At 70.5% G+C, this 55,940-nt stretch carries 51 protein-coding genes and 1 tRNA gene (1 of these 52 running past the window's edge); 17 read left to right on the plus strand and 35 right to left on the minus strand.

Annotation, left to right across the window (positions count from 1 at the left end; genetic code table 11):
• The 7 genes from mnhG to V6R91_RS08870 form a co-directional block, all read right to left on the minus strand.
• Positions 1–165: the start of a monovalent cation/H(+) antiporter subunit G gene (gene mnhG, locus V6R91_RS08840; RefSeq protein ID WP_067246767.1), read on the minus strand. Its footprint begins 228 nt before the window's first position; the window shows 165 of its 393 coding nt (coding positions 1–165); it begins with the start codon at positions 163–165; its stop codon lies off the left edge, out of view.
• Positions 162–428, minus strand: coding sequence for a monovalent cation/H+ antiporter complex subunit F (locus V6R91_RS08845; RefSeq protein WP_067246764.1), 267 nt, complete (start codon positions 426–428; stop codon positions 162–164). The genes mnhG and V6R91_RS08845 overlap by 4 nt, the downstream gene beginning before the upstream one ends.
• Positions 425–1,069, minus strand: a complete 645-nt coding sequence (locus tag V6R91_RS08850; protein ID WP_067246760.1) for a Na+/H+ antiporter subunit E — start codon at positions 1,067–1,069, stop codon at positions 425–427. Before V6R91_RS08850 ends, V6R91_RS08845 begins: the two co-directional genes overlap by 4 nt.
• Entirely contained in the window at positions 1,066–2,637 is a 1,572-nt protein-coding gene (locus tag V6R91_RS08855) for a Na+/H+ antiporter subunit D (RefSeq protein ID WP_067246757.1), read from the minus strand. Before V6R91_RS08855 ends, V6R91_RS08850 begins: the two co-directional genes overlap by 4 nt.
• A complete protein-coding gene (locus V6R91_RS08860; protein WP_231819441.1) occupies positions 2,634–3,260 on the minus strand; it encodes a Na(+)/H(+) antiporter subunit C in 627 nt (208 codons plus the stop codon). Before V6R91_RS08860 ends, V6R91_RS08855 begins: the two co-directional genes overlap by 4 nt.
• A complete protein-coding gene (locus V6R91_RS08865) occupies positions 3,260–6,238 on the minus strand; it encodes a Na+/H+ antiporter subunit A (protein ID WP_271061263.1) in 2,979 nt (992 codons plus the stop codon). Before V6R91_RS08865 ends, V6R91_RS08860 begins: the two co-directional genes overlap by 1 nt.
• 64 nt (positions 6,239–6,302) lie before the next feature.
• Positions 6,303–7,448 (minus strand): LacI family DNA-binding transcriptional regulator, encoded by a 1,146-nt coding sequence (locus V6R91_RS08870; RefSeq protein WP_336395204.1) that lies wholly within the window; start codon positions 7,446–7,448, stop codon positions 6,303–6,305.
• Between the two features lie 60 nt (positions 7,449–7,508).
• On the opposite strand from V6R91_RS08870, the gene V6R91_RS08875 reads away from it, so the two are divergent.
• On the plus strand, positions 7,509–8,720 hold the full coding sequence (locus tag V6R91_RS08875; protein ID WP_336395205.1) for an MFS transporter: 1,212 nt from the start codon (positions 7,509–7,511) through the stop codon (positions 8,718–8,720).
• 16 nt (positions 8,721–8,736) lie between these two features.
• Here V6R91_RS08875 and V6R91_RS08880 read toward each other — a convergent pair whose 3' ends face one another.
• Positions 8,737–9,498, minus strand: a complete 762-nt coding sequence (locus V6R91_RS08880; protein WP_336395206.1) for a response regulator transcription factor — start codon at positions 9,496–9,498, stop codon at positions 8,737–8,739.
• Entirely contained in the window at positions 9,495–10,748 is a 1,254-nt protein-coding gene (locus tag V6R91_RS08885) for a sensor histidine kinase (protein ID WP_336395207.1), read from the minus strand. Before V6R91_RS08885 ends, V6R91_RS08880 begins: the two co-directional genes overlap by 4 nt.
• A 144-nt stretch (positions 10,749–10,892) precedes the next feature.
• Here V6R91_RS08885 and V6R91_RS08890 point away from each other — a divergent pair, with 144 nt between their 5' ends.
• The 3 genes from V6R91_RS08890 to V6R91_RS08900 all read left to right on the plus strand — a co-directional run bounded on the left by V6R91_RS08890 (position 10,893) and on the right by V6R91_RS08900 (position 13,348).
• Positions 10,893–11,825, plus strand: coding sequence for a GAP family protein (locus tag V6R91_RS08890; protein WP_336395208.1), 933 nt, complete (start codon positions 10,893–10,895; stop codon positions 11,823–11,825).
• 76 nt (positions 11,826–11,901) lie between these two features.
• Positions 11,902–12,597, plus strand: coding sequence for an endonuclease NucS (gene nucS, locus V6R91_RS08895; RefSeq protein WP_067250373.1), 696 nt, complete (start codon positions 11,902–11,904; stop codon positions 12,595–12,597).
• 76 nt (positions 12,598–12,673) lie between these two features.
• Complete coding sequence (locus V6R91_RS08900) at positions 12,674–13,348, plus strand: HAD hydrolase-like protein (protein ID WP_336395209.1); 675 nt, start codon at positions 12,674–12,676, stop codon at positions 13,346–13,348.
• Positions 13,349–13,460: 112 nt separating this feature from the next.
• Here V6R91_RS08900 and V6R91_RS08905 read toward each other — a convergent pair whose 3' ends face one another.
• The 7 genes from V6R91_RS08905 to V6R91_RS08935 are packed head-to-tail and all read right to left on the minus strand — an operon-like array spanning position 13,461 to position 20,863.
• The gene (locus V6R91_RS08905; protein WP_336395210.1) at positions 13,461–14,423 is read right to left on the minus strand and encodes an ABC transporter ATP-binding protein; all 963 of its coding nucleotides are present in this window, start codon (positions 14,421–14,423) and stop codon (positions 13,461–13,463) included.
• Positions 14,420–15,412 (minus strand): ABC transporter ATP-binding protein, encoded by a 993-nt coding sequence (locus tag V6R91_RS08910; protein WP_336395211.1) that lies wholly within the window; start codon positions 15,410–15,412, stop codon positions 14,420–14,422. The genes V6R91_RS08905 and V6R91_RS08910 overlap by 4 nt, the downstream gene beginning before the upstream one ends.
• Positions 15,409–16,119 (minus strand): aspartate/glutamate racemase family protein, encoded by a 711-nt coding sequence (locus V6R91_RS08915; RefSeq protein ID WP_271061900.1) that lies wholly within the window; start codon positions 16,117–16,119, stop codon positions 15,409–15,411. The genes V6R91_RS08910 and V6R91_RS08915 overlap by 4 nt, the downstream gene beginning before the upstream one ends.
• 20 nt (positions 16,120–16,139) lie before the next feature.
• A complete protein-coding gene (locus V6R91_RS08920; protein ID WP_271061901.1) occupies positions 16,140–17,102 on the minus strand; it encodes an ABC transporter permease in 963 nt (320 codons plus the stop codon).
• Entirely contained in the window at positions 17,102–18,067 is a 966-nt protein-coding gene (locus V6R91_RS08925) for an ABC transporter permease (protein WP_271061902.1), read from the minus strand. The genes V6R91_RS08920 and V6R91_RS08925 overlap by 1 nt, the downstream gene beginning before the upstream one ends.
• Positions 18,064–19,053 (minus strand): aldo/keto reductase, encoded by a 990-nt coding sequence (locus V6R91_RS08930; RefSeq protein ID WP_271061903.1) that lies wholly within the window; start codon positions 19,051–19,053, stop codon positions 18,064–18,066. Before V6R91_RS08930 ends, V6R91_RS08925 begins: the two co-directional genes overlap by 4 nt.
• Before the next feature lie 22 nt (positions 19,054–19,075).
• Positions 19,076–20,863, minus strand: a complete 1,788-nt coding sequence (locus tag V6R91_RS08935; protein ID WP_336395212.1) for an ABC transporter substrate-binding protein — start codon at positions 20,861–20,863, stop codon at positions 19,076–19,078.
• Positions 20,864–20,984: 121 nt separating this feature from the next.
• Here V6R91_RS08935 and V6R91_RS08940 point away from each other — a divergent pair, with 121 nt between their 5' ends.
• A complete protein-coding gene (locus V6R91_RS08940) occupies positions 20,985–21,740 on the plus strand; it encodes an IclR family transcriptional regulator (RefSeq protein ID WP_271061905.1) in 756 nt (251 codons plus the stop codon).
• A 198-nt stretch (positions 21,741–21,938) separates the two neighbouring features.
• On the opposite strand, the gene V6R91_RS08945 is transcribed toward V6R91_RS08940, so the two are convergent.
• The 3 genes from V6R91_RS08945 to V6R91_RS08955 form a co-directional block, all read right to left on the minus strand.
• Positions 21,939–22,145 carry a cold-shock protein gene (locus V6R91_RS08945; RefSeq protein ID WP_067250367.1) on the minus strand — a complete coding sequence of 69 codons (207 nt, stop codon included), beginning with the start codon at positions 22,143–22,145 and terminating at the stop codon, positions 21,939–21,941.
• Between the two features lie 729 nt (positions 22,146–22,874).
• Positions 22,875–23,480, minus strand: a complete 606-nt coding sequence (locus tag V6R91_RS08950) for a TetR/AcrR family transcriptional regulator (protein ID WP_271061906.1) — start codon at positions 23,478–23,480, stop codon at positions 22,875–22,877.
• A 90-nt stretch (positions 23,481–23,570) separates the two neighbouring features.
• The gene (locus V6R91_RS08955; RefSeq protein WP_336395213.1) at positions 23,571–25,646 is read right to left on the minus strand and encodes an MDR family MFS transporter; all 2,076 of its coding nucleotides are present in this window, start codon (positions 25,644–25,646) and stop codon (positions 23,571–23,573) included.
• Between the two features lie 288 nt (positions 25,647–25,934).
• Between V6R91_RS08955 and V6R91_RS08960 the strand changes: the two genes are divergently transcribed.
• The gene (locus V6R91_RS08960; protein ID WP_336395214.1) at positions 25,935–28,454 is read left to right on the plus strand and encodes a helix-turn-helix transcriptional regulator; all 2,520 of its coding nucleotides are present in this window, start codon (positions 25,935–25,937) and stop codon (positions 28,452–28,454) included.
• Positions 28,451–30,997 carry a helix-turn-helix transcriptional regulator gene (locus tag V6R91_RS08965; RefSeq protein ID WP_336395215.1) on the plus strand — a complete coding sequence of 849 codons (2,547 nt, stop codon included), beginning with the start codon at positions 28,451–28,453 and terminating at the stop codon, positions 30,995–30,997. The genes V6R91_RS08960 and V6R91_RS08965 overlap by 4 nt, the downstream gene beginning before the upstream one ends.
• Before the next feature lie 324 nt (positions 30,998–31,321).
• Here V6R91_RS08965 and V6R91_RS08970 read toward each other — a convergent pair whose 3' ends face one another.
• The 11 genes from V6R91_RS08970 to V6R91_RS09020 form a co-directional block, all read right to left on the minus strand.
• On the minus strand, positions 31,322–31,957 hold the full coding sequence (locus V6R91_RS08970; protein ID WP_271059876.1) for a GntR family transcriptional regulator: 636 nt from the start codon (positions 31,955–31,957) through the stop codon (positions 31,322–31,324).
• Complete coding sequence (locus V6R91_RS08975; RefSeq protein ID WP_271059875.1) at positions 31,954–32,550, minus strand: hypothetical protein; 597 nt, start codon at positions 32,548–32,550, stop codon at positions 31,954–31,956. The genes V6R91_RS08970 and V6R91_RS08975 overlap by 4 nt, the downstream gene beginning before the upstream one ends.
• Positions 32,551–32,554: 4 nt before the next feature.
• Positions 32,555–33,079: a S24/S26 family peptidase gene (locus tag V6R91_RS08980; RefSeq protein WP_271059874.1), complete on the minus strand. Its 525-nt coding sequence runs from the start codon at positions 33,077–33,079 to the stop codon at positions 32,555–32,557.
• Positions 33,080–33,152: 73 nt separating this feature from the next.
• A complete protein-coding gene (locus V6R91_RS08985) occupies positions 33,153–34,277 on the minus strand; it encodes a hypothetical protein (RefSeq protein WP_336395216.1) in 1,125 nt (374 codons plus the stop codon).
• Between the two features lie 217 nt (positions 34,278–34,494).
• Entirely contained in the window at positions 34,495–35,919 is a 1,425-nt protein-coding gene (locus tag V6R91_RS08990; protein ID WP_336395217.1) for a lytic polysaccharide monooxygenase, read from the minus strand.
• Between the two features lie 255 nt (positions 35,920–36,174).
• Positions 36,175–36,726, minus strand: a complete 552-nt coding sequence (locus V6R91_RS08995) for a hypothetical protein (protein ID WP_336395218.1) — start codon at positions 36,724–36,726, stop codon at positions 36,175–36,177.
• 305 nt (positions 36,727–37,031) lie between these two features.
• A complete protein-coding gene (locus V6R91_RS09000) occupies positions 37,032–37,688 on the minus strand; it encodes a response regulator transcription factor (RefSeq protein ID WP_336395219.1) in 657 nt (218 codons plus the stop codon).
• Positions 37,681–38,892 carry a sensor histidine kinase gene (locus V6R91_RS09005; RefSeq protein WP_336395220.1) on the minus strand — a complete coding sequence of 404 codons (1,212 nt, stop codon included), beginning with the start codon at positions 38,890–38,892 and terminating at the stop codon, positions 37,681–37,683. Before V6R91_RS09005 ends, V6R91_RS09000 begins: the two co-directional genes overlap by 8 nt.
• A 59-nt stretch (positions 38,893–38,951) precedes the next feature.
• Complete coding sequence (locus tag V6R91_RS09010; RefSeq protein ID WP_336395221.1) at positions 38,952–39,620, minus strand: GntR family transcriptional regulator; 669 nt, start codon at positions 39,618–39,620, stop codon at positions 38,952–38,954.
• 89 nt (positions 39,621–39,709) lie between these two features.
• A complete protein-coding gene (locus tag V6R91_RS09015; protein WP_271059863.1) occupies positions 39,710–40,153 on the minus strand; it encodes a MarR family winged helix-turn-helix transcriptional regulator in 444 nt (147 codons plus the stop codon).
• Between the two features lie 320 nt (positions 40,154–40,473).
• Positions 40,474–41,265 carry a hypothetical protein gene (locus tag V6R91_RS09020; protein WP_271059862.1) on the minus strand — a complete coding sequence of 264 codons (792 nt, stop codon included), beginning with the start codon at positions 41,263–41,265 and terminating at the stop codon, positions 40,474–40,476.
• A 326-nt stretch (positions 41,266–41,591) separates the two neighbouring features.
• Here V6R91_RS09020 and V6R91_RS09025 point away from each other — a divergent pair, with 326 nt between their 5' ends.
• Together V6R91_RS09025 and V6R91_RS09030 are read left to right on the plus strand one after the other, a co-directional pair.
• On the plus strand, positions 41,592–42,164 hold the full coding sequence (locus V6R91_RS09025; protein ID WP_271059861.1) for a helix-turn-helix domain-containing protein: 573 nt from the start codon (positions 41,592–41,594) through the stop codon (positions 42,162–42,164).
• A complete protein-coding gene (locus tag V6R91_RS09030; RefSeq protein ID WP_336395222.1) occupies positions 42,161–43,399 on the plus strand; it encodes an MFS transporter in 1,239 nt (412 codons plus the stop codon). The genes V6R91_RS09025 and V6R91_RS09030 overlap by 4 nt, the downstream gene beginning before the upstream one ends.
• Positions 43,400–43,433: 34 nt before the next feature.
• Here the strand turns inward: V6R91_RS09030 and V6R91_RS09035 are convergent.
• Positions 43,434–43,520, minus strand: a tRNA-Leu gene (locus V6R91_RS09035).
• Between the two features lie 241 nt (positions 43,521–43,761).
• Here V6R91_RS09035 and V6R91_RS09040 point away from each other — a divergent pair.
• From V6R91_RS09040 to pknB, 7 genes are all read left to right on the plus strand, one after another.
• Positions 43,762–44,475: a DUF3662 and FHA domain-containing protein gene (locus V6R91_RS09040; protein WP_271059859.1), complete on the plus strand. Its 714-nt coding sequence runs from the start codon at positions 43,762–43,764 to the stop codon at positions 44,473–44,475.
• Positions 44,472–45,020: an FHA domain-containing protein FhaB/FipA gene (locus V6R91_RS09045; RefSeq protein WP_067246832.1), complete on the plus strand. Its 549-nt coding sequence runs from the start codon at positions 44,472–44,474 to the stop codon at positions 45,018–45,020. Before V6R91_RS09040 ends, V6R91_RS09045 begins: the two co-directional genes overlap by 4 nt.
• An 8-nt stretch (positions 45,021–45,028) precedes the next feature.
• Entirely contained in the window at positions 45,029–46,270 is a 1,242-nt protein-coding gene (locus V6R91_RS09050) for a PP2C family protein-serine/threonine phosphatase (RefSeq protein WP_271059858.1), read from the plus strand.
• Entirely contained in the window at positions 46,267–47,664 is a 1,398-nt protein-coding gene (locus V6R91_RS09055; protein WP_271059857.1) for an FtsW/RodA/SpoVE family cell cycle protein, read from the plus strand. Before V6R91_RS09050 ends, V6R91_RS09055 begins: the two co-directional genes overlap by 4 nt.
• Positions 47,665–47,773: 109 nt before the next feature.
• On the plus strand, positions 47,774–49,231 hold the full coding sequence (locus tag V6R91_RS09060) for a peptidoglycan D,D-transpeptidase FtsI family protein (RefSeq protein ID WP_271059856.1): 1,458 nt from the start codon (positions 47,774–47,776) through the stop codon (positions 49,229–49,231).
• Positions 49,228–51,075, plus strand: coding sequence for a serine/threonine-protein kinase (locus V6R91_RS09065; RefSeq protein ID WP_336395223.1), 1,848 nt, complete (start codon positions 49,228–49,230; stop codon positions 51,073–51,075). Before V6R91_RS09060 ends, V6R91_RS09065 begins: the two co-directional genes overlap by 4 nt.
• A 28-nt stretch (positions 51,076–51,103) precedes the next feature.
• Entirely contained in the window at positions 51,104–52,852 is a 1,749-nt protein-coding gene (gene pknB / locus V6R91_RS09070) for a Stk1 family PASTA domain-containing Ser/Thr kinase (protein WP_336395224.1), read from the plus strand.
• Between the two features lie 54 nt (positions 52,853–52,906).
• On the opposite strand, the gene V6R91_RS09075 is transcribed toward pknB, so the two are convergent.
• Both V6R91_RS09075 and V6R91_RS09080 read right to left on the minus strand, forming a co-directional pair.
• The gene (locus tag V6R91_RS09075; protein WP_271059853.1) at positions 52,907–53,077 is read right to left on the minus strand and encodes a hypothetical protein; all 171 of its coding nucleotides are present in this window, start codon (positions 53,075–53,077) and stop codon (positions 52,907–52,909) included.
• On the minus strand, positions 53,077–53,868 hold the full coding sequence (locus tag V6R91_RS09080) for a class E sortase (protein ID WP_336395225.1): 792 nt from the start codon (positions 53,866–53,868) through the stop codon (positions 53,077–53,079). The genes V6R91_RS09075 and V6R91_RS09080 overlap by 1 nt, the downstream gene beginning before the upstream one ends.
• 55 nt (positions 53,869–53,923) lie before the next feature.
• Here V6R91_RS09080 and V6R91_RS09085 point away from each other — a divergent pair, with 55 nt between their 5' ends.
• Entirely contained in the window at positions 53,924–54,163 is a 240-nt protein-coding gene (locus tag V6R91_RS09085) for a cell division protein CrgA (protein WP_067246852.1), read from the plus strand.
• Between the two features lie 265 nt (positions 54,164–54,428).
• Here V6R91_RS09085 and V6R91_RS09090 read toward each other — a convergent pair whose 3' ends face one another.
• Together V6R91_RS09090 and V6R91_RS09095 are read right to left on the minus strand one after the other, a co-directional pair.
• A complete protein-coding gene (locus tag V6R91_RS09090; protein ID WP_336395226.1) occupies positions 54,429–55,325 on the minus strand; it encodes a rhomboid family intramembrane serine protease in 897 nt (298 codons plus the stop codon).
• 36 nt (positions 55,326–55,361) lie between these two features.
• Positions 55,362–55,919 (minus strand): peptidylprolyl isomerase, encoded by a 558-nt coding sequence (locus tag V6R91_RS09095; protein WP_336395227.1) that lies wholly within the window; start codon positions 55,917–55,919, stop codon positions 55,362–55,364.
• Positions 55,920–55,940 lie beyond the last annotated feature (21 nt).

A 55,940-nucleotide genomic window follows, 5' to 3' on the forward strand; every position in this document is an offset into this window, starting at 1 on the left:
GCCGAGCACCTGCGGCTTCGTGGCCGCGTGCAGGCGGGTCGGCACGTCCCGGAAGCGCAGCAGCCCGATCGCCGCGGTGAGGCACAGCAGGGCGCCCAGGAGGATGAGGATCAGCACCGCGGTGTCGATCACCGCGTCCGGGATCACGAGGTCGAAGAGGTTCACGGCGTGTTGTCCCTCCGTGCGACGTAGCGGGCGACGGAGATGGAGCCGAAGACGCCCACGGCCGCGACGATCAGCAGCACCGGGAGCGTCCGGATGTGCTGGTTGATGGCCATCTCCGCGCCCAGCACGCAGATCACCTCCGTGAGCAGCACGTCGCTGGCGACCGCACGGTCGAGGATCGACGGCCCGATCACGATCCGGATCACGGTGAGGATCGCCGCGATGCCGAACACGATCATGATGACGAGCAGCAGCGGGTTCATGCGCCTCCCTCCGGGCGGCGGGCGCGGCGGCCGTCGCCCCGGTCGAGTCCGGCCGTGTGCGCGGACGCGCCCCGCTCCCCGGCGCGCTCCTCGTCCGCGCGGAGCGCCTGCATCTGCGCCGGGGACCCGAGCGCCCGGACGATGCGGCGCTCCCAGCGCAGCACCCCGGCCCGCTGGCGATCGGCGTCCGCCCGCGAACGGACCCCGATCACGTGCAGGTACAGCGTGCGGTTGTCGCGATCCGCCTCCACGACGAGCGAACCGGGGATGAGCGAGGCGGTGACGGCCACGTGGGTCATCACGAGGTCGTCGGCGTAGCGCAGCGGCACCGCGATGATGGCGGTGCCGGGCTGGCGTCGCGGATTCAGGACCTGAAGGGCGACGGTGAGGGATCCGTGGACCACCGCCGCGAGGAACCGGACGAGCAGCACGGCCGTCCACCACAGGTTGATCCGGCCCGACAGCTCCACGGTGGGAAGCCGGAACACGCGGGTGACGAACACGGCCACCGCGATGCCGGTGAGGAGGGACAGCACCGTGAACTGGCCCCATAGCAGCATCCACAGGACGATCAGCCACAGCAGGAACGGCAGCTGCGTGCGGATGTCGCGCCAGAGGCCGCGCTTGGTCTCGGGGCTCATGGCGCGTCCCCCGTCCCGTCGTCCGCCGCGCCCTCGGTGACGAGCACGATGGGCTGCAGGAGCGCCTCGCCGATCCGGTCGCACAGCGCATAGATCGGTCCGGCGAACACCGTCAGCGCCAGCGTCACGGCGACCATGCCGCCAGTGGCCACGGTCATGATCCGCGGGATCCGTCGCTGCTCCTGCTGGTCCCCCGCGGCCGGCGCCTTGCCGAGGTACGCGATCCGCTCCTCCGTCGCCGTCGAGTCCTCCTCCTCGCGCCAGAACGCGAGGTTCCAGGCGCGCATCAGGGCGTACAGGGTCAGCAGCGACGTGACGACCCCGCCCACGATCAGCACGATCATCAGCGGGGTGCCGACGCTCGCCGCGGCCTCGAACAGGGCGAACTTGCCGATGAACCCGGAGAACGGGGGAAGCCCGCCGAGGTTGATCGCGGGAACGAAGTAGAGCACAGCGATGAGCGGAGCGGCCTTCATCAGCCCCTTGACCCGCAGGATCGACGTGCTGCCCGCCCGTCGCTCGACGAGACCCACCGCGAGGAACAGGGTGGTCTGCACGACGATGTGGTGGACGATGTAGTACACCGTCGCCCCGATGGCGGCGGGCGTGGCGATCGCCAGGCCGAACACCATGTACCCCACGTGGCTGACCAGCGTGAAGGACAGGATCCGTTTCAGCTCCGCCTGCGCGACGGCGCCCAGCACGCCGACGATCATGGTGGCCAGCGCCACGACGAGAAGGACCGTGTCGATGCTGTTCGAGGCGAACAGCTGGGTCTCGGTGCGGATCAGCGCGTACACGCCCACCTTGGTCAGCAGGCCGGCGAACACCGCCGTGACCGGCGCGGGGGCCGTCGGGTAGGAGTCGGGCAGCCAGAAGGACACCGGGAACACGGCGGCCTTGATCCCGAACGCGATCACGAGCATCAGGTGCAGGACGAGCTGCGTGTCCTGGGGGAGCTCCCCCATGCGCTGGGCGATCTGCGCCATGTTCACGGTCCCCAGCGCGCCGTAGATCATGGCGATCGAGGCGAGGAAGAGGATCGAGGACACCAGCGAGACGACGATGTAGACCGCGCCGGTGCGGATCCGGGACTCCGTGCTGCCGAGCGTGATGAGCACGTACGACGCCACGAGCAGGATCTCGAAGCCCACGTAGAGGTTGAACAGGTCGCCCGCGATGAACGCGTTGAAGATGCCCGCGGCGAGGATGAGGTACGACGGGTTGAAGATGGAGATCGGCGTCTCCTCGGCCCCGTCCGCCGAGCCCTGGCCGATCGAGAACAGCAGGACCGCGACGAGCACGATGCTCGAGATGAGCACGAGCAGCGCCGCCAGCCGGTCCACGTAGAGCACGATCCCGAACGGAGCGGGCCAGCCGCCGACCTCGACCGCGAACGGCGCCGCGGAGGCGTCGACGGCGACGAGCAGGACGGCCGCGATCACCGAGACAAGCCCCAGGGTCACGACGGAGACGATCACCTGGACCCGGTTGTTCCGGCCGAAGACGAGCGTGACGGCCGCGCCCAGCAGCGGCAGGGCCACGAGCAGCGGGACGAGGGCGTTCATCGCGCTCCCCCGTTCCCCGTGCCGTCGCTGTCGTCCGTGCCTGCCGTGTCCGTCCCGTGCGCGGAACCCGGATCCGGCTCGGCGGCCGTGGGCCCGCGATCGACCGGCGCCGCGGCGGGCATGGCCGGGACGTCCATGGGAGCGTCGTCGACGATGGCGTCGAGGTCGCGGCTGTGCAGGATCCGGATGGGCGCGGTGTCGACGCCGACGAAGTCCGTCGTGGCCTCCTCGTCCGCGGGATCCCCCTCGTCCTCCATGAGGTCCTCTTCGTCCTCGGTACGACCGCGCAGCGCGATGTCCGCCGCGTCGTCCTCCACCGTGTCGGCCTGACCGAGCTGCCAGGAGCGGTAGATGAGCGCGAGCAGGAACGCCGAGACGGCGAACGTGATGACGATGGCGGTGAGCGTGAGGGCCTGGGGCAGCGGGTCGCTGACCTCGCCGTCGACCCCGTAGAACGGCGCCTTGCCGGGGAAGCCCATCACGATCAGCAGCAGGAGGTTGGTGGCGTTCCCCAGGAGCAGGAACCCGATGAGCACCCGGGTGAGGCTCCGTTCGAGCATCGCGTAGACCCCGCAGGCGAAGAGCACGGCCATGATGACGATCAGGGTCAGCGACACGTCCATCAGATGCGCACCCCCCGGGCCCGCATCTCGAGGGTCTGCCGGTCCACCTCGGCGCCGAGGCTGCGCAGCACGTCCAGGACGAGCCCGATCACCACGAGGTACACGCCGATGTCGAAGATCGTCGAGGTCACGAACTCGATGTGCCCGATCACCGGGATCTCGGCCTCCCAGAACGTGCTCGTGAGCGGAGCGAGGCCGAAGAACAGCGGCACCACGGCGGCGCCCACCGCGAGGATCAGCCCCGCGCCGAGGAGGCGACCGGCGTCCGTGGGCGCGGCGGCGCCGAGCTCCCAGCGCCCGCCCGCGATGTAGCGCATGACCAGGGCCATGCCCGCGACGAGACCGCCGGCGAATCCCCCGCCCGGGGCGTTGTGGCCGGCGAAGAGCAGGAAGATCGACACGACGATGATCGTGTGGAACAGGATCCGGACGATCACCTCGAGCAGGATCGAGCGGTTCTCCGGCTTCATCTGCTGTCCGCCGATGAGCCAGGCCCGCGGTCCCCCGCGGTTCTCGGCCGTCTGGAACCGCAGGCCGTCGGTGGTCTCCACGAGCGGGCGGTGGCGCGTGCGGCGGCCGCGGGCACCGTCGGGAACGACGCCGAGCTGGGCGGTGTCGGGCAGCGCGCTCATGCTGGAGAGCCGGTCGGCGCGGTGCGTCACGAACACGAGGGAGGCGACGCCGGTCGCCGCCAGCACGAGCACCGAGAGCTCGCCCATGGTATCCCAGCCGCGCAGGTCCACCAGCGCCACGTTGACGACGTTCTTTCCGTGGCCGAGCTCGTACGCGAGCGTCGGGAACGCCTCGGAGATCGGGTCCGCGACGCGGGCGCTCGTGGCGAGGACCGCGACGAGCGCCATCGTCATGCCGACCGCCGCGCCCAGCACCGCGCGCGGAACGCGTCCGACGGACGCGTTGTGCTCGCCCATCTGCGCGGGCAGCCGCCGCAGCACGAGCGCGAAGGTCACCAGGGTCACCGTCTCCACGAGGATCTGCGTGAGGGCGAGGTCGGGCGCCCCGCTGGTGGCGAACAGGACGACCATCCCGAGCCCCGTGACCGAGACCAGGACCACGCCGGTGTAGCGCTTGCGTGCCCGGACGGCCATGATGCCGGCCGCGATCATGATCGGCGCGACGACGACCTGGATCGGCGTGTGCCACGCGCTGAGCTGGGCGCGCGCCGCCTCGCCGGCCACCAGCGCGGTGACCTCGGCGCCGACGACCACGATGAAGATCGTGCCGACGTAGACCGGGAGCGAGCCGCGCTGGGTGAGCCCGGTGGTCACGACCGAGAGCCGGTCGACGCCGCGCATCACCAGGTAGTACGCGTCCTGTGCGGTGAACGGGATCAGACGCGGCTTCGCGTCCCAGCCCGTCCGGCGCGTGAGCAGGAACAGGCCGATGCCGAGGACGATGGCTCCGATCGAGAGGAACAGCGCCGGCTCGAGGCCGTGCCAGAGCGCGAGGTGACCGGGCTCCCGCGGCGTGCCGTCGTGCCCCGGGGTCTGCGCGGTCGCCGCGTACCCCTGGAGGGCCTTGTCGACCAACGGAGCGCCGATGCCGGCAGCGAGGCTCACCCCTGCGAGCACCACCGGTGACACGAGGAAGCCGAACGGCGGGTCCGGCCATTCCGTCTCCGGCATACGACTGCCGTCGGCGTTCCGCTTCCGCCAGAACGCGCCCCACAGGAATCGCGCCCCGTATGCCGCGGTGAGCATGGATCCGATCACGACGCCGATGATCGCCACGATGCCCCACGGCGAGCCCGCGAGCGCGTCCTCCCCGAGGGCCGTCAGGGTGGACTCCTTCGCCACGAATCCGATGGTCGGGGCGATGCCCACCATCGAGGCGACCGAGATGAACGAGGCTGTGGCGATCACCGGCGCCTGACGGCCGACGCCGGACAGCTCCGTGATGTCACGCGTCGAGAGCTGACGGTCGATCACGCCGACGATGAGGAACAGCGCCGACTTGAACAGGGCGTGCCCGATCACCAGCGCGAGCCCGGCGAGCGCCGCGTCCGGCGTCCCGTAGCCGAGCACGATCGTGAAGAATCCCAGCTGACTGACCGTCCCGAACGCGAGGATGCGCTTCAGGTCCGTCTCGCGCAGCGCCTGGATCCCGCCGAGCAGCATCGTGAACACGCCGAGCGCGATGACGATCGGGCGCCACGGCGCGGCGAGGGCGAAGACCGGCGCGAACCGGGCGATCAGGTAGATGCCGGCCTTCACCATCGCCGCGGCGTGCAGGTACGCGCTGACCGGCGTCGGGGCCGCCATGGCACCGGGGAGCCAGAAGTGGAACGGGAAGATGGCGGACTTGCTCAGGGCGCCCACGAGCAGGAGCACGACCGCCGCGTCCACCACCGCGCCGGTGGGGGCGGCCTCGAGGATCGCCACGATGCTCGTCGTCCCCGTGTCGACGACGAGGAGCACGACGCCCACGAACATCGCCAGACCGCCCAGGGTGGTGACCAGCAGCGCCTGCAGGGCGGAGCGTCGGCTCGCCCCGCGCCGGTGATAGTGGCCGATCAGCAGGTAGGACAGGATGCTCGTGACCTCCCAGAACATCACGAGCAGGACGAGGTCGTCGGTGAGGACGAGCCCGTACATCGCCCCCGCGAAGGCGAGCAGGACCGCGGCGAACTGTCCGATCGACGTGGAGTCGCGGAAGTACCAGCGGCAGTACAGGAGCACGAGCGCCCCGACGCCCGTGACGATGAGCGTCAGCACCCAGCCCAGCACGTCCATCCGGAACGAGAGGGACAGGCCCAGCTGCGGAATCCACGGGACGCTCTCCCACGGCGTCCGTGCCGGGTCGTCGTTCCCGGCGAGGACCGCGGGGGTCAGCATCGCCGCGTGGACGAAGGCCGCCGCCGGCACGAGGGCGGCGATGGCGAAGGCCCGGGCTCCGACCGCGCGCACCAGCACCGGCAGCAGAAGCGAGGCGAGGGCGAACACGGCGAGGAGCGTCAGCACAAGCGGTCTCCTCTGGCTCGTCGGCCGACGGGATCGACTCAGGCGGGCGGGTTCACTCCTTATTTTACGGGTCGCCGACGCCCCTCCGGTCCACGGGGGCGTCATCCGCCGTCTTCGCCGGGGCCGGTCCGGTCGTCGTGCCCTCCCGGAAGACGCAGGTGAACCGGATCGACGCGGCCCGCTCCCCCGCCAGCATGCGCGCGACGGCATCTCCCGCGGCACGCCCCTTCTCCACCGCCGGCTGCACGGCGGTCGTGAGGATGTGGGACCCGAGCCCGTCCACGCGGATGCCGTCGAAGCCCGTCACGCTGACGTCCTCCGGGACACGCAGCCCCTGCTCCTCCGCGGCGCGGATCACGCCGGCGGCCAGCAGGTCGCTCTGGGCGACGACCGCGGTCGGGCGGGTCCCGCGCCCCGCGAACAGCAGGCGTCCCGCGAGGACGCCCTCGTCGATGAAGCTGCCCGACGACGCCACCACGCGGACGTCCGGGAACACCTCCCGGACGCCGTCCAGCCGCTCGCGGGTGACCTCGACGGTGCCCTGCGCGATCCGATCCTCGTCCACGTCTCCCCGTCGCCGCTCCACGTCGAACGGCAGGGTGACCGTGGCGACCCGCTCGTGACCCAGTCCCTGCAGATGGCGCGCGAGCTGTCCCGCCGCCTCACGGTTGTCGAGCTCGATCCGGGGCACCTCGTCGCCCGCATCCCCCTCGATCACCACGACGGGCAGTCCCCGCGAGCGCACGATGTCGAGCGCGGTGCGCATCCGTCCGCTGCAGCCGATCAGCACCACCGCGTCCACCGGGGCGGTCGCGAGCGTCGGGGCGTCGCTGCCGGCGTCCGCGTCGTCGCGCAGGAGCAGCACGCCCGCGCCGAGCGTGGCGACGCCGTCGGTGAGCCCGTCCATCATCGCGGTCTTGACGGGATCCAGGAACGCGGTGCGCAGATGCTCCTCCAGCACCACGGCGACGATCCCGCTCCTCCCCCGCCGCAGCGACGCCGCCCGCGGGTCCGGCCCGGTATAGCCGAGCGCCGCCGCCGCGGCCATCACGCGCTGCCTCGTCGCCTCGGCCACCGGCGCCTTCCCGCTGAACACGACCGAGGCGGTGGAGGGCGACACCCCCGCCGCGCGCGCCACGTCGGCGATCGTGGCACGGCGCGCGGGATCGCGCTCCGGCGTCTCTGGCCCGGGGCCCGGCGGGGTCGTCATGGTCCGAGGATAACCCGCCGGCGACGCCCGGAGTCGAATCGATTCGATACGCTATCCGTCATGGACACCGCCCTGACCCGCTCCCAGTTCGTGCGCTGGCGCGCCGCGATCTTCGCGATCTTCCTCGCCAGCGGCCTGTCGGTGGCGACGTGGGCGGGGCGCGTCCCCGACATCAAGGCCGCCCTGGAGATCGACAAGGCCCAGGTGGGGCTGCTGCTGCTCGGCATGGGCATCGCCTCGATCGTCGGCATCTCCTCCAGCCCGGCCGTCATGGCGCGCACGGGCGCCCGGCGGGGGATGCTCGTATCGATGCTCTGCTTCGGCGCGGGCGTGATGCTCATCGGCATCGGCACCAACGTGCTCGGCTCCCTCCCGGTCGTGCTGATCGGCCTCGTCCTGTTCGGACTGGGCAACGGCACCGTCGACGTGATGATGAACGTCGAGGCGACCGCCATCGAGCAGCACATGGGGAAGACCATCCTGCCGGTGTTCCACGCCTTCTTCAGCTTCGGGACCGTGCTCGGCGCGGGAGCGGCCGCGCTGGCGGCCCGCCTCGGGCTCGACGTGGCAACCCACGCGCTCATCATGGGGGCGCTCATCGTCGTGACCGCGGTGGTGTGCTTCCTGAACGTGCCCGCCCGGGATGCGACGCAGGACCCGGAGGACGCCGAGAAGCCCGCCTGGAGCGAGCGGATGCACGCGGCGCTGGAGGTGTGGCGCGAGCCGCGGACCTACGCGCTCGGGATCGTGATGCTCGGGATGTCCTTCGCCGAGGGCGGCGCGAACGACTGGCTCGCGCTCGGCGTGGTGGAGGGGCACCACGCCGCCCCGGAGCTCGGCGCCGCCGCCCTCGCAGTGTTCTCGGTCGGCATGACGACCGTCCGGCTCATCGGCGGCCCGCTCGTCGACCGGTTCGGGCGCGTGCCGATCCTGCGTGTGCTCGCCGCGACGGCGACGGCCGGGATCCTGCTGTTCATCTTCGCGGACGGCAACCTCGTGCTCGTGTTCCTCGGCGCGGCCCTGTGGGGGATCGGGGCGTCGCTCGGCTTCCCGCTCGGCATGTCGGCAGCGGCGGACGACCCCGCGAAGGCCGCCGCCCGGGTGAGCGCCGCCGCCACGATCGGGTACGTCGCGTTCCTCGGCGGCCCGCCGGTCCTGGGCTTCATCAGCGAGCACATCGGCCTGCTGAACACAATGTTCATCCTCGCCGGCCTCGCCCTCCTGTCCGGCCTGTTCTCCTCCGCCGCGCGCCCGCTCCGCCGCACCCCCTAGCCCTCCTGTCGAGTGGTCAGTTTCTGTGGGTTGCGGGCCCGTCAACCCACAGAAACTGACCACTCGACGGCTCGTGCGCGCGCCGACGCGCCACGATCGCCGCGGCATGCGAGCGGCTGCGGGCGCCGAGCTTGGCGAGCACGTTGGAGACGTGCGTCTTCACCGTCGGCACCGAGATGCCCAGGCGCTCGGCGAGCTGCGCGTTGGACCAGCCGTGGAGGATCCCGTCGAGCACGTCCTGCTCGCGAGCCGTCAGCTCGGCGAGCGGGGCGTCCGCGGCCTCGGGCCCCGCGCTCGCGCCGGCCGCGAGCGTCCCCTCCCGCGCCGCGGCGAGCGCGCGGCGGGTGACGCGGGGGTCCAGCACGCCGTCCCCGGCGGCCACCGCGCGGACGGCGTCGACGAGCGTCGCCGCGTCGGCCGTCTTCAGCAGGAACCCGGCGGCCCCGGCGGCGATCGCCCCGTGCACGAGCTCGTCCTCGTCGAAGCTCGTCAGCACGAGGACGTCCGAAAGCTGCTCCGCGACGATCTCCCGGGTGGCGGAGATCCCGTCCCGGCCCGGCATCCGCAGGTCCATCAGCACGACGTCCGGCCGCAATGCCCGCGCGTTGCGGACGGCGACCTCCCCATCCGCCGCCTCGCCCACGACGTCCACCCCGTGCGCCTCGAGCATGATGCGCAGGCCGGCGCGGATCGCGCCGTGATCGTCCGCGAGCAGGACCGTCGGACGGCGCTCGTCCGGGGACGCGGACGGGGGAGTGGCGGACGGGGGAGTGGTCATCCGGGCTCCTTCCGGGGCAGGGTGGCCCGGACCGACCAGCCGTCCGCGACCGGGCCGGCGGAGAAGTCGCCACCCAGAGCGCGGATCCGTGTCGCGATGGTCGCCAGCCCCGTTCCGGATCCGGCCAGCGCCGGGCCGGTCCCGCCTGTGCCGCCGCGGGACTCCACCCGGACCGTGATCCGCTCCGCGTCGCCGGCGAGCAGCACCTCCACCGCCGCGCCGGCCGCGTGCCGCACGCAGTTGGTCAGCGCCTCGCGCACGACGCCCGTGGCCGCCTGACCCACCGGCTCGGCGACCGGTCCCGCCAGCGCGTCGGTGTGCCGGATGCGCAGCCCGGACTCCTCCCCGGCACGCACGAGCGCCGGGATGTCCGCCAGACGCGGGGGAGCGGACAGCGCGCCCCCGGTGTCGCGCAGCACCGAGATCATCGATCGCAGCGCCTCGTGGGCGTCGAGGCTCGCGTCGCGCACCGCGCGCAGCGCCGCGCGGTCGCGCTCCTCGTCCGGGGGAGTGGACAGCGCCGCCTCGGTGCGGATCGCGATGGCCGAGACGTGACCGGCGACGACGTCGTGCAGCTCCCGGGCCATCACCTCGCGCTCGTCGCGGATCGTCTCGCGCGCGTCGTCCGCGGCCCGCCGGCTCTCCAGCTCGGCCAGCTCCTCGGCCCGCCCCACCGCCACCGCCCACCAGTAGTCCGTGCCGAGGACCGTCCCCATCGCGAGCGCGAGCAGCACGGCCACCCGGACCCCCGTCCCGCCGGGGTCGCCGACCCTCACGAGCGTGCCGACGAAGACGACGGCGGTGGCCACGCCGATCCCGATCGCGATGCCCCGGCGGACCCGCGCCGAGGCGCGGTGCACGGCGTGCCAGAGGACGTCGAGCAGCACGAGGAGGGACCCGAGGCCGCCCGCCGTGACGAGGTCCGCGGCGAACAGCGCCGTCGCCCCGAGCAGCGCGGTGAGCGGGATCCGCTCCCGCAGCGACACGAGCACGCAGCCGGGGAGGGCGAAGACGAGGCTCCACCACGGATCCACGGGAGTCGCGGGGATGCGGAACACGTCCCACATGCCGCTGAGCCCGATCAGCGCCGCGACGACGCTGATGATCGCGAGGCCGAGCGCGTCCCATGCGGCGCGAGGGAGAAGGCGGGCGACGCCGGGCAGGACCCGGTCGAGGCCGGGCACCGGCTGCGGGGGGCGGCCGATGTCACGGATCCGCTCCCCGACCCGCTCGCCGTCACCCTGCTGCATCGCACCATCGAATCACGGGGCGCGGCCCCACGCATCGGTCGAAGGGATGAGCGCCGCGTCCTCCGACCAAAGGATGAGCGGCCGCGCCGCGCCTGCGACCTTCGCCCGATCCGCGCGCGACGCGGACCGGCGAGGGTGGTCGTCATGGAACTCCTCGCGGACTCTCCGCTCGCCCTGACCCTCGCCGTGCTCGCGCTGCTCGACGGGCTCAGCGTCGGCACCCTGCTGATCCCGGTCTTCCTGCTGCTCTCGCCGGGACGCGTGCGGGTCGGACGCATCCTGCTGTACCTGGGCGCGATCACGGCGTTCTACCTGGTGGTCGGCCTTCTGTTCCTGTGGGGACTGGTCAACCTCGTGGACGTGGCCGCGGACTTCTTCGCGTCCACGCCGGGGATGATCCTCCGGCTCGTCGTCGGCGCGGGCCTGCTCATCGGGTCCTTCTTCATCCCGGGGTCGAAGAAGAAGGAGGCGACCGTCGCGGTGCCCACGACGGCGAGCGCCAGCAGTCTGGAATCGGCCGGCGCGGACCGCCCTCTGACCGGCTTCCGGCCGTCCGTCTCCGACGCCACCGCGCCCCCGGGCTCCGCCTATGCCCCGCCGCCGCCCGTCGCCCTCTCGGGGTCCGCCGGTGGCGGGAACGCCGGGGCCGCCGAGGGAGCCGCGGCGACTCCCCGCCCCGGGCGTCTCGTGCGCTGGCGGGAGAAGCTCCTGGATCCGTCGACGCCTCCGCTGACCGTCATCGGCGTCGCGATCGCCGCCGGTCTCGTCGAGGTGGCCACGATGCTGCCATACATCGTGGCCATGACGATGCTCGCGGACGCCGGGTACGGCACGCCCGTGCGCGTCGCCGCCCTCGCCGGGTACTGCCTGCTGATGATCGCGCCCGCGCTGATCCTGCTGGTGCTGCGGATCGTCGCCGCACGGCAGATCGAGGGTCCGCTGCGGCGGCTGGGGGACTGGCTGGCCCGCACCGGCGGCGAGACGACCGCCTGGATCGTCGGCATCGTCGGCTTCCTGATCCTTCGCGCGGCCGTGACGGACCTCCGCCTCTTCGAAGCCCTCGACCGGCTGACCTGAGCCCGAGTGGTCAGTTTCTGTGGGTTGAGAGCGCCCGAACCCGCAGAAAGTGACCACTCGACATTAGGCTCGTCGGGTGCGTCTCGTCATCGCCCGCTGCGCCGTCGACTACTCCGGCCGCCTCAACGCCCACCTGCCGCTGGCCACCCGACTCCTCGTCCACAAGGGCGACGGGAGCCTGCTCGTCCACTCCGACGGCGGCAGCTACAAGCCGCTGAACTGGATGAGCCCGCCGTGCCGGCTCGAGACCGAGACGCCCGGCGAGGAGGAGGCGTCCGCAGGCGTCACCGAGGTCTGGCGGGTCACCCACCAGAAGACCGGCGACGCCCTGCGCGTGCAGATCTTCGAGGTCCTGCACGACTCCGCCCACGAGCTCGGCGTCGACCCGGGTCTGCAGAAGGACGGCGTCGAGGCGGACCTGCAGCGGCTGCTCGCCGAACAGGTGGACCGGATCGCGGAGGGCGCGACGCTCGTGCGCCGCGAGTTCCCCACGGCGATCGGCCCGGTCGACCTCATGGTGCGCGACGCGAACGGCGCGGCGATCGCCGTCGAGGTCAAGCGGCGCGGGGACATCGACGGCGTCGAGCAGCTCACGCGCTATCTGGAGCTGCTCGGGCGCGACCCGCATCTCGCGCCGGTCCAGGGGGTGTTCGCCGCGCAGGAGATCAAGCCGCAGGCACGCGTCCTCGCCGAGGACCGCGGGATCCGCTGCCTCGTGCTGGACTACGAGGACATGAAGGGCATCGAGTCCGGCGCCCCCCGCCTCTTCTGACGCTCGATCCGCCTCGGAGCGCCCGCGGGACCTCGCCGCGGACGGGCGAGGGGCGCCGCCGCCATAGGGTGGAGGCATGCCCGCATCCCCGTACTCCTGCATCCTCTGGGACGTCGACGGAACGATCGCGGATGCCTCGGCCGGCATCCTTCCGCGTCTCGTCGAGGTCCTGACCTCCTTCGGCCGGCCGGCGCCGGCGGAGTCGGAGCTCTCGCTGTGGATCGGGCCCCCGATGTACGAGTCGTTCCAGGTCCGCGGCGGTCTGTCGCCGGCGGACGCGGAGAAGGCGGTGGCGCTGTACCGGGGACTCGCGGCGCGGGACGGGTACGCCGCGTCCGTGCGGATCTACGACGGCGTAGCCGACGTGCTGCACGCCGTGTCCAACGCGGGCGTCCCGCAGGCCACGGCCAGCAGCAAGCCGGAGAACCAGGTCACGGCGATCCTCGAGCACTACGGCCTGGCGGGGGAGTTCGTCGTGATGGCGGGTGCCCGGCCCGACATCCCCGGCCGTCACGACGACAAGTCCACCGTCATCGCGAGCGCCCTGGAGCGCCTCACCGCCGCGGGGGTCGACGTCAGCCGCCCCGTCCTCATCGGCGACCGCCACCACGACGTCGAAGGGGCGGAGCCGTTCGGCATCCCGGTGATCTTCGCCGAGTGGGGCTTCGGCGAGCCCGGCGAGGCGGAGGGCGCCCTCGCCCGCGTCTCGACCCCCATCGACCTCCTCCCCCTCCTCCTCCCCTCGTCCTGACTCCCCTCATCCCCCTTTCCCTGCGTTTGGGGTCCGTTCTGGGGCTGATCCACCCCGAAACACGCCCCGAACCCCCGAACCGAGCCCCAAACCGGCGCAGGGGAGGGGGGAGTCAGGCGGGGGCGAGGGCGTGGTGGCAGGCGGCGGCGCGACCCGCGCCCCGGGCCAGGAGCGCGGGGCGCTGCTCGGCGCACACCGCGGTCGCGATCGGGCAGCGGGTGCGGAACGCGCATCCGCTGGGCACTCGCAGCGGCGACGGCACATCGCCCTGCAGCAGCCCGGCGTCGACCGAGGGCCGGTCCGGATCGGGGATCGGCACCGCATCCAGCAGCGCCCGCGTATAGGGATGGGCGGGGGCGTCGAAGACCTCGTCCGCCGGCCCCTCCTCGACGATGCGCCCGAGATACATCACCGCGATGCGGTCGGAGATCTGCCGCATGATCGACAAGTCGTGCGCGATGAAGACGTAGCTGATGCCCAGATCGGCGGAGAGGTCCATGAGCAGGTTCACGACCTGCGCCTGCACCGAGACGTCCAGGGCCGCGACCGGCTCGTCGCACACGATCACCCTCGGCTCCAGGGCCAGGGCGCGGGCGATCCCGATGCGCTGGCGCTGACCCCCGGAGAACTCCGACGGGTATCGGCTGCGCAGGTCGGGGGACAGGCCCACGCGCTCGAACAGCTCCGCCACCCGTCCGTCGCGTTCCGCGCGGCCGAGCCGGCTGCGATGGATCTCGAAGGGCTCGCGCACGATGTCCCCGGCGGTCATACGCGGATCCAGCGAGGTGTACGGATCCTGGAAGATCATCTGGATGTGCCGGCTGGACTCCCGGAAGCGGCGCCGCCCCGCGGGCAGGACCCGGCCGCCGACCTCCACGCGTCCCTCGTCCGGACGCTCGATGCCCATGAGCATCCGCGCGAGGGTGCTCTTGCCGCACCCCGACTCGCCCACGACACCCAGGGTCTCGCCCGCCCTCAGCTCCAGGTCCACGCCGTCGACGGCGGTCAGCGTCTGCCGTCCCGCGCGGTACCTCTTCACGAGCCCCTCGGCCCGCAGCACGCTCTCGGCGCTCACGATGCGATCCTCCTCCACTCGCGGCAGGCCGTCCGGTGCCCCGGGCCCACCGTGCTCGTCACGATCCCGTCGCGGCAGGCGTCCACGGCGAAGCGGCACCGCGGCGCGAACGCACACCCGGTCCCGCGCTGATCCAGCCGGGGAGCGGATCCCGGGATCGCCACGAGCCGGCGATCCCCGCGGTCCGGCCTCGGGATCGCGTCCAGCAGCGCTCGGGTGTACCCGTGCGCGGGCCGGCGGAACAGGTCGCGCGTCGGAGCCTCCTCGACGATCCGGCCCGCGTACATCACCGCCACCCGGTCGGCGCGCTGCGCGACGACGCCCAGGTCATGGGTGATGAGGACCATCGCCATGTCGCGCTCGCGCTGCAGATCGGCCAGCAGCGCCATGATCTGCGCCTGGACGGTCACGTCGAGAGCGGTGGTCGGCTCGTCAGCGACGAGCACCTCGGGCTCCAGCGCGATGCTCATGGCGATCATCGCCCGCTGCCGCATCCCGCCGGAGAACTCGTGCGGGTACTGGTCCACCCGGCGCTCGGCGTCCGGGATCCGCACGCGATCCAGCAGCTCGACGGCCCGGCGCCGCGCCTCGCGCCCGCTCATGCCGCGGTGGACGCGGAGCGTCTCGACCAGCTGCTGGCCGACCGTGAACACCGGGTTCAGGGCGGACAGCGAGTCCTGGAACACCATCGCGATGCGGGCACCGCGGATCGCGCGCATCTCCCGCGGCGAGCGCCCGACGAGCTCCTCGTCACCCAGGCGGATGGAGCCTGCGCTGATCCGGCCGGGGCGACCCACCAGCCCCATCAGCGCGCGGGCGGTCACGCTCTTGCCGCTTCCGGACTCCCCGACGATCGCGAGGGTCTCGCCGCGGCCCACATGGAAGCTCACCCCCTCGACGGCGTTCGCGACGATCTCGGTCGTCGCGAACTCGACCGTCAGTCCTCCGACCGTCAGCGCGGGACCGCCCGGGGCCTCCGTGACGCTCATGCCGGCACCCGGAACAGCCGCGACCCGTGGGTCCCGGCGACGTCAGGGCGCACGAGCCGCACCGCGGCCCAGAGTCCGGCCAGCGGCGACGACACCACGGGGACGCCGTAGGACTCCTCGAGCGCGGTCACGGCCCGGGCGGTCTGCAGCCCGCCGCAGGAGATGAGGATCCCGTCGAAGCCCGGATCCTCCGCGGCCTCGACCGCCAGGTCGTGCACGGTGTCGTCGTCGACCGTGTGCACCTCGTCGATCGAGCTGATGGACAGATGCGCGCTGCCGGCGACGTCCAGCCCCTCCTGGGCGAGGAACCGGAGCAGCCTCCCGTGCACCTCCGCGGTGTACGCCGACGCCACGGCGGGGCGTGCGACGCCGACGGCGCGCAGCGCATCGACGATCGCCGCGCTCATCGTGGTCACCGGGAGCCCGGTGGCCTGGCGCATCGTGTCCACGATCTCATCGTTGAAGTCCTTGCCGCGGTAGAAGCTGAGCGAGGTACCCATCAGCACGACGGCCTCGGCGCCGCGGGCGGCGAGGCGCTCGGACGCCCCGCGCACCGCTGAGATCACGGAGTCGTACCCCGCCACGGACATCTCCCGAAGGCCGAGTCCCTCGGCGAGGAAGGGGACTCCGGGGTAGACGTCCGCGGCATCCCGCGGGACGGCGCCGGCGAGCGGCGGCACGATCAGCCCGATACGGGTGTCGGTCATTCTGGTTCCTTCCGTCGCGCTCATCGCAGGCGCACCCGCGGATCGATGAGCGCGTACACGACGTCGACGATGAGGTTCATGAGGATGATGAAGAGCGCGGCGACCATGACGGTGCCCATGACGACCGGGAGGTCTCCGCTCATCACGCCGTTCACGGCGAACGATCCGATGCCGGAGATGCCCCAGATCCGCTCGGTGATGATGGTCCCGCCGAGCAGTCCCCCGAGGTCCAGGCCGACGAGCGTCACCAGCGGCGCGAGCGACGGCTTGAGCGCGAGCCGGCCGAGGATGCGCCGCTCGCCCATGCCCTTGGCGCGCGCGAACCAGATGTAGTCCGTCTTCAGCGCGTCGATCATGGTGGACCGCACGAAACGGGCGTACACGCCGATGTTGACCAGCGCGATCGTCATCCAGGGCAGCAGGAGGTGGCGGAACCACTCCCACGGGTTCTCCGTGAGCGGCGTATACCCGCCGGACGGGAAGGCGGTCACGCCCACGCGGCTGAGCTGGAAGAACAGGACGTAGAACAGGCCGAGCCCGATGAGGAACGTCGGCGCGGACAGCCCGCTCAGCGCCATGATCGACACGAGGCGGTCGACGGCGCTTCCCGGACGGGTCGCCGCGAGCGTCCCGAGCGGAACCGCCACGAGCACGGCCAGGACGATCGCCCCGACCGCCAGCGACGCCGTCGCGGGCAGCCGCGAGAGGATCCCGGACAGCACAGGCTCCTGGGTGCGGAACGACACCCCGAAGTCGAAGGTCAGGATCCGCCCGAGCCAGTCGAAGTACTGCACGGGCAGCGGCCGGTCGAGGCCGAGGGTGCGCTCGACGAGCGCGATGGTCGCCTGGTCCGCCCCCTCGCCGGCGAACCGCTGCGCGATGCTGCCCGGCGTCCCCGCGAAGAAGAGGAGGAACACGGCGAGACTCACGAGGAACAGCACCACGACCGAGGCCCCGAGGCGCTTGAGCACGTAGCGCAGCATCAGCGGTCCTTCCGTCGGCGCCGCGCGGGGCGGCTGCCCGGCTCGAGCGCGTCGCGCAGCCCGTCGCCGAGGAGGTTGAAGGAGAGGGTCGACAGCAGCAGCGCGATCCCGGGGAAGAGGATCGACCACCACGCGATGGCGTAGTTGCTCTGGTTCTCCGCGATCATGCCGCCCCAGGTCGGAGCGGGCGGGGGAACGCCCAGCCCGAGGAAGGACAGGGAGGCCTCCATGACGATGATCTGCGGGATCAGCAGGCTGCCGTAAGTGAGCACGGGCCCGGCGATGTTCGGCAGGATGTGACGCACGATGATCCGGGCGTCGCTCGCGCCGAGCGTGGTCGTCGCGGTGATGTAGTCGAGCTCGCGGATCGTCAGGACGAGCGATCGCACCATGCGGGCGACGGTGCTCCAGCTGAAGAACGCGATCGTGATCATCAGCACACCGACGCTGGCGCCGTGGATCACCACGACCGCCATCGCGATGACGAGGAAGGGGAGCGCCACGACGAAGTCGATCACGGCGGACAGGACCACGTCGACGATCCCGCCGTAGAGGCCGGCGAGCGTGCCGATCACGGTGCCGATGAGGATCGCGGCCACGGCGCTCACGATCGCGATCATGAACGTGTTCGTCGTGCCGAGGAGGATCCGGGAGAACACGTCCCGACCCACGAAGTCCGTGCCGAGCCAGAACTCCGCGCCGGGCCCGACCGGCACCCCGGCGGCGGTGAGTCCGTGCTGGCGATCGGGTTCCAGCGCGGAACGGCCGGTGAGCTCGACGAGCGCCGGGGCCGCGAGGGCGAGCACCGTGAGCACGCCGATCACGCAGAGCGCCGCCACGCTCGTGCGGTCGTGGAGGAGCCGGCGCAGGACGGCACGGGACGTGCGCTCCTGGCGGGGCCGGATGAGCTCGGTGCGGGGAGGGCCGAGGGGCCCGCCCCGCACGGCGTCTTCTGCCGTCGTCATCGCTCTCGGTACGGGTCCTCGTGCGGCTGGACGATGGATCCCGGGGGCACGTCCAGCGTGTGCCCGTCGATCCGGACCGCCTCGTCCAGGCGGGCGCGGATCTCCGTGCCGTGGCGCTCGGCGAGGTCGACGGCGCCGAGGTTCGTCTTCAGCTGCGCCACGGAGGACGCCCCGAACAGCACCGTGGCGGTGTACTCGTACGCCAGCGCGTACGCGAGCGCGAGCTCGGCGGTGCTGACGCCGAACCCGTCGGCGATGCGCCGGATGGCCGGCATCGCGGCCACGATCTGGTCGCGGATCCGGCCGGGATCGCGACCCAGAACTCGGCCCGAGGTCCCGGCGCCGGCCGGGTCCTTCCCCGCCAGCACGCCGCCTTCGAGGGAGTCCGACGCCTGCATCCGCATGCCGGACTCCGCGAAGACCCGCTGGTAGGCGGGGCTCTCGCCGACCGAGCGGCGGGCGATGTTGTACTTCAGCTGCATCAGCACCGGAAGCGGTGCGCCGTCCGCGCGGCAGGCGTCGACCACCGACCCGATGTGCTCGGGGCCCCAGTTGATCCCGCCCCAGCTCTTGCTCAGCCCCTCGTCCACGAGACGGCGCGCGTCCTGGGCGTGGGCGATGGGCTCGTCCACGCCCCACCGGGGTCCGTACAGCAGCACGATGTCCACGTCGTCGCGGCGGAGGCGGAACAGGGTCTCCTTGAGCTCTGTGACCACGTCGGCGTCGGGGTCGTCCCCCTTCCAGACCTTCGTCATCACCCGGGTCGTGTCCGGTGCTCCGGCGTCCTCCAGCGCACGGGAGAGGATCACCTCGGTATGCGGCGCCCGCGTGTAATGGGCCACGTCGAACAGCGTGATGCCGGCTTCGAGCGCGAGGGACACGATGTCGACGATCTCGCGGTACTCGAGTCGCGAGTAGGTCTCGTACGATCCGAGCGAGAGCGCGGGGACGTCGAATCCGGCCTGGGGCAGGGTGGTGTGCTTCATCGGTTTCCTTTCGGGAGCACGGTCAGTCGGCGAGCCAGACGAGGCCCGGCTCGATGTTGTTGAATCCGAGGTTGATCGCACCGCCGCGCAGCCGCTTGCTGTGGTAAAGGCTGATCTTCCCGGAGATGAGCGGCACGGCCGCCGCGTCCTCCATCAGCGCGCGGTCGACCTGGGCCCAGAGGCCCGCTGCCTCCTCCGCGTCCTGCGCACCGCGGGCCTTCTCCATGAGCGCGTTGATCTCGGGGTTGTCGTAGCAGGTCGGGTTCGTCGTGCTGTTCTCGCAGTCCACGCCGTAGAAGCCGGGCATGAGCATCGTCCGCGCGCCGTTGCCGATCCACTTCGGCGACAGCGCCTTCAGCGTGATGTCCCAGCTGCCGCCGGCGGTGGCCTCGCGGTTCAGGACGTACTGCCCGTCGACGTTGGCGCCCGGGGTCGGCATGAGGGTCAGCCGGATCCCGGCCGCGCGCAGGTCCGGCTCGAGCGCCTGCGCGTACGCGTCGTAGCGCGAGCCGGAGGCGTAGACGAAGTTGAGGTCGATGCCGTCGGGATAGCCCGCGGCGGCGAGGAGCTCCTTCGCCTTCTCCGCGTCGCCCTCGTCGCCGGGCGTCTCGTACAGGTTGAACGGCTCGAAGCCGTCCACGGCGGAGCTGAGGAGCTGGTGGTGCGGCTCCTTGACGCCCGGACCGCCGCCGACCTGCGCCACGGCCGCCTTGTTCACGGCGTAGTTGATCGCCTGGCGGACCTCGGGCTTGGACAGCGCGGAGCCGTTGTTCGGCGACTGCACGTTCAGCAGGATGTACGGGTTGACCGCGCCGTCCTCGAACTGCACGAGCTGCGGGTCCTGCACGGCCATGAGACGCTGCAGATCCGCGGTGGGGACCGACTGGTCGAAGTAGGAGTCGGCCTCGCCGCTCTCGATCAGCCGCTGGACCCGCCCGGGGTCGGTGTTGTTCATCGAGATCTCGATGCCGTCCACGTACGCCTTGCGGTACGGGTCGCTGTCGGCGACCCACGCCGGGTTGCGCTCCAGCGTCATCTTCTGGTCCGGCACATAGTCCGCGATGCGGTACGGACCGGAGGCGACGTACGCCTCGCGGAACTCGGGGGAGTCGGGGAGGTGGTCCAGCGCCTCCACCGGCATGGGCGCGATGGCGACCTGCGTCAGCACGGAGGGGAAGTCGTTGGCCGGGCGCTCCAGCGTGATCAGGAGATCCTGGCCGTCCGCGCGGATGCCGCTGATGTCGGTGCCCTCGACGAAGTCCTTGATGGCCGCCGCCTCGGGCGGGACCGCGGCGAACGCGTCACAGTACTCCCGCATGCCCTCGATGACGCCGATGTAGTTGTCCAGGGACCCGCCGGGCCGCACCGGGTTGCACAGCCGCTTGAACCCTCGGGCCGCGTCGGCGGCGGTGATGCCGCGGGCCGGCTCGGTGTCCCACTGCGCATCCTCGCGCAGGGTGATCCGGTACTCCGTGCCGTCCTCGCTGACGTCCGGGAGATCGGTCGCGAGGTCCGCCACCGGCGTCTGGGCCACGCTCTTGTCGTCGTCCGTGGGGAGCAGATAGAGCTGGCGGGTCAGGGCCCGGTGCACGAAGATGCCCGTCGAGCGGGTGACGATCGGGTCGAAGCCGCCGACGTCGGATCCGCCGGCGACCCGCAGGACGCCACCGGTCCGCGGCTCGCCGGCCGCGTCGGCCGTCGTCTCGGCGGATCCGCCGGAGCAGGCGGTGAGGGCGAGGGCGCTCGCGGCGGCGAGCGCCGTGGCGGCGAGGACCGCGCGGGGGCGCGGCCGCGGGGAGGACGCTGTCATGACCAAACTCCTTCGTTCAGTTGCGGGTTCTCGGTTAGAGTTGAGGGGTGAAATTGTTCCGTGGGACGGAACGCTTGTCCGCAAGGCGAGACATGTATAACCGACCCAGGGAGGTTCGTCAATGCGAAGCGTTGAGCGTGCGTTGGAGGTTCTGGAGAGCATCGCGGATCTGCAGCCCGTGGGGGTGAGCGAGATCGCGAGGCACCTCGGCGAGCCCAAGAGCTCGGTGCAGCGCGCCCTCGACACGCTGGCGGAGGGGCGCTGGATCACCCGGCAGGACCCGTCGCGCCCGCTGTGGGTCGTGGCGGTGCGCGCCGCGCTGCTCGGGCGGGGTTTCGCGGAGCAGTTCGGCGTCGGCGCGCTCGCCCTGGATCAGATGGAGCGGCTGCGGCAGATCACACAGGAGACGATCCACCTCGCCGTACCCCGCGAGGCGTCCGTGATCCTGGTCGAGCGCCTGGAGAGCCCTCATCCCGTCCGCTACGTCGAGCCGCTCGGCGGCGCCGCCTCCATCTTCCGCACGGCGACGGGCAAGGCGATCCTGGCCCATCTGTCCACCGCGCGGCGGCGCCGTCTCGTCGATGCGCACCCGCGCGAGCTGGCGGAGGCGGAGATGACCGTGGAGGAGCTGGAGGAGGAGCTCGCGCAGATCCGTCGCCAGGGCTACTCGACGACGTCCCGCTGGCGCGAGGAGGTCTTCGCGACCGCCTCCGTGGTGATCGGCGACGACGGTCAGCCGGTCGCGGCGATCAGCATCTCGGCGCCGAGCTCACGCGTCACGCCCGAGCTGCGCGAGGAGTACGCGGGCCTGGTCCGCGCCGCCGGCACCGAGATCGGCCGCCTGGTGCGCGCCCGGGAACGTCGCTCCCACGCCTGACCCCCACACCCCCGCCCCCGCCCCCCGCTCCCAGCCCGGTTTGGGGCGGGATCCGGGGCTTCGGGGCGCCTCCCGGGGCCGGAACTCCCCAAACCCGACCCCAAACCGGGATGGAACGTCCCGGACACAACAGAGCTCCCCGGGCCCTCAGGGCCCGGGGAGCTCTTGATTCCTCCGCGGAGAGACTCCGCGCCGCTGTCAGAGCGGACGGATGTTCTCGGCCTGCAGGCCCTTGGGGCCCTGCGCCACATCGAACTCGACGCGCTGGTTCTCGTCGAGCGAGCGGTAGCCGTTGGACTGGATGGCGGAGTAGTGCGCGAAGACATCCGCCCCACCGTCGTCGGGGGAGATGAAGCCGAAGCCCTTCTCCGCGTTGAACCACTTCACTGTGCCCTGGGTGCTCATTTACTGCCGTTCTGCTGGGGGCGTTGCCGACGCAGGACGCACCGACGCTTCTTACCGTAATGGAGGGAGGGGGGATCACAACACCCCGCGCAAGAAGGAGACATAACCGTTGTCTTAACCGAGGATCCCCGGAGACGAGTGCGGCCCTCACCGCGGGGGGAGCGGTGAGGGCCAAGACGACCGGAGGGTGCGTCCCGATCAGCATATCGCGGATCCGGAAGATTTGTCCCCCATTTGGGGGACAAATCTTCATCCCGGTGGCACAATATATCCCGGAGGACGAGAACGGTCGCGACGGGTTCGACAAGGGGAGAGGACACGACCGCGGCACGATCGTCCGGATCGCTTATCCCGTGATGCCGTCGACCGCTCGCTGGGGGACGGTCGAGGCCGAACTCGTTCGTCTGTCACCGACACCGCCCGATCCAGCGTTCCGGCGTCCTCCGCTCCTGGACGTCGGCGAACAGGGGAGCACCGACCCCGGGACACGAGAGCGGCCCCCTCGAGTGGCCCATTGGGGACTGGGCGACTCGAGGGGGCCCAATCGCACGCACGGGATCGCATGACTCTGGGGTAGTCCCGCCGTCTCTGGGGAATCGGGCGGTGCGATCATCCCCATGTGCGCGCGCCTCCACCATAGGCGAGGGACGCGACGGTTGTCCACGGGGTCCGCTGATCGACCGGGACCCCTTGACACCGCCCGGGCGTGTCCGTTCTCTGGGCGAGGCGTCAGCCCTGGGGCGGCAGCGGGGTCATGCCGGCCGTTCGCACCGCGACGAGCCGGTCCACCATCTCGCGGAGCCGGTCGACGCCGGAGCGCTCCGGCGAGGACGACGCGTGCACGAGCATGCTCAGCGCGGCCATCACGAGGGCCACCGCCGCGGCGGCTTCCTGCTCCGACCGCGCGCGCTCGGCGGCGAGGCGCACCAGCTGCTCCCTGGCGGCCCCCATCCACTGCGCGAACGCGGGCAGCAGCTCCGGCCTCTTGAGCACGAGACCCTTCATCCGCCCCCGGTCGACGCCGTCGTCGAGGGACGCGCCGATCAGCGCGCACAGCGCTGGGACCAGCTCGCCGTCCGTCTGCCGGAACCGCTCCGCCGACGCCGCCGAGACGACCGTCTCCGGAAGGTCCAGAGCGGCCGCCGCCTTCGACGGGAAATAGTTGAAGAAGGTGCGAGGAGACACGTCGACGGCCGCGCAGATCTGCTCGACGGTCATGCCGTCGAGGCCGTGCTCCTCGACCAGACGCAGCGCGACCTCGTGGATGGCCTTGCGCGTCTGCATCTTCTTGCGCTCGCGACGACCGGCGCTGTCGGTCGTGTCGACGTTGGTCATCCGCTGCTCCTCCGCGGTTCTCGCCCGCTGCGCCCCTCGGCGAGGGGGCGGATCCGGCGCGCGCGGCGGCGGATCCCCGTGCCCATCCTCTCAGCCCCGGTGGACTCGGATGCTCCCGGTGTCGGTCATACCGGCGAGGTCGGCCTGCTCCTGCAGCGCCGAGACGCGGCGCAGCGGCGGCACGCGGAAGAACCAGGACAGGACGAAGGCGAGCAGCAGCACGCCGAAGCCGACCCAGTAGATCGTGACCGTGGACTGCGTGAAGCCGACCATGAACGGCTTCGTGAGCCGTGCGTCGGCGCCCGTGAGGAACGACGTGTCGCTGATCGACCCGCCGGAGGCGCTCGCGACGTCCGAGTCCTCCGCGCCGATCTGCTTCTCCAGCTCGGGCACCAGCTGGCCGACCCAGTGGCCGCGCTGCGCCGCGTCCGCCCAGTCGACGCGCAGCGACCCGTCGACGACCGCCGCGTGCGCCTTCTCGGCGGCCGCGGCCAGCGCGGCGTCCTGCGCGGCGGGAAGCGCGGCGGCCACCTGCTGGTCGATGACCGCCTGCGCGCCCTCGGCGGGGATCGCGCCCGCCGCGACGCCCTGCTGCACCTGCTGGCTCACCGCGTCGGCCACGGCGGCGCTGGCCGCCGCCGTGGCCTGCGCCGCGCCCTGGTCGAGCTGCTCCTGGATCTTCGCCTCGATCGGCGTGACGATCGGCCCCCAGAGCTGGTCCATGATCGCGACGTTGCCCGGCTTCTCCGCGACCGCGGGATCCATCGCGGCGTCGAGCGCCTCGGTGAGCGTGTCCCTGTCCGAGATGCCGTGCACGATGTTCGTCGGCAGCACGGTGAACAGCACCGACAGCATGATCGCGGTGCCGAGGGTCCCGCCGATCTGGCGGAAGAACGTCGCCGCGCTGGAGGCGACGCCCATCTCGTGGGGGTCGACGGAGTTCTGGCTCGCGAGCACCAGCGACTGCATCAGCTGACCGAGGCCGAGCCCGACCACGAACATCGCGAGCATCACCTGCCAGAGCGGGGTGTCGTAATGCACGATCGTCAGCAGGAGGAAGCCCACGGCGGTGAACAGCGTGCCGAGCACGGGGAAGATCCGGTAGTGCCCCGTCCGGGCGGTGATCTGTCCGGATCCGAGCGAGGCGATCATCAGACCCAGCACCATGGGGATCATCGACAGCCCGGACTCGGTCGGGTTCAGCCCCACCACGATCTGCATGTAGAGCGGGATGGTCATCATCGCCCCGAACATGCCGAAGCCGACGAGCACGCCGATCACCGTCGCCATGGAGAAGGTCCCGGAGCGGAACAGCGAGATGGGGATGATGGCGTCCTGCTTCATGGCGATCTCGATGAGGACGAACGCCACGAGGCCGACGGCACCGGTCACGTAGCAGGCGATCGCCGCCACGGATCCCCAGCCCCATTCGCGGCCCTGCTCGGCCACGAGCAGCAGCGGGACGAGGGCGACGATGACCGCCGCGGCGCCCCACCAGTCGATGCGCGGCCCATGGTGCTTGGCCATCTTCGGAAGGTGCAGGAACCGCGTGACCATGTACAGCGCGACCAGCCCGATGGGGATGTTGATGAGGAAGCACCACCGCCAGCCGTCGATCCACAGGATCTCGTCAGCGCCGGCGAACAGGCCTCCCACGAGCGGGCCGATCACCGTCGAGATGCCGAAGACCGCGAAGAAGTAGCCCTGGTACTTGGCCCGTTCGCGCGGCGCGAGGATGTCGCCCATGATCGCCAGCGGCAGCGCCATGAGCGCCCCGGCCCCGACGCCCTGGAAGGCGCGGAAGGCCGCCAGGCTCATCATCGAGGTCGAGAACGACGAGGCCAGCGAGCCGAGGATGAAGATGACGATGCCGATGAGGAACAGCGGGCGTCGCCCGAAGATGTCCGAGAGCTTTCCGTAGAGCGGCACCGAGATGGTCGAGGTGATGAGGAAGGCCGTCGTGACCCAGGCCTGCTGGTCGAGGCCGTGCAGGTCGTCGCCGATCGTGCGGATCGCGGTGCCGAAGACGGTCTGGGCGAGCGAGGAGAGGAACATCCCGGCCATGAGTCCGTAGATCACGAGCATGATCTGCCGGTGGGTCATGATCGGCGCGGAGGCGGGGGCTTCCGCCTCGGCCTTCTCCGTGATGTCGGTGGCGGTGGTCATGCGGCCTTCCGAGGACGAGGGATGACGTCGCACCCGCCGCCGACGGATCGACGCGGGCGCCGACGGTGGCGACAACAACTTGCAGCCCTGCAACATTACACGATCGCAAGCTTGCAGAACTGCATCAGCATCCCCGGGTTATCGCTTCTGGTGTGCGATTCATGCCTTTGTCGCCTCGCTCCGTCAAGAACTGCTGCCATCTAGGACGTCTGTGACATACAATCCATGCGATCGCCCGTCAGGGGACGGGCGGCGGCCTGGGGGTGCCGCCCACGGAGGGGGACCGATATGCAGTCTGCGGACGTATCCGCGCGACGGAGCGTGGAGGATCTGCTCGTCGCGCACTGCGACAGTGCGGCGACACCGATCCTGGTGCTTGAGGGGAACACCGGGGTCGGCAAGAGCACGCTGCTGCGGCGCGTCGCCTCCCGGACCGGCCGACGCCTGCTGATCTGCGCGCCCGCCGCTCCGACAGACGGCACCGAGGCCGCTTCCACCCGATCCCTGCCGGTCTTCGCGGAGCGGCCCGGGCTCACCCGCGGCGAGGCCCTCACGCTCCTCCGCGACCGCTACGAGGCCGCGACCCGCGGGGACAAGACGACTCTTCTCGTGGCGGAGAACACGGAACTGCTGGACGAGCGATCACTTGACGTGTTGGAGATGCTCTCACGCGACGACCGCGTCGGCATGGTCGCGTGCACCTCCCGCGGAACGGTCGCCCGGCGCTTCGGCGAGGCGCTAGGGACCCCGCGCGGCCTTCACGTGACCGTGCCGCGTCTGGACGACGGGGACGTCGCCGACCTCATCCGCGAGGAACTCGGGGCGAGCGCCTCCGCTGCGGTGCGCACGTATCTCCTCGATGTGTCCTCGGGGAATGCCGCGGCCGCGTCAGCCGTGCTCTCGCACGGACTGGACGAGGGCTGGCTCGCCTTCGTCGACGGCGTCATCGTGTTCGACGGCACCCCGGCCTTCCTCGACGAGTCGGCCACCCTGTGTGCGCGTGCCTGGCACGTGCCGGCGTTGGCATCGCAGGAGCGGGACGTCCTTTTCCGACTGGCGCTCCTCGGCGAGCTGCCTCCCGCGGAATCCCGGCACGCCGGGGAGGCGGAGGCACTGGCCCGACTCGAGGAGTCGGGGCTCGTCGCCTGGGAGGGAGCGCACGTCCGCCTCGGCTGTCGCGCTCTGCGTTTCGCCCTGGAGCTCTCCATCGCCGACTGGGAGCTTCCCCTCGACGAGCGTCGGCGCCTGTGGGAGGACCGGCCGGCGTCCCGGTATCCGCGGCGTTCGGTCTTCGCCGCCGTGCGTGCGGGGATCGACTTCGACGACGCCGAGCTCCTGCAGGGCGCGCGTGACTGCTCGGCCGCCGGACTGCTGCCCCGCGCCCAGATCCTGCTGGAGGGCATGCGGGAGCGCACGGTCGAGACCGAGATCGTGCGGGCCGGCATCGAGCTGCAGTCCGGGCGCGCGAAGCATGCTCTGTCGGTGCTCGCCGCGCTCGGAGACGATCCCGGAGCCCTGCGATTCGCCGCGTATATCCGGATCGTGACGTTCCAGGAGACGGCACCGGTCCTCTCCATCCTCACGCGACTGGAGCGGTTGGCAGGCGGCGAGCCCGACGACGACTCCGTCCTGCACGCCCTCCGCATGATGGTGCTCTGGCACGAGCGCGGCCCCGAGGAGTTGATCGCGCGCTACGGCCGGCGGATCGTGCCGCGCCCGGTTCCCGGCGACCGATACCACGAGCTGGCGCACCTGCACGCCCTCGCACTGCTCGCGACCGCGCACGCCGCCGTCGGCGACCAGGTGGAGGCCGCCCGGATGCTGAGAGCGTTCCGCGCCGCCGCAGCCACCGCCGAGGTCCCCCTGTACGCCGCCGAGTGGCTGCACCTGAGCACCCAGTTCGCGCAGTGCTGCATCGGCGAGCCGGCCGAGGCCATGCAGACGCTGCCCTGGTACCGCGCATCGGACGAACGCATGGTCCCGGCACTGTGCGCGACCCAGATGATGGACCTGATCCGCGGCTACCTGACCGGTGAGCCGGAGGGGTCGCTGCGCCGACGCATGACGGAGGCGTATGCCCAGCTCCACTCCGGCGTCCCGTTGCGGCGGCGTATCCGCCCCGTGGTCGAGCTGATCGGCCTCGTCCTGGGTGTGACGGCGTACACAGGCCTGACCGACACCGAGTACCTCGGCATCGGCGAGGTCGGCTCCTCCATCCTCGATGCCGGTGCCGCCCGGCTGCTGCCGCTGGCCGAGGCCCTGCGCTCATCCCCAGACCATCTGCGCGTCATCCTCGACTCCCCGAGGTCGGAACGCGCACGAGTGCTTCCCGCCCTCCGCGCCGTGGTCCTCCGACGATTCGAGGAGCTCCCGGCGGATCTGGTCCCCCGTGTCGCGGACGTCCTCGCCGACTCCCCCCTCGACACGGAGCTCGCCCGTGCGCTGCGCGCCGTCGCCGCCCGGGATCACGATACGCGAGAGAGAGCACTCGCGGGGCTCGCAGCAGCTCCGACGTTCGCCCACCCGGAGGCGGTGGGGAGGATCCGGGCGGCGACGGACCCGATCGCGGCTCCGGGCCTGCACCGCAGGACCGGTGCCCGCGGTGCCGCTCGCGGGCACCGGTCCTCTGACGCGCTGAGCGCGCGCGAGCGCGAGGTGGCAGCGCTGGTCTGCGACGGCCTCGGCAACGCCGAGATCGCCGTCCGTCTGCGGATCTCGGCCCGTACCGTCGAGACCCATCTGCGCAACGGCTATCGCAAGCTGGGGGTGCGCAGCCGGCACGAGCTCTGGGCGGAGCTGAACGGATGACCCGCTCCGGAGACGAGACACTCACGGCCATCGCCGAGCTCATCCGGGCCGAGCATGCCCGCTGCCACACGGGCGGCAGCAGAGGCGGGGGTGTCGTCGCGCTGCCCGGGATGTGGGGGGCCGCCGCGCTACGGGATCACCTGCTCGTCGAGGACGCGATCCTCGTGCAGCCCTTTACCTCCGCAGACGGGAGCACCGAGCTCGTCGTCCACGTCGAGAGCGAGGGACGCTGGTCCCCCGTCTCCGATGCCCTCGACCCGCTCCCCCTCATCACGCGACCGGTCCCGCCGCTCATCCTCGTGGAACGGGCGGACACGCTCGATGCCGCCCAGGCCGCTCGACTGAGCCGCATCGCCGGGGAGGGGCGGGGCTTCCTCGTGATCCTCACGCCCTCCCGTTCCGGGCTGCCGGAGTCCTTCCGTCAGCTGACGGCGTCGGGAGTCCTCTGCGTGGAGGAGATCCGCCCGGTCGACACGACCCGCGTGCGGCTGCTGATGCGAGAACATCTGAGAGGGGAGCCGAGCGCCGTCGCCGTGTCGCGTCTGAGCGAGGTCAGCGGAGGACACCAGGGGCTGCTCCCGTCCGTGACGGCCGCGGCGGTGCGTGCCGGCGCGTTGATTCGTGACGACGATGAGTGGGTGTGGGATCCGCACCGGGAGTCCGCCTTCGAGGACGCGCTCCGAGCCTCCTCGGACGCTCTCCTCGCAGGCTTCGGCCCCGCACACCGCCGTGCGCTGCACGTTGCAGCCCTGGGTGGTTCGCTTCCCGAGCGGTCAGCACGGCGGCTCCTGGGAGGTGACGTGGTCGCCTCACTGCGGCAGCAGGGTCTGCTGCGCGCAGATCGCTTCACCGCCGGCGGTCACCGAAGCCTGTCCCTGCGGGTCGGCGCCCTGCGAGTCGTCTTCTCCGAATCCCGCCACCCCGGAGAAGGCGTACGGCTATGGCACGACTTCGGCCGGGAGATGAGCGAGGGCGACGGCGGCGCGGCTGCGGAGGTCGGACTCGCGGCGTGGCGGGTGCGCACCGAAGGAGCCCTCCCTGCCGAGGAAACCGCGCGGCTCGCCCGACTCGCCCTCGGCGTCGGGCGGTTCGACGACGCCCGAACCCTCCTCGACGCGATCCCCGGTGACGACGATGCGGACCTCTGGGTCCTTCGGGCACGGGTCGACGCCGTGTGCGGCGACGTGTCGCGGGCCCTCGCCCGCGTCCACGAGCGCATCGCCAGGGTGACCCGAGGCGATACGCCGAGCATCGCGGACGCCGCGCACCTGCTCGCCCGACTGGCCGTGTTCCGTCCTGACGCCCGAGCGGCCCTCCGGCGCCTGAACGAGAGTTCTCGAGCCGCCGGCGCCGCCGTCGCGGACGGCTCTGTGTTCCTGACCGCCCTCGTTTCGACGGAGGACGAGATCGATCCGGTCGCTCTGCGGTCCGGGACACTGAGCACGGATCCCGCCGAAGAGATGGCCGCCCGCCTCTGGCGGGGAGCGCACCTCGCTTTCCGAGGAGAACCGCATGCCGGACGCGAGGTGCTGCTGGCTCTGTTGGACGACGCTCATCGCGAACCCGGCTATCGCGAGTGCCAGGACCAGACCGCCGCGCTGCTGCTCATCCTGCACGAGCAGTTCGGCTGGCGGCCCGTCTCCGATGCTCCGCCGCTCTGGAGCCGCGAGTACGACGTGATCGGCTCGGCGCGTCTCGCGCCTCTTCACGACCTCATGCGTGCCTCCGTCGTCGCCCGCACCGGCATACTTGAGCGGGCCAGACGCGGGCTGAGGAGAGCGGCGGTCGCCGTCTCCGAGCGCGACCCGTTCGGACTGCGCCCGTTCGCCGACGCCCTCGCCCGCGCGACGGGGAATCCGGGGGACACCTCGGGGCGAGACCGCCCCGGCGGCCACCACGGGTTCTGGGCCCTGTCCTCGATCACCGAGGGCCTTCGCGTGATCGCAGATGCGGGGTTCGGCCCCGAGGCCGTCCCGGGCCTGCTGCGCCTTGCGGCCGAAGCGGGGGATGACGGCTTCCCCGCTCAGCGCGCGGAGCTGCTCTTCATGGCTCTCGTCGCGGGGAGCGAGGCCGCCGCGGAGCAGGTGCTGGCGGGGCCGGGACCGAGTCGCACGACGCGTACGGCGGTGACCGAGGACGTCGCCCGAGCCCTCGTGTCCACGGGGGATCACGCTGAAGCCCTCGCGGTCGTCCGCCGGCTGCGAGGACACGGCGCGGACCTTCTCGCCGTGCGTCTGCTCGGCCAGCTGTGGCCTCGTCTCGCCGCCGATTCGCCCGTGCGACGCGGCGCAGCGTCCCTCGCGCTGGCCCTGGCGCGGGAGGTCGGGCGCGAACCCTGGGCGGCTGACTCGTTCCTCCGTGACGTCACTCCTTCGACGCGGGAACGCGAGGTCCTTCGTGGGCTCTCCCACGGCGAACCCACCCGCGTCATCGCGACGAGGATGCGGTTGTCGCCGCGGACTGTCGAAGGCATCGTCTCCCGCATGCTGCGCCGATACGGCTGCGCGAATCGGGTCGAGCTCCTCGCGCTCGCACGCGTCTGACACCTCCGCGCGGGCGATTCGACGCCGCGGACCATCGACGCCGCCGCATCATCCCCAGAGTGCGGCGGCGTCGACCCGTGTCCCCGCCCCAGACGGGGTCACGGTTTCGCCGGTCGTCACCTCACCCGGGACCGGACCCGGCTGCGACGTCCGACGACATCTCCCGGGGCGGCTCCGCGGATGATCCGGGTTCCTGTGCGTCCGCGCCCCCACGCGTTACCTGCACCGACGTTATCTCCGCCGCGCCAGGCGGTGCCTACGTAGGTCCACCCGATCTGTCCTGTTCGCCTACGTAGTTCTACGCATTCCGACGGCTTCTTCTCGCTACCGCAGACCGTAGATCCGGACTATGGTCTCCCGTGTTTCGGAGCTGCTGCCCCGACGGAGACCGTCTGCGAGGTCCTGCCAGGCATCGGCCTGCTGATCGGCTGACGCGCACGGGAAAGACGTCTGGAGATGGGCCTTGAAGACCAGTGCATCGATGTTCTGCTCAAACAGGTGCGTCAGGCAGCCGTTCGGGCTCCCCTGAGCGTAGCTGCGCCACAGGGCAGAGATCTCGATCGTGCTCAGCTCATCGTTCTCGATGGCGTGCGCGATGCAGTCCGCCTTCTCGGCGAGCGTCTCTCGTGCGGCGAGGCCCAGGTGCGGAACGATCAGGCAGGCGGAACCGCCCAGGAGGACTGCGAGCGTCTGCCCGGCGTGGGACCGGTCCTGCTCCGTCGGGACGGTGACTCTGGTGTAGCGGTTGGGCTTCATCTCCACCAGGCCGATGCGGCCGAGTTCGTGGAGTGCTCCGCGGATGGGCGTCCGTGAGACTTCCAGCCACTCCTCGAGATCGTCGTCGCGGAGTCTCTCTCCCGGCGGGAGCGTGCCGTCCAGAATCGCGTCACGGATGCGCTCGAGGACGCTTTCGCGCAGGAGAGGGCGAGGGATCGGTCCCGTGGCGAGCTGAGCGTTCATTCTTCTTCTTTCTGTTCCTGTGGCGCGGCCACAGAGCGGCGTCGAGTCGACATCCGCAGAATGACGCCCGCCCCGAGCGCGGCGGCACCAACCAGCACCGCGCCGTAGCCGACCTCCCCGCCAGTTACGCCGAGGATGTCGGTCGCAGATGCGGCGGGCCTGTCCGGATTCATGACCCAGTCAGCCTCGAAGTCCGCGATGTGGACGCCGGGAGCCGGGGGTGCCTCACCGCTTCCGACGGTGGTGCGGACGGTGAGGTCGAGCACGCCCGAGGGAACCCGGATCGCAGCGGACGGGTCGGACACCTCGTCCCACGGGGCGCTCAGAAGCGTCACGCCCTCCGCGCGGAACTCCGTGCGGATCGCCGAGGCGCCAGAAGGATTGCCGTCGGAAGGTGAGAGACGAAGTCGAACGGTCGCCTCTGCGTCGCAGCCGTTCCGGATCGACAGGGAGGTCGTGTGGGCCATCGGACCGGCGCCTTGGACGGTCGAGATCCGTAACGGCTCGCCCTCCAGGGACAGGCAGTCCGGTCGGTCGGCGGGAAGCGGAGAGAGGACGGCGACGGCGAGGCCGAGTGCGACGACGGAGTTCACGGGCTCAGAGTCCTTCCGGCATAGGGAAGCCGGAATTACGGCGTCTCTTCGCGACGTGCTCCACGAGGACGAGGACGCTGATTCCGACGCCGAAGATGACGATGCGACCCAGCCAGCTCTGGGTGAAGAGATAGATGTCGGCGGCGGGCTGATGGAGGACCGTCACAGGGACGCCGACGACCTGGTCGAGGGACACCGGGGAGACGTCCGGTTCCGGGTTGCCGTCTCCCTTGAGGACGGCGCGTCCATCGTCGAGGACGCTGTCGACCCGGTGGATGTAACGGTCGTGATCGGGATTGCTGGCGGAGAATGCGACGGCGACGATCTGACCCGGCTTCCAGAAGTCGGTCCCAGGGTCTTCGACCCGGTCGAGGAAGACGACGTCGCCGCGCTCATAGGTGGGGACCATCGAGGTTCCGTTGACCGCGAGAGTGGCGCCACCGGTGGTCAACTGCCAGAAGAACGGCGCCGAGAGCGCGATGAGGGCGGCCCAGACCAGGGCTCGCACGGTGATGAGGAGGGCGCGCATCTCGGGTTCTCCTTCCTGCTGCGCGGGGGAGGGGCGGGCGTGACCCGCCCCTCCGTGACGGCGAACGCCGTGGTTACTGCTTGTTGATGTAGTCGAACTTCAGGTCGAAGGTCTTGTTGTAGTCGGTGAAGATCGTGGTGCCCTTGGCGAACGAGAAGTCCACGCTGATAGTCACGCTTTCACCGGCCGGCACCGTGAACGGCAGGCTGGTTCCCGGTGCGGCGTTCGCCCCGGCGACCTTCTGCGAGAAGACCGCGTTGACCATCCCGGGCTCCAGCGCGCTGCCGGTGTACGCGCGGAGGACCCCGGCGACGTCCTGGCTGCCCAGACCCGGCTTCGTGGGGATCACCAGGTCGTCGACGGACTGAAGCCGCACGGTGGCGTCCGTTTCGCCGGTGTTGGTCAGGACGTATTCCTGCCGCGCCGTCGACGTGTTCGCACCGACCTCGTCGCCCTCCGTGAAGGAGAGGGACATCGGGGTTCCCGACACCTCGACCTTTGCGTCGCTCTTGGGGGCCTCGGTGATGACGATGCTGTTTCCCGCGATCGTGCTCTCGGCCGTCGCCGCCACTGCGCCCGCGTCGCCGTTGTTCTTGTAGCCGAACTCGAGGTCGAAGGACAGGTCCGTCGCGACATCGAACTTCGTGTCGTCCGTCGCGTGGGGCCGCTGCCACGCGAACCCGACGTTGTACGTGCGGCTTTCACCGGCCGGGATCGTGATCTCGTAGTTGATCGGGACGCTGCCTTCGCCCATTCCCGCCAGCACCTGCTGGAGGATCGTGCCGCTCGCGCCGTTGTCGCTGGCCGTGACCATCAGGGAGAGCTGCGTGTTCACGCCGTCGAAGGGCGCGTGCGGGAGGAGCAGGTCGGCAACCGGATTCATCTTTACGGTGGCGGCCTTCTCGCCGGAGTTCGTCAGGGTCACCGTGCTCTGCTTATGGAAGGCGGAGTCGCTTGCACCTAGGGCTTCACGGATATCCGCACCCGCCTGGAACGACAGCGCGATCGGGTCACCGGTGGCGGTGACGCTCGCGTCCGACAGCCGCTTGGTGATGGTGATCTGGTTGTTCGCGATCGTGCTCTGTGCCGTGACCGTCGCACCGACGAGGCCGCCGGTGGCGACGAGGCTGGCCAGGGTCGCGATGGCGATGTACCGCTTCTTGCCCTGGAGAGGGCGATGGGGATTCTTCTCAATCATGGGGGGTTCCTTTTCGGGGTAAGGGGGATCTAGAGGGCGATGGCCCGGGTCGGTCACGCCGGCACGAACGAACCCCTTGGTCTGCAGGGCTCAGCTGGTGCACGACGGCGATGCCCTGGGGAGGGGATCGGTGAAATTGTAACAAGCTAAAATTTCAGATGCAACATGGGAGATGTTTACCGCCCCGGCGCGAGGCCGGGGCGGTAGGGGGAGAGGATCAGCCGATCTTCTTCCACAGGGCGGGGGAGTCGATCCAGTTCGGGTCGCCGTAGCCGCGGTGGTCCTGCAGCGCCTCGTAGGTGGAGCCGTTGTGCGACACGCGGTCGCCCTTCTTGTAGGTGCCGTTGGCTGCCCAGGGCTTCACCGTCGGGTCGACGGGGCCGGGGTTGGTGTCGGCCTTCGTGGTGACGGTGAAGACGTCGCTGGCGGCAGAGGCGTTGCCGGCGGCGTCGAACGCCACGACCTTGTACTCGTACGTGGTGCCGGCGGTCAGGCCCGTGTCGAGGTGCGAGGTCTTGGCCGTGCTGCCCACGGTCTGGAACTGGCCGCCCTTCACCGCCCGCTGGATCTCGTAGCGGTCCACACCGACGTTGTCCTCCGACTCGGACCACATCAGATCCACGCTGTCCGCGGTCGTCTTCATGGAGTGCACCCCGCTCGGCGCGGTCGGGGCCTCCGTGTCGGGGCCGGGGTTCACGACCTCGTCCTTCGTGGTGACGGAGAAGGTGCCCGCGGCCGAGGTGTTGCCGGCGCCGTCGATCGCGACGACACGGTAGTCGTACGCGGTCGACGCGGTCAGCCCGGTGTCCTTGAACGAAGTGCCGGCGGTGGTGCCGACCTTCTCGAACTCACCACCCTTCACCGCCCGCTGGATCTCGTAACGGTCCACCCCGACGTTGTCCGACGACGCGTTCCACATCAGATCGACCGTGTTGGTGGTCACCTTCATGGCGTGCACGTTCGACGGGGCCGACGGCGCGACGGTGTCCGGCTTCTCCGGCTGCGCCTCACCATCGATGTGGATGTCGATGGCGTTGTAGAACGCGTTCGCGGTGTCCGCGACATCCCACACCGCGAGGATCACGTGATCGCCCGTGTGATCCGCCGGCAGCTTGATCTTCTGGACCGCGCCGTTCGTGTTCGGCTGGGCCGCGGCGGCCGATCCGTCCCACGTGACCGTCTGCAGCAGCTGGAGCTGGTCACGCGTCAGCGGGGCGTTCTGATCCCAGCCGTTCTTGGTGATGTAGTAGTGCCACTGCGACGTCTTGTGCGGAGCGGTGTAGTACCAGCTCAGGTCGATCGTCTGGCCGGCCTCGACCTCGTTCTCGATCCAGCGCTCCGGCGACTGCGCGTCCAGCTCGCTGAACTGCTTGTTGCCGCCCGAGGCGAGCTGTCCGTCGGCGGGACCCCCGGTCGCCGGGTCGAGGCTGAAGCCCTTCGGCCCTTCGACGGACTGCGTGTCCCACTGGACGGAGCCGAGCCCGGTGTTCGGCATCGCCTGGCGAGCGGTCACGTCCGACGGGCCGAGCCCGCCCTTGAGGCCGTTGCCGACCAGACCGTGGGCGTTGGCCGCCACGGCGCCGCCGAGGACGATGGCGCCGACGAGAGCGGTGCAGGTGCCGATCTTCGTGAACTTCTTCATGGTGTTTTCCAATCTGGGGTGGGTCGTGAGTGGTTCTCGAGTTCTTGTGCCGGGCTTCCCCGACGACTCAACGATCTCGAAACGGGCGTTCCGGCGAATCGAGCCGTGGCATGAACCTCCGCGTCGTACCGAGGTAGGAGACGGCATGCCGAGTGCCACCTGCGAACGACAAGGTCCCCTTGCCGACGAGGGCAAGGGGACCTTGGGGGCGCGTTACGGAGTCGCCGAGCGATGACGGCACTGTCGCCGAGGATGTCATCGCCGGCCTGCGTCCTCCTCACGGGAGAAGCCGAGGAGGACGAGGATCGCGCCGATCAGGACGAGGTTCTTGAGGATGTACTGGCCCTCGAGACTCCCGACCAGGGGCGCGTGCCAGGTGAGTCCGGGAAAGAGCAGCAGCGGAGTGAACGTTGCGCACATGTGTCCGATCAGCGCCAGCAGGGCGAGGAAGCGGAGCCTCGGGATCAGAAGCGCCACTCCCAACCCGACTTCGAGGATCCCGAGGATCAGGCGGGCGAGGTCTCCGGTCACGAGCCCCCCGCTGAGGGCGGAGACGGTGTCGACCGCGATCGTCTCGGCGGGACTCCCGCCCGGGACGAGCTTGGGTGCGCCGAACCAGATCATGATGGCGGCGAGGGCGACCCGCAGCACAGGGAGCGCAGCGCGCCGTGAGAGCCGCTCGATCACCCGGGCGGAGGCGTCAGCCGCTCGTCGGATGTCGCGGCGAGGCCTCTGGGGTTCCCCGCGATCGGGGTGCGGTCTCGGGAAGCCGATGCCGGTCGTGGCGGGTGGGGACAAGAGCGTCATGAGTTCTCCTTCGTTGAATGCCTGAGTGCACGTCGTGACACGGAGGCTTCGTCCTCCGTGCAGGGGTGTTGCTCGCCGCTGTTCGGGTCAGGGCGAGCAACACCCGAGAGAGCATGGAGGGAGAGTCAGCTTCGACATCACGCTCTCTCGATCGAAGGCCCCGTTGGGGAGGGAAGAGGCCTTCCCCGAGTCGAGCTCATCGCCCGCTACCCGGTGAATCCATCGTCGCTCCCGCGCCGCGAGGGAACGTCGGACCTCGGACCGGTATCTGCGGTGGCACCCGGGTATGACCAGGCGAACCGGCGTCAGACGAGCCCGTTGCGGTGGGCGAAGAGAACCGCTTGGACCCTGTCGCGGAGGTGGAGCTTCATGAGGATTCGGCCGACATGCGTCTTCACCGTGGACTCAGAAAGGAAGAAGCGTTCGGCGAGCTCGTCGTTGTTGAGCCCTTCGCCGATGGCGATCAGGATCTCGGTCTCCCTCGGGGTGAGGGCGTCGACGGTGGGCAGGGGCGTGGCGTCATCCGGAATCTTGTCGGCGAACAGGTCGAGCATTCGGCGGGTGACCCGGGGCGAGATGGCCGCGTCGCCGGCGTGCACGGCTCGGATCGCCGCGACGACCTGATGCGGGGGAGCATCCTTGAGGAGGAACCCGCTCGCGCCGGCCTTCAGGGCTCCGAACGCGTACTCGTCGAGGTCGAACGTCGTGAGGATCACGATCTTCGCGTCGGCGCTGGTCTCGATGATGCGTCGGGTGGCGGTGATCCCGTCGACTCCCGGCATGCGTATGTCCATCAGCACCACATCGGGTCGAAGCGCGTCGACGAGGGTGATCGCCTCCGCGCCGCTGGAGGCCTCCGCCACGACCTCGAGCCCGTCCTCCGCTTCGATCATGAGACGCAGTCCCATCCGCACGAGTTCCTGATCGTCGACGAGGAGGACGCGGATCGACGGTTCAGTCATGAGCTTCTCCGTTCCGGGTCATGGCATCCGGTATCCAGGCTCGCAGACGCCAGACTCCGTCGGCCTGGGGACCGCTGTCGAGCGTACCGCCGAGAAGTCCGACCCGCTCACGTAATCCTCGAAGCCCCTGCCCCGCACCGATGGAGGGGGCGTTCGGGAGAGCGCCGTCGTTCTCGACCACGACGGCCGTCCCTTCGGCGGAGTGGTCGACGAGGATGACGGCGCGAGTGGCGTTCCTGCTGTACCGGAGCGCGTTGGTGAGTCCTTCCTGCACGATGCGGTGGACGGCGAGCTCGACAGCGGGGCCGGACTCGCGACGCCCTCGCACCGTGAGCTGAGCAGGCAGGCCCGCCTCGCGGAACCGCTGGACGAGCTCAGGGAGATCCTTCGCCGTCGGCTGGGGCGCCAGCGGTGCCGAACCGTCCTCGCGAAGTGCGCCGAGCATGCCTCGGAGGTCGTTGAGTGCGCTGCGGGCGGCCTCCGCGACTCGACTGATCGCCGTCCGTGCCGCCGTCTCGTCCCTCGTTCTCGCTGCCCCCTCGGAGAGGGTCGCCACCACGCTCAGGGTGTGCGAGAGGATGTCGTGCATCTCCCGGGCGATCCTGGCTCGCTCGGTCACCACCGCCAGCTCCTCCTGCTCACGTGCCCGTCGCACCAGCGAGCGCAGGTAGTCCCTGCGGTTGCGTGTGGCGATCCCGACAAGCAGCCCGATGCTCGCGCTGAGAATGAGCAGAGCGGCGTCGAACTCGTCCCCGCGCGCCTCCGGTGGCGCCCACGGCAGCCAGGGCACAGCGAGCGAGGTCCCGACGAAGAGAAGGAAGAACAGCGCTGCGGCCTTGACCGTGCGGTGCACAGCCAAGCTGAACAGCATGATCGGGATGGCGATCATGTCGGCGCTCGTCGCCTGGAACGCCGAGAACACGCCCAGGACCAGCACGACAACGCTCATCACGACCGTCCAGCGGCGGCGCAGCAGCACCGCGACGGTCGTGACGATCAGTACCCCGACGGCCCGGAGCACGTTGAGCGGATCGCCCAGGTCCTCCAAGATCTCGACCTGGACGATGAGAAGTGCAGAGAGGATGAAGTACCCGGCGGCGACGATCCCGTCGACGAGCCAAGGATGCCGCGACCACCAGATGCGCGCACGAACCCGCCACCGACTGGTGTCTACGAGAGCGAACTCGGCGCGTTCCGACTCCATGAAACGATGCTAGATCCCGCTCGAGACGAGCCGATCGCCTTCCGCCGCTGCCTTGCGCGTCACTCTTCCCCCGTCGGCAGCATATGAGCCCGCTCGACGGCGAGTTCCGCACCCACCGCATCACCCGCCTCGATGCGATCGGCGAGTTCCTGGAACAGATCAGCGAACACGTCGAAGTCGAAGATCTTGTTGACGGTGGCGATCCGCAGCTTGAAGGCGAGCCCGTCGATCGTCTGCTCGCACAGCGCGATCAGGATCGGATTGCCGCATTCCCGCATGATCGTCCGCCACAAGGCCGTCGCCTTCACGTTCGTTCCGGGACCGTCGCCAGCGCGCAGGCGTTCGATCACTTGCGCCAGCTGGCGGAGCACGTCCTTCTTGACCTTTGCCGTCAACCGCGGGACGGCGACTCGGACCACGCCGCCGAGGATGACGCCGAGCGTCTGCAGAGCGGCATGAGCCTCCTCTTCGACCGGCACCGCGACACGGGTGTAACGGTTCGGCGCCATCTCGACGAGCCCGGCCCGGGTGAGCTCGTTGATCGCATCCCGTACCGGGGTTCTCGACACCCCCAGCCACTTCTCGATCTCGTCGTCGTAGAGCCGCTCTCCCGGCTGCAGCGTCCCATCCAGGATCGCTTCGCGAAGTCGCTCGAACACCTTCTCTCGCAGCAGCGTCCGCTTCGCCGGCTCCTGCTCCGCGCCAGTCGGGATCGGCAACCCGACCACCCCATTCCCCGTGTCTCGACGGTGCCCTCACACCGCCACAACGTTACATGCTTCATAGTAGCATCTGAAACGAAAAATATTACTCGCGCTCAACCCCCGCCCGAGGGACGCGCCTCGCCCGAAGATGCCGCCAACTGCGCGCCTATGGCCTCCAGAGCATGAGAGAGCGCTGCGATACTGTGCGGCTCGAGTGCGGCGAGCGCACGACGGGACACCGCGCGGAACTCCTCCTCGACCCGCGTGGCGAGCCCGTGGCCCTCCGGCGTCAACGTGACCAGCACGGATCGCCGGTCCCTGGGATGAGCGGCGCGCGTCACGAGGCCGCGCGCGGAGAGAGCGTCGACGAGTGCCGTCACGTTCCTGGGGGTGGTCGTGCAGGTGAGCGCAAGGCTTCGCTGAGTCGAGGCGCCGTCGCTCTCGAGGGCGATGATCGCCCGTGCCTGCAGAGGGGTCAGCCCGACGCGCTCGCTGACCCGAGCCATGGCCTGCTTGACACTGTCACCCGTCGCCAGGAGCAGTCCGAGGGTCGGCATGGATGAAATATATCACACAATAGATATTGAAATATTGCGATAGACTGACCTCGCCGCTTGACCCAGCGGTGGCGTCGGCACCCCATCCCCAACCGAGCCGGCGCCGAGGGGACCGGACGCCTCCCCCCAGCGAAGGCCCCTCCGACCGAAGGGCTGGCCGCCACGCGGCCGGCCCTTCGGAATCCATGACCAGAACCGGTCTGGGACTGCGGATCGGCGTGCATGCGAGGGAACTCGCCCGTCGCCCGCTGAGCGGCAAGGACGAGGGGCCCGCGCTTCGATCGCACGCGAGCCCCTCGGGTCGGGAATCCTCAGTCCTCCTAGCCGACGACCTTGGAGACGAGAAGCTGCTGGTCAGCGGACAGCGAGGCTCCCGGTGTCGTGTTGTCGATCAACACCTCGACGGTCCTGGCGCCCGGGTCGGTCCGGACCGTGATCGTCCGGGTCCCGTCGCTGTTCTTCCGGTTCGGAAGGTAGTAGGCCGTTCCCGCGTGGACCTCGCCTGCGTACCGACCGTCGACACGAACCACGTAGCGATAGGCGGCGCTCTGGAACGAACCCTCATCCATCACGAGGTCGGTCACTCCCGCACCCCCATCGGAGACGGAGCGGATCGCCTCAGCTTCCGGGTAGTCGATGTTCTGGGGCCCGGTCCCGTTGACCACGAACGTGGTGCCGCATGAACCGACGTACGGGCGGGAGTAGGTGATGGTGGACTCCTTGGACTCGGTCCCCGTCGGGGTGACGAACTTCACCCGGTAGGTCGTGGTCTGGGAGCCCTTGTACGTGGGAAGCCGGGCCTTTCCGTCCGAGATCGCGAAGGATGAGGACCACTCGCGTCCGGGGTCGGTGGACTCTGCGACCACCCGGGTGCCAGGAGGGTAGACCGTCGGCACGCTCCAGGAGACGTGCCCTTCTCCTTGCACGAGCTTGCAATAGCCGCCCAGGTGAGGCTGGACGCCCTCGATCGCGATTCGGTCGTTGACCTGGACGTCAACGGCCGATGCTGCCGAGAGGGTCAAGGGCGCCGCCGTTGCGGCCGTGGTCCCGCCCACTCCGAGGATGAGCCCGCTCGCCACCGCGAGGGTCGCGAGGTATCGACGCTTCTTCATGTGCTCTCTGCTTCCTGTGTCTGCTCAGATCGCCCGACAAGTCACTGCCCGAACATTCCGAGGTGTGTAATGTGAAATTTATATTTCACTGTCCACATCCTATCCACACGAGGGTCCGTCGCTCCGCGTCCCACCATCAGCGGCGCGACGATCAGCGGCATCTGACGAGGACGCGCGCGGCGGGCTTCTCTTCGCACCGCGTCCCCGGGAGATGGTGTGACCGCCGAGAGTCCAGACCTTCCTCCGCCGGAGGCGGCCGAACAGAATGCGAACGATTCTTCGCACTCTATTGCGAAGATCTCTTCGCACCCCTAGCGTGGGGTCGCATGGACACCGACGCTCCCGGCCCACCCGGGCCGCCCTCCGAGCCGGGGACCGCGGAACTTCGTGTGCTCTCGCACCCCACACGGCTCGCCTTCCTGCGGCGGCTGCGCGCTTACGGTCCCGCCACCGCGCGCGCCCTCGGAAGGGAGTTCGGGATGGACTCCGGGGCGGCGAGCTACCATCTGCGCCGCCTCGCCGCCGGGGGTCTCATCCAGGAGGACGCGGACCGGGGCACGCGCCGCGAACGCTGGTGGCGGGCCGGGAGCGACGTCGTCCAGTTCGATCCCGCGCAGCACGAGGACGAGGCCTCGCGTGCGTATGTGCACGCGAACCTGCTGGCGACGGCCGCCGACCTGAAGGCCCTGGCAGGATCCGCGGCCGCCGCCCCGGCGGAATGGCTCGCCGCCTCAGCATTCGTCGACCACCGCCTGGATCTGGACGACCGGGATGCGGAGGCGCTGCGCGGCGAGATCCTCGCGCTTGTCGAGCGTTATCGGGACCGCCCTCCGGCGTCCGGTGGAGAGTCCGTCCGTCCGCCCGTCGTCGTTCAGGTGCAGCTCTACCGCAGGCCATGACCACCGCGGTCCGTGCCGGCGGCCCCGCGACCCGGTGGCTGCTCGCCTACACCGCCGCGATCCTCGGGGACGTGAGCTACTACCTGGTCCTGACCTGGGCGGCGGGAGAGGCGGGCGGCCCCCTGTGGACGGGAGTCGTCCTGGCGGTCGGGGCGATCCCCCGCGCCGCCCTCATGCTGGTGGGCGGTCTGCTTGCCGATCGTCTGGATCCGCGACGCATCGCGATCGCCACCGACGCGGCGCGCGCGGTCCTGCTCGTCGGAGCAGCCTCGGCCGCCGCCGTGCTCGGCCCGATGCCATGGTGGCTGCTGGCGCTGTCGCTGTCGTTCGGCGTCGTCGACGCGTGCTTCATCCCAGCCGTGGGGGCGCTGCCGGCCCGCCTGGTCCCGCCGGACACCCTGCCGAGGCTCCAGGCTTGGCGGATCACCGGCCTGCGTATCGGCAACGCCATCGGCCCCGCGGTCGGCGCGCTCCTGCTGACCCTCGGCCTCGCCGCCGCCCTCGCCTCGGTCGCCCTCCTGTTTGTTGTGTCCGTGGGGCTCCTGTTGACCGTGCGAACCCGCGTCGCCGCCATCGCACCACGACGGGGAATGCGATCGGTCGCGCCCGTGCCGCTCGGCGAGCTCCGGCGGCGCGGCCTGCTCCCTCTCGTCGCCGCCACGGCCCTGTCGGAGCTGCCGTTCTCGGGGCCGGTCGCCATCGGTATCGTGCTGCTGGCCCAGGAGAGAGCGTGGCCGCCCGCCGTCGCCGGCGCTCTCCTCACGGTCTTCAGCCTCGGCGGGCTGGCGTCGGGCGTGATCCTCGGATCCCTCCCGCGCCGTCTCCTCGGCGGACCCGGCGCCGCGCGGGGCGTCGTCCTGGGCGGCCTCGCCCTCGGCGCCGGCATCCTCGCCCTCCTCCCTGCTGCGGATGCCGGCACGGCGGTGGTGCTCGGCGGGGTGCTCGGCGCAGCCACGGGTGCCACGATGGTGGTCGGTCATGGCCGGATCCAGCAGGCGACGCCCCCGGAGCTGCTCGGCCGGGTCACCGCCCTGCTGTCCCTGGCGACGCTCGGGCTCGGCCCGGTCGCCTACGGCGCCGTCGGGACGATCGCCGCGACCGCCGGCCTCGGAACCGTCTTCGCCGTCCTCGCCGGGACGCTGGTGTGCGCGGCTGTGGTCCTGGTCAGCGCACGCGGCCTGCTCGCCAGACCTGCGGCAACCGCCATGGAAAAGCGAAACGGCCCGGGGTTCTGATCGAACCCGGGCCGCTTTCCTGAGCCACACCGTATGGTGCGCGAGGGGGGACTTGAACCCCCACGCCGTTGCCGGCACTGGCACCTGAAGCCAGCGCGTCTACCTATTCCGCCACTCGCGCATGTCGGCCCCGAGGAACCAACCTCCCGAGGATAACACGAGCGCGGGGCGTGCTCGAAACCGCACTGGCCCGCGAACGGCGGGCTCTCGCGTGCTGCCGAACGTCCGGTGAGAGGCGATCCCTACGGGAATCCCTGGTCGCACGCCATCGCCCTCCGCTTCGACGGAGATACGGCGTCCAGGGGATCATTCAGGGCGTGTGGCTACGATGGCCGTACCTATCGGTGAGCCTTGGGAGCCCAGTGGGACTACTAGACAGCTTTGAGAAGGGTCTGGAGCGCGCGGTCAACAGCGCGTTCGCGAAGACCTTTCGCAGCGGCATCCAGCCCGTGGAGATCGCCTCGGCCCTGCGCCGGGAGGTCGACACGAAGGCTGCCGTGGTGAGCCGGGACCGGATCATCGCCCCCAGCACCTTCGTCGTCCGTCTCAGCGACGAGGACGCCGCCGCCATGCACGGGCTCGGCGGCGCGCTCACCGACGAGCTCCACGCGCTGCTGTCGAAGCACGCGCGCGACCAGGGCTACAGCTTCGCCGGCCCGCTCTCCATCTCCCTCGAAGCCGACGACAAGGTCGCCACCGGGACGGTGCAGGTCGTCTCCGGCGCCGCCGACGAGCGCGTCACCTGGCAGGCGGTGCTCGACGTCGGCGGGCAGCGGCACACGATCTCCCGTGCCCGCACCGTGATCGGCCGCGGCAGCGACGCGGACGTCACGATCGCCGACGCCGGCTCCAGCCGCAAGCACGCCGAGATCCTCTGGGACGGCGAGCGCGCGATGCTCCGCGACCTCGGATCCACCAACGGCACCAAGCTCGACGGCCAGAAGGTGCGCGAGGGCGTGCTGTCGTCGGACGCGGTCATCACGATCGGCCGCACCGATCTGACCTTCCGTGTCGTGCCCGTCTCCTCCCGCCGCGGCGGCGACGCCGGCCCCCGCATGTTCGGAGCGACGCCGTGAGCAATCCCAGCGAGCTGACACTCCTTCTTCTGCGCATCGGCTTCCTGGTGCTGCTGTGGTTCTTCGTCTTCGCCGTCGTCTACTCGCTGCGCGCCGACCTGTTCGGCGTGCGCGTGCGCAAGATGCCCGACGCACAGGCGGCCCCCGCGACCGTCCGCCCGCCGCAGGGTTCCTCCCCGGACGCCGCGACGGCCCCCGTCGAGAAGCCGCGCGCCGCGCGCTCCAGCAAGCCCGGCGGCCCTGCGACGACCTCCACGGTCTCCACCCTCGTGATCACCTCGGGACCGAAAGCCGGCCTGGAGCTCCCGCTGGGCCGCGAGCCCATGACGATCGGCCGCTCCAGCGAGTCCGGTCTCGTGATCCGCGACGACTACACGTCCAGCCACCACGCGCGCCTGCTGCTGTGGGGGGAGAACTGGATGATCCAGGACCTCGACTCGACCAACGGCACATACCTCGGCGGCGAGCGCGTCGGCGCGCCCGTCGCCGTCACCATCGGCACGCCGATCAAGGTCGGCGCAACGACGTTCGAGCTGCGAGCGTAACCGCCGTCATGGTCTTCGAGGGTTCGAGCGCCGCGATCTCCCACACCGGGAAGGTCCGCTCCAACAACCAGGACTCCGGCTACGCCGGGGCCAACCTCTTCGTCGTCGCCGACGGGATGGGCGGGCACGCGGGCGGCGACGTCGCGTCGAGCATCGCGATCCAGCGCCTGGAGAACCTGGACCAGGCCTACTCGGCGACCATGGACGCCGAAGCCGCGCTGCAGGCCGCCGCGACGACGGCCGCCGGCGACCTGATCCGCGCCGCAAAGGACCGCCCGGAGCTCGCCGGCCTCGGCACCACGCTCAGCGCGATCATCATGGTCGACGACTACGCCGTCATCGGGCACATCGGCGACTCCCGGATCTACCTCTTCCGCGACGGGGTGCTGACCCAGATCACGGCGGACCACACGTTCGTCCAGCGTCTCGTCGACTCCGGCCGCATCACTCCCGAGGAGGCGCGGTTCCATCCCCGCCGCTCCGTGCTGATGCGCGTGCTCAGCGACATGGACGCGGATCCGGAGCTGGACCTCATCGTCATGGCGACGCAGCCCGGCGACCGCTGGCTGCTGTGCTCCGACGGCCTGTCCGGCGTGGTCGACGAGGCTCACATCACCAAGGCCCTCAAGCTCGGGATGGCCCCGGGCCGAACTGCCGATAACCTGCTCAAGCAGGCGCTCGACGGCGGCGCCCCGGACAACGTCACCATCGTGATCGTGGACGTCGGCGGCCAGCACCCGGTGCTCTCCGGAGCCCCGACCATCGTGGGCTCGGCCTCCAACCCGCAGGGCGTCGTCGTCCCGGCGGCGCGACCGGCCCGCCCGAGCTGGCTGCACCCGGTCCGGCAGGCGGCGAACGAGCCGACGCACTTCGAGCCCGCCGCCGAGTACCTGGAAGAGCTGATCGAGGAGGACCGCCGCCGCGCGCACCGTCGCCGGATCGGCTGGATCGCGGGGGCCGCGGCGATCATCGTCCTGCTGGCCGCGGCGCTGTTCGGCGGCTACAGCTGGACCCAGACCCGGTTCTTCGTGGGCGCCGACGAGGACACCGTGGTGATCTTCCGCGGCATCCAGCAGGACATCGGCCCGATCTCCCTCTCCAGCGTCTACGAGGACACCGGCATCAGGCTGCGGGATCTGCCGCAGTTCGACCGCTCGCGGGTGACCGAGACGGTGACCGCGCGCTCGCTCGAGGACGCCCAGTCGATCGTCGACCGTCTTCGCGACTCCGCGGAAGGAGGTGCGAAGTGACCGCCGACACCGCCCCCGAGGTCTCCGCCGACACCAGCGTGCTGCGGGCGCTGCGCAAGATCCGCGGACCCCAGACCCAGCGCAACCGCGAGTTCTGGCTGCTGCTGTTCTCCGTCCTCATCTCCGGCTGCGCGATCGCCCTCGTCCAGCTCGGCGCGCTCGGCACGATCGACCCCATGATCCTGCTGATCAGCGGAGGACTGGCGATCCTCGTGTTCGCCCTGCACATCGTGCTGCGATTCGTCGCGAGCGACGCCGACCCGTTCGTCGTCCCCATCGCCACCCTGCTGACGGGGCTCGGGATCGCGATGATCTACCGGATCGACATCGCCCAGCACAACACCGGGTGGGCGGCCTACTCCACCAAGCAGCTCGCCTGGACCGCGATCTCGATGGCCGGGGCGATCGCCCTCGTCATCGCCCTGCGCAACTACCGGGTCCTGTACCGCTTCACCTACCTCTCCGGCCTCGCGGGAATCCTCCTGCTCCTGCTGCCGTTCGTCCCCGGGCTCGGCGACACCGGCGCGAACGCCGATGTGTGGGTGTCGATCGGCGGCATCTTCGCGTTCCAGCCCGGCGAGATGGCGAAGATCTTCCTCGCGATCTTCTTCGCCGGGTACCTGGTGCGCACCCGCGAGAGCCTGTCCTCGGTCGGCAAGCGGTTCCTCGGGTTCACGTGGCCGCGCATGCGCGAGCTCGGCCCCGTCATCGTGGTGTGGCTGCTGTCGCTCGGCATCATCGTCTCGCAGCGCGACCTCGGCACCGGCGTGCTCATCTTCGGCATGTTCATCGTCATGCTGTACGTCGCGACCGGGAAGACGAGCTGGGTGCTGATCGGGCTCGCCATGGTCGCCGCCGGCGTCGCCGCGGCGACGCAGATCCTCAGCTACGTGCAGGGTCGCTTCCACAACTGGCTCGACGCCTTCAATCCGGAGCTCATCGAGGCGGACGGCGGCAGCTACCAGCTCGTCCAGGGCATCTTCGGGCTCGCACACGGCGGCCTCATCGGCACGGGGCTCGGCCAGGGCCGCCCCCACCTGACCCCGCTCGCCGAGAGCGACTACATCATCCCGAGCCTGGGCGAGGAGCTGGGCCTCATCGGGCTGTTCGCGATCCTGTGCCTCTACATGGTCTTCGTGAGCCGCGGCCTTCGCATCGGGCTGGCCGGGCAGGACGACTTCGGCAAGCTCCTCGCGACCGGACTGTCGTTCACGATCGCACTGCAGGTGTTCATCATGGTCGGCGGGGTCACGCGGGTCATCCCGCTGACCGGTCTGACGACCCCGTTCCTCGCCGCGGGCGGATCCTCCCTGGTCGCGAACTGGCTGATCGTGGCACTGCTGCTGCGCATCTCGGATCGCGTCCGTCGACAGCCCCGGGTGGTGATCGGATGACCACCCTGATCTCCACGCGTTTCGTCTCGCTCCGCTCGCTCAACGACCGGTCGTTGAGCGAGGAGCGAAGCACCGAGACGAAACGCCGTCACGCCCGAGGCGGTGCCGCATGACCAAAGAACTGAGACGGATCAGCCTCCTCGTGCTGCTGATGTTCTTCTCGCTGTTCGCCGCGGCGAGCTGGATCCAGGTGGTCCAGGCCGACGACCTGGCGCAGAACGAGTTCAACCGGCGCACCCTGCTGGACAGCTACGAGGTCCAGCGCGGGTCGATCCTGGCCGGCGGCGCGCAGATCGCCTCGTCGACGCCGTCCGACGACGTCTACTCCTTCCAGCGGGTCTACGCGGATCCGCACCTGTGGGCTGCGGTGACCGGGTTCTACAACCCGGCGCTGGGCAGTGCGACCGGGATCGAGCGGGCGATGAACAGCGAGCTGTCCGGCACCGGCGGCACCCAGTTCTTCTCCACCATCGAGCGGATCATCTCCGGTCAGCCCCAGCGCGGCGCCAACGTGGTGCTGAGCCTGGATCCGGCGATCCAGCAAGCCGCCTACGACGCGCTGGACGGCTACCAGGGCGCGATCGTGGCGATGGAGCCGAAGACGGGGCGCGTCCTCGCCATGGTCTCCACGCCGGGCTACGACACGAACGCCCTGGCCGTGCACGACCCGGACGCGGCCCAGGACACGTATCAGCAGTTGGAGGACGACCCGGGCGACCCGCTGTTCAACCGCGGGCTCGGCGGAAACCTCAACCCCCCGGGATCCACGTTCAAGATCGTGACCGCCGCGGCGGCGCTCGCCTCCGGGAAGTACACGCTGCAGTCGACCCTCCCGAACCCCTCCTCCTACGTCCTCCCCGGGACCACGACGGCCGTGCACAACGCGTGGGGCGGCGCGTGCGGCGGCGGCAACGAGGTCACGATCGCCGAGGCGCTGCGCCTCAGCTGCAACATCCCGATGGCGGAGCTCGCCGCCGCGCTCGGCGACGACGCGATCAAGCAGATGGCGGAGAAGTTCGGCTTCAACCAGAGCTTCCAGACCCCCCTCGAGTCCACGCCGTCGACCTACCCCTCGGGGCTCAGCGACGACCAGACGGCGCTCACGGGCTTCGGCCAGGGCGACGTCCGCGCCACCCCGCTGCAGATGGCGATGGTGTCGGCCGGGATCGCCAACGACGGGATCGTCATGAAGCCGCGGATGGTCGACAGCATCCTGGGCGACGACCTGTCCGTGCAGAAGTCGTTCGAGGACTCGGAGCTGGGTCGCGCGCTGACCGCTGAGGAGGCCGACGCGATCACCGACGTGCTGGTCGCGGGGGTCCAGGGCGGCGCGGCGACGGGTGCAAGAATAGACGGAGTCGACGTGGCCGGGAAGACGGGAACGGCCGAGAACGGCGACACCGATCCGTACACCCTCTGGTTCACCGGCTTCGCTCCGGCGGAGAACCCGCAGGTGGCGGTCGCGGTGGTCGTCGAGGATGGCGGCGGGCAGGGTCAGGACGGATCCGGTGACGGAATCGCGTCACCGATTGCGAAGAAGGTCATAGAGGCGGTGCTGAACAGATGAGGCCGACGCAGGGTGTGTCGTTCGGTGGTCGCTACGAGCTGCAGTCGCGGATCGCTATCGGCGGCATGGGCGAGGTGTGGGAGGCGACCGATCACGTCATCGGGCGGACGGTCGCGATCAAGATCCTCAAGGACGAGTACATGGGGGACCCCGGGTTCCTCGAGCGGTTCCGCGCCGAGGCGCGGCACGCCGCGCTCGTCAACCACGAGGGCATCGCGAGCGTCTTCGACTACGGCGAGGAGAACGGCTCCGCGTACCTGGTGATGGAACTCGTGCCCGGCGAGGCGCTGTCGACGATCATCGAGCGCGAGGGGACGCTGAGCGCCGACAAGACGCTCGACATCGTCGCCCAGACCGCCTCCGCGCTCCAGGCCGCACACGCCGCAGGGCTGGTGCACCGCGACATCAAGCCCGGCAACCTGCTGATCACGCCCGACGGCCGCGTCAAGATCACCGACTTCGGCATCGCCCGCATCGCCGACCAGGTCCCGCTGACCGCGACCGGTCAGGTCATGGGCACCGTGCAGTACCTCTCGCCGGAGCAGGCGTCCGGCCACCCCGCATCCCCGGCGACGGACATCTACTCCCTCGGCATCGTCGCGTACGAGTGCCTGGCGGGCAAGCGCCCGTTCACCGGGGAGTCGCAGGTGGCCATCGCGATGGCCCAGATCAACGAGCAGCCGCCGCCGCTGCCTTCGACCGTGCCGGTTCCCGTGCAGAACCTCGTCATGGCGATGATCGCGAAGAAGCCGGCGGACCGGCCGTCCTCCGCGGCCACCGTCGCACGCGCCGCCCAGGCCCTGCGCCGCGGCGACCTCAACTCTGCGGCGATCGCCGTCCCCGCCATCGCGGCGGGTGCCGCCGCCGGTGACGACGCGGCGACGACCCTGCTGGGCACCGGCGCCACCGAGGGGGCGACCCGGATCCTGCCGACCACGGCGCAGCTGCCGACGGGTGCGGCGGCCGAAGAGGAGGCCGCGCCCAAGAAGAAGCGCAGCGCCTGGACGACGCCGCTCATCGTGCTGATCATCCTCCTCCTGCTCGTGCTCGGCGGCACCGTGTGGGCGCTGATGTTCAACCAGAGCCCGTCGCCGGAGCCGTCCCACAGCACCTCGGCCCCGGCCTCGCCGAAGCCGTCGCCCAAGCCCTCGACGCCCAGCCCTCAGCCGACCCAGAACCGCGTCAACGTGAACGACCTGGGACTGGTCGGCATGACCTGCGACGAGGCCACCGCCGCCGCGCGCAACGCGGGCCTGGATGCCAACTGCACCACCGGCGACCCGGCCCCCTCCGACGAAGAGGTCGGCCGGGTGGCGCGCGTCGAGCCGACCGGATCGGTGAACCCGGGCACGCTGCTGTCGCTGGTCGTGTACGGCGACCGGGTGTCGGTCGGCTCCCCGTCCACCCCGCCGTCGGTCGACGGAGAGCCGGAGTCCGGCAAGAACGTCACGCTCTCCTGGGACGCCTACGTGTGCCCGAGCGGCACCGGGACCGTCAGCGGGTACAACGTGGTCCTGGGCGGGGCGACGTTCGAGGACGGCTCGACGACGCGCACGTTCGGCACGGAGACCCAGGCGACGATCAAGGTCACGAGCATCGCGGGCCAGCAGCTCACGGCCAGCTACACCGCGATCTGCACGAGCGAGAGCGGTGAGCAGCGCGAGACCGGTGCGTCGCCGCAGATGTCGGTGACGATCACGGGCGGCTCGACCCCGACCCCCGTCCCCACCGAGACCCCGGGCGGCAACAACGCCGGTGGGGACGCGACCACCGGGGGCGACGGTACCGAGAAGGACCGCGCCGAGATCCGACAGGCCCCGGCCCTCGCAGGAAAGGGCCGCTAGGCGTCGAGGGAGCTCGACAGGTCATCAGATGGAGGGGGGTCGTTCGTTGTCCACGCAGTCGCGCGTGATCGCCGAGCGCTATCGGGTCGATGAGGTCATCGGCCAGGGCGGGATGGCGCAGGTGCACCGGGGAGAGGACCTGACGCTCGGCCGACCCGTCGCGATCAAGATCCTCGACCGGGAGCTCGCGCGCGACACCGCCTTCCGCACTCGCTTCCGGATGGAGGCGCAGGCGGCGTCGCGGATGGCGCACCCCTCGATCGTCCGGGTGTTCGACGCGGGCGAGGACCCGTCCGCCGAGGCGGGGGGATCCCCGTCCGAGCCGGTTCCGTTCATCGTCATGGAGCTCGTCGAAGGCGAGCTGCTCAAGGACGTCCTGCAGCGCGGGCCCGTCTCCGTGGCCGATGCCGTGCGCTATGCCGACGGCATCCTGGAGGCCCTGGAGTACTCGCATCGCGCCGGCGTCGTGCACCGCGACATCAAGCCCGGCAACGTCATGGTCACCCCGTCCGGAGCGGTGAAGGTGATGGACTTCGGGATCGCCCGCGCGGTCTCCGACTCCTCGTCCACCGTCGCGCAGACGACCCAGATCATCGGCACCGCCGCCTACTTCTCGCCGGAGCAGGCGAAGGGCGAGCAGGTCGACGCCCGCACCGACATCTACTCGACCGGCGTCGTGCTCTACGAGATGCTCGCCGGCCGCCAGCCGTTCCGCGGCGACTCGCCCGTGGCCGTCGCCTACCAGCACGTGAGCGAGGCGCCGGTTCCGCCGAGCGAGCTGCACGAGGACGCACCGGACGAGGCCGAACGGCACGCGCTGGACCCCGTCGTCCTGCGTGCGCTGGCGAAGGACCCGTTCCAGCGCTTCCCCGACGCCAGTGCCTTCCGCGACTCCCTGCGCGCCGCCACCACGGGATCGGTGCCGACGAAGAAGCAGGCGAAGAAGCAGATGGGCGAGCTCACCAGCGAGCTCTACGGCCCGAGCCCTCGCCAGGCGGCGGAGACGGCGCGCACCCTCCGCCAGCTCAGCACGGACACGACCATGGCCCGGACCCAGTCCGGCCCGCCGGTCGCCTGGATCTGGGCCGGCGTCGCCCTGCTCGCCGTCCTGCTCGCCTCCGTCCTCATCTGGGTCGTCGCAATGCGCCCGGCGGGAGAGCTGCCCTCGAGCACGCGGGAGGTCACCGACCTGTCCGGCATGACCTACGAGCGGGCCGAGGACGCCCTGCAGGACCTCGGGCTCAAGGCGGCACGCATCAACGAGTCCAGCGCCGAGGTGGCCGAGGGCAACGTCATCCGCAGCGACCCCGGCATGGGATCGCGGATCGAGGTCGGTCATACCGTGACCCTGTACGTGTCGACCGGCGCCGAGATGGTGAAGATGCCGCCGATCACCGGCCTCAGCCAGGCGGCCGCCACCGACGCCCTGCAGAAGGCCGGGTTGAGCGTGGGCGCCGTGCGGCGGCAGAACGATCCGCAGTCCCAGGGCGGGACGGTGCTCGACGCGTCCGTCGCCGCCGACGCCGAGGTGGCGCCGGGGACGGTCGTCGATCTCGTCGTCGCGAGCGGCGTGGTCACGCTGAACGACCTCACCGGGAGCACGCTCGAGTATGCCTCGGAGCAGCTGGCCTCCCTGGGGCTCACGGCGCGGACGTCGGAGAACAAGGACTGCGCCGCGACGGATCCCGCCACCGTGCGGTCCATGTCCGTCGCACCGGGCGACGTCCCCGTCCAGTCCGAGGTCGTCCTGTACTACTGCACCGGCAAGGACAAGTAGCCGTCCCGCAGCCCTCGCCGCACGACGATCCGTGCGATCGCTCGGATTCCGGCGCTACGGCGCGGACGTGTGGATCGTCACGTCCTCCGGCGGGGAGATGATCGGGCTCACCCAGGGGAAGACGTAGAAGAACAGCCCGTAGACGATCGCCGCCACGAGGACCAGCAGGATCAGCAGCCGCACCCACCAGGGGCCGGGGAGGATCCGCCACAGTGCGCCGTACATCAGAGGCCTCCCTCGGTCAGCGACGCCGGGGCGCCCGCGGCGCGCGGCTGGAAGCTGTCGAACACCCCGTAGGCGATGATGCGCTCGGCGAGCGAGTACAGCGGCGAGCAGGCCGTGAGGGTGATGTAGCGCTCGCCCGTCTGCGCGCCGGGCATCTCCGGCACGTCCAGCAGGACCTCGACGCGATCCGGCGTCACGTACTCCAGCGTCCGGAACCGGTAGGTGTACCAGCCCTCCTGCGTCTCGATCACGATCGGATCGTTCAGCCGGAGCTTGTCGATCTGGTTGAGCGGCTTGCCCCAGGTCGTCCGATGGCCGGCGACCGAGAAGTTGCCGACCTGTCCGGGCATCTTCGACTGCGGGTACACGCCGATCCACCCGTTGTCGAGGGTCACCGGGCGACTGACGCCGCCCGCGATCGTGTTGTTGTAGTCCGCGCCGAAGCGGGGGATGATCATCTGCGCGAAGTACTCGCCGTCGCCGGGCGCCTCCAGCAGCGGGGGCTCGTACACGGGGGGCGCGTCCGGGGTCTCCGGGTCCTGGATCACCGGCGGGGGCTCCGGAGCCGGCTCCTTCGCCCACTCCTGACTGATCGCCTGGCCCTTCTCGTTGTTCGCGGCGCTCATGATGAGGTCGCCGATCCACATCTGCCAGGCCACGTAGAGCAGCACGACGACGCCCGCCGTCAGCAGGAGCTCGCCCAGCACGCCGGTCACGGATGCCCGCCGGCGCGGCTTCGTGCGACGACGGTCACGGCGCAACGGAACGTCCCCCACCACGGCTTGCGTCATGGGCGCGATACTACCGGCCTCGGTTGGGAGTCCCCTGACGGGTAGACTGTGCGACATGGCACGTCCCGAAAAGCGCGAAGAACCCGCCGTGGAGCGGGTCGAAGGCGAAGCCGCTCCCAATGCGGCATGGTTCAAGCCGGTCATGGTCGGCTTCATGCTGCTGGGTCTGGTCTGGATCCTCGTCTTCTACATCACCGGCATGCAGTACCCGATCCCGGGGCTGCAGTCCTGGAACCTGCTCATCGGGCTCGGCATCGCGCTCATCGGCTTCCTGATGACCACGCGCTGGCGCTGATCCGCCACGCTTCCGAAGCCCCCGCCACGCCGGCGGGGGCTTCGTCGTATCCACAGGTCGAGGCCGCCTGTCCACACGTTGTCCCCAGCGTGGGGAGGACTCTCCACAGGGTTTCCGGAAGGTTATCCACAGATCTATCCCCACCTGGGGAGAATTACACGGGTGTTATTCACAGGAGTTGTCCCCATGTGGAATCACCGATGCCCAACGACAAGGCCCCGCGTTCCGGGGAACACGGGGCCTTCGTCCGCTCAGGACCGGGCGGTCAGCCCGCCAGCGCGCGCATGATCAACGGCGGCAGGAACGCCACCGCGAGAAGGAGGGCGACACCGATCCCGGCCAGCGAGACGATCTGCCAGACCCGCTGCGTCGGTCGGCGCAGCACGGCGTAGACCAGTCCGATGAGCGCGCCCGTGATCGCTCCGCCGAGATGCGCCTGCCATGCCACGTTGAATCCCGGGACGAACCCGATGACGAGGTTGATGAGCAGGATGACGAGGATCCCCGTCACGTTCGCGCCGAAGTGACGCCCGATCACGAGCAGCGCCGCCATCAGCCCGAAGACCGCCCCCGACGCCCCGACGGTCGCAGTGCCCGGCGCGATCAGCGCCACGGCCACCGATCCGCCGAGCGCGCTCAGCACGTACAGCGTCAGGTAGCGCCATCGTCCGATGAGCGGCTCCAGGCTCTGGCCGATCATCCACAGCGCGAGCATGTTCAGGCCCAGGTGCCAGAAGCCGCCATGGACGAGCGCCGCCGTCAGCAGCCGCCAGGGCTCGAACGGGTAGCCGAAGAGGTTCGGGTACAGGTACGGCGTCCAGAACAGCAGCTGGTCCGTGATCGCCGACCCCAGACCCGGGATGAGCTGGAGCAGTCCGATGAAGGAGGTGATCGCGAGGATCGCGTACGTCACAACCGGACGGCTTCCGGGGGCCGCGACCACCACCGCGCTTCGCCAGGAGCGACGCGCCTTCCGCTGCGCGGGCGACTCGGCCTTGCGCTGCTCCTTCATGCACTCCGGGCAGATCACCCCGACCGCGGCCTGGGTCTGGCACTGGGGGCAGATCGTCCGCAGGCATCGCTGACACAGCACGAAGCTCTGCCGGTCGGGATGCCGGTAGCAGAAGTTGTCGCGGTTCGCCGCGAAGTCAGCGGTGGTCATCGGCGGGCGGGCCCGGAAGCGGAGAGTCGGCCGTGCTCAGGCGGCGACGACGTCGACGGAGTGCAGGACCACGTCCTCCACCGGACGGTCCCCGGCACCGGTGCGCACCGCGGCGATCGCGTCCACGACCTTCTTCGAGTCCTCGTCGGCGACCTCGCCGAAGATCGTGTGCTTGCCCATCAGCCACGGCGTCGGGTCCGTCGTGATGAAGAACTGCGAGCCGTTGGTGCCCTCCACCGCGCCGGTGATGGCGTTGCGGCGCAGGCCCGCGTTCGCCATGGCGAGCTTGTAGGGGTCGTTGAAGTCGAGCTCGGCGTTGATCTCGTCGTTGAACGTGTAGCCGGGGCCGCCGACGCCCTGACCGAGGGGGTCGCCGCCCTGGATCATGAAGTTGGGGATGATCCGGTGGAAGATCACGTCCTTGTAGAGGGGCCCCTCACCCGGCTTGCCGGTCTCGGGGTGGGTCCAGTCCGCGCTGCCGTCGGCGAGGCCGACGAAGTTCTGGACGGTGCGCGGAGCGTGGTCGCCGAAGAGGTTGACGACGATGTCTCCGTGGTTCGTGTGCAGGGTCGCGACGTGCGTGGCGTGAGGCATGGGTCCATTGTCTCAGAGCTT

It is taken from the genome of Microbacterium sp. CCNWLW41, from assembly GCF_037083505.1.

What these genes read in the sequence shown, in the direction of transcription:
- V6R91_RS08845 (WP_067246764.1), bottom strand. Translation starts at nt 428, where the DNA reads ATGAACCCGCTGCTGCTCGTCATCATGATCGTGTTCGGCATCGCGGCG.
- V6R91_RS08850 (WP_067246760.1), bottom strand. Translation starts at nt 1,069, where the DNA reads ATGAGCCCCGAGACCAAGCGCGGCCTCTGGCGCGACATCCGCACGCAG.
- V6R91_RS08855 (WP_067246757.1), bottom strand. Translation starts at nt 2,637, where the DNA reads ATGAACGCCCTCGTCCCGCTGCTCGTGGCCCTGCCGCTGCTGGGCGCG.
- V6R91_RS08860 (WP_231819441.1), bottom strand. Translation starts at nt 3,260, where the DNA reads ATGGACGTGTCGCTGACCCTGATCGTCATCATGGCCGTGCTCTTCGCC.
- V6R91_RS08870 (WP_336395204.1), bottom strand. Translation starts at nt 7,448, where the DNA reads ATGACGACCCCGCCGGGCCCCGGGCCAGAGACGCCGGAGCGCGATCCC.
- V6R91_RS08875 (WP_336395205.1), top strand. Translation starts at nt 7,509, where the DNA reads ATGGACACCGCCCTGACCCGCTCCCAGTTCGTGCGCTGGCGCGCCGCG.
- V6R91_RS08880 (WP_336395206.1), bottom strand. Translation starts at nt 9,498, where the DNA reads ATGACCACTCCCCCGTCCGCCACTCCCCCGTCCGCGTCCCCGGACGAG.
- V6R91_RS08885 (WP_336395207.1), bottom strand. Translation starts at nt 10,748, where the DNA reads ATGCAGCAGGGTGACGGCGAGCGGGTCGGGGAGCGGATCCGTGACATC.
- V6R91_RS08890 (WP_336395208.1), top strand. Translation starts at nt 10,893, where the DNA reads ATGGAACTCCTCGCGGACTCTCCGCTCGCCCTGACCCTCGCCGTGCTC.
- V6R91_RS08900 (WP_336395209.1), top strand. Translation starts at nt 12,674, where the DNA reads ATGCCCGCATCCCCGTACTCCTGCATCCTCTGGGACGTCGACGGAACG.
- V6R91_RS08910 (WP_336395211.1), bottom strand. Translation starts at nt 15,412, where the DNA reads ATGAGCGTCACGGAGGCCCCGGGCGGTCCCGCGCTGACGGTCGGAGGA.
- V6R91_RS08915 (WP_271061900.1), bottom strand. Translation starts at nt 16,119, where the DNA reads ATGACCGACACCCGTATCGGGCTGATCGTGCCGCCGCTCGCCGGCGCC.
- V6R91_RS08920 (WP_271061901.1), bottom strand. Translation starts at nt 17,102, where the DNA reads ATGCTGCGCTACGTGCTCAAGCGCCTCGGGGCCTCGGTCGTGGTGCTG.
- V6R91_RS08925 (WP_271061902.1), bottom strand. Translation starts at nt 18,067, where the DNA reads ATGACGACGGCAGAAGACGCCGTGCGGGGCGGGCCCCTCGGCCCTCCC.
- V6R91_RS08930 (WP_271061903.1), bottom strand. Translation starts at nt 19,053, where the DNA reads ATGAAGCACACCACCCTGCCCCAGGCCGGATTCGACGTCCCCGCGCTC.
- V6R91_RS08935 (WP_336395212.1), bottom strand. Translation starts at nt 20,863, where the DNA reads ATGACAGCGTCCTCCCCGCGGCCGCGCCCCCGCGCGGTCCTCGCCGCC.
- V6R91_RS08940 (WP_271061905.1), top strand. Translation starts at nt 20,985, where the DNA reads ATGCGAAGCGTTGAGCGTGCGTTGGAGGTTCTGGAGAGCATCGCGGAT.
- V6R91_RS08945 (WP_067250367.1), bottom strand. Translation starts at nt 22,145, where the DNA reads ATGAGCACCCAGGGCACAGTGAAGTGGTTCAACGCGGAGAAGGGCTTC.
- V6R91_RS08950 (WP_271061906.1), bottom strand. Translation starts at nt 23,480, where the DNA reads ATGACCAACGTCGACACGACCGACAGCGCCGGTCGTCGCGAGCGCAAG.
- V6R91_RS08955 (WP_336395213.1), bottom strand. Translation starts at nt 25,646, where the DNA reads ATGACCACCGCCACCGACATCACGGAGAAGGCCGAGGCGGAAGCCCCC.
- V6R91_RS08960 (WP_336395214.1), top strand. Translation starts at nt 25,935, where the DNA reads ATGCAGTCTGCGGACGTATCCGCGCGACGGAGCGTGGAGGATCTGCTC.
- V6R91_RS08965 (WP_336395215.1), top strand. Translation starts at nt 28,451, where the DNA reads ATGACCCGCTCCGGAGACGAGACACTCACGGCCATCGCCGAGCTCATC.
- V6R91_RS08970 (WP_271059876.1), bottom strand. Translation starts at nt 31,957, where the DNA reads ATGAACGCTCAGCTCGCCACGGGACCGATCCCTCGCCCTCTCCTGCGC.
- V6R91_RS08980 (WP_271059874.1), bottom strand. Translation starts at nt 33,079, where the DNA reads ATGCGCGCCCTCCTCATCACCGTGCGAGCCCTGGTCTGGGCCGCCCTC.
- V6R91_RS08985 (WP_336395216.1), bottom strand. Translation starts at nt 34,277, where the DNA reads ATGATTGAGAAGAATCCCCATCGCCCTCTCCAGGGCAAGAAGCGGTAC.
- V6R91_RS08990 (WP_336395217.1), bottom strand. Translation starts at nt 35,919, where the DNA reads ATGAAGAAGTTCACGAAGATCGGCACCTGCACCGCTCTCGTCGGCGCC.
- V6R91_RS08995 (WP_336395218.1), bottom strand. Translation starts at nt 36,726, where the DNA reads ATGACGCTCTTGTCCCCACCCGCCACGACCGGCATCGGCTTCCCGAGA.
- V6R91_RS09000 (WP_336395219.1), bottom strand. Translation starts at nt 37,688, where the DNA reads ATGACTGAACCGTCGATCCGCGTCCTCCTCGTCGACGATCAGGAACTC.
- V6R91_RS09005 (WP_336395220.1), bottom strand. Translation starts at nt 38,892, where the DNA reads ATGGAGTCGGAACGCGCCGAGTTCGCTCTCGTAGACACCAGTCGGTGG.
- V6R91_RS09015 (WP_271059863.1), bottom strand. Translation starts at nt 40,153, where the DNA reads ATGCCGACCCTCGGACTGCTCCTGGCGACGGGTGACAGTGTCAAGCAG.
- V6R91_RS09020 (WP_271059862.1), bottom strand. Translation starts at nt 41,265, where the DNA reads ATGAAGAAGCGTCGATACCTCGCGACCCTCGCGGTGGCGAGCGGGCTC.
- V6R91_RS09025 (WP_271059861.1), top strand. Translation starts at nt 41,592, where the DNA reads ATGGACACCGACGCTCCCGGCCCACCCGGGCCGCCCTCCGAGCCGGGG.
- V6R91_RS09030 (WP_336395222.1), top strand. Translation starts at nt 42,161, where the DNA reads ATGACCACCGCGGTCCGTGCCGGCGGCCCCGCGACCCGGTGGCTGCTC.
- V6R91_RS09050 (WP_271059858.1), top strand. Translation starts at nt 45,029, where the DNA reads ATGGTCTTCGAGGGTTCGAGCGCCGCGATCTCCCACACCGGGAAGGTC.
- V6R91_RS09060 (WP_271059856.1), top strand. Translation starts at nt 47,774, where the DNA reads ATGACCAAAGAACTGAGACGGATCAGCCTCCTCGTGCTGCTGATGTTC.
- V6R91_RS09065 (WP_336395223.1), top strand. Translation starts at nt 49,228, where the DNA reads ATGAGGCCGACGCAGGGTGTGTCGTTCGGTGGTCGCTACGAGCTGCAG.
- pknB (WP_336395224.1), top strand. Translation starts at nt 51,104, where the DNA reads ATGGAGGGGGGTCGTTCGTTGTCCACGCAGTCGCGCGTGATCGCCGAG.
- V6R91_RS09075 (WP_271059853.1), bottom strand. Translation starts at nt 53,077, where the DNA reads ATGTACGGCGCACTGTGGCGGATCCTCCCCGGCCCCTGGTGGGTGCGG.
- V6R91_RS09080 (WP_336395225.1), bottom strand. Translation starts at nt 53,868, where the DNA reads ATGACGCAAGCCGTGGTGGGGGACGTTCCGTTGCGCCGTGACCGTCGT.
- V6R91_RS09085 (WP_067246852.1), top strand. Translation starts at nt 53,924, where the DNA reads ATGGCACGTCCCGAAAAGCGCGAAGAACCCGCCGTGGAGCGGGTCGAA.
- V6R91_RS09090 (WP_336395226.1), bottom strand. Translation starts at nt 55,325, where the DNA reads ATGACCACCGCTGACTTCGCGGCGAACCGCGACAACTTCTGCTACCGG.
- V6R91_RS09095 (WP_336395227.1), bottom strand. Translation starts at nt 55,919, where the DNA reads ATGCCTCACGCCACGCACGTCGCGACCCTGCACACGAACCACGGAGAC.